49 protein-coding genes are annotated in these 57,671 nt (G+C 33.5%); 18 read left to right on the top strand and 31 right to left on the bottom strand.

Annotated elements, in window-relative coordinates:
- Positions 1-213: 213 nt before the first annotated feature.
- The 3 genes from glnS to B6C99_RS07610 all read right to left on the bottom strand — a co-directional run bounded on the left by glnS (position 214) and on the right by B6C99_RS07610 (position 4,163).
- A complete protein-coding gene (gene glnS, locus B6C99_RS07620; RefSeq protein ID WP_086359296.1) occupies positions 214-1,890 on the bottom strand; it encodes a glutamine--tRNA ligase in 1,677 nt (558 codons plus the stop codon).
- Between the two features lie 204 nt (positions 1,891-2,094).
- Positions 2,095-3,438 carry an ATP-binding protein gene (locus B6C99_RS07615; RefSeq protein ID WP_086359295.1) on the bottom strand — a complete coding sequence of 448 codons (1,344 nt, stop codon included), beginning with the start codon at positions 3,436-3,438 and terminating at the stop codon, positions 2,095-2,097.
- The gene (locus B6C99_RS07610; protein ID WP_086359294.1) at positions 3,435-4,163 is read right to left on the bottom strand and encodes a response regulator transcription factor; all 729 of its coding nucleotides are present in this window, start codon (positions 4,161-4,163) and stop codon (positions 3,435-3,437) included. The genes B6C99_RS07615 and B6C99_RS07610 overlap by 4 nt, the downstream gene beginning before the upstream one ends.
- Positions 4,164-4,324: 161 nt before the next feature.
- Here B6C99_RS07610 and B6C99_RS07605 point away from each other — a divergent pair, with 161 nt between their 5' ends.
- Genes B6C99_RS07605 through B6C99_RS07590 form a run of 4 tightly spaced genes read left to right on the top strand, consistent with a single transcriptional unit; the run spans position 4,325 to position 6,653 of the window.
- Entirely contained in the window at positions 4,325-5,053 is a 729-nt protein-coding gene (locus tag B6C99_RS07605) for an MtnX-like HAD-IB family phosphatase (RefSeq protein ID WP_086359293.1), read from the top strand.
- A 10-nt stretch (positions 5,054-5,063) separates the two neighbouring features.
- Positions 5,064-5,891 carry a carboxylesterase gene (locus B6C99_RS07600; RefSeq protein ID WP_065651307.1) on the top strand — a complete coding sequence of 276 codons (828 nt, stop codon included), beginning with the start codon at positions 5,064-5,066 and terminating at the stop codon, positions 5,889-5,891.
- Positions 5,892-5,896: 5 nt separating this feature from the next.
- Positions 5,897-6,253 (top strand): EamA family transporter, encoded by a 357-nt coding sequence (locus B6C99_RS07595; protein ID WP_086359292.1) that lies wholly within the window; start codon positions 5,897-5,899, stop codon positions 6,251-6,253.
- 1 nt (position 6,254) lies between these two features.
- A complete protein-coding gene (locus B6C99_RS07590; RefSeq protein ID WP_086359291.1) occupies positions 6,255-6,653 on the top strand; it encodes a multidrug efflux SMR transporter in 399 nt (132 codons plus the stop codon).
- Positions 6,654-6,715: 62 nt separating this feature from the next.
- Here the strand turns inward: B6C99_RS07590 and B6C99_RS07585 are convergent, their stop codons facing one another.
- From B6C99_RS07585 to B6C99_RS07575, 3 genes are all read right to left on the bottom strand, one after another.
- Positions 6,716-7,588 (bottom strand): arginase family protein, encoded by an 873-nt coding sequence (locus B6C99_RS07585; RefSeq protein WP_086359290.1) that lies wholly within the window; start codon positions 7,586-7,588, stop codon positions 6,716-6,718.
- Entirely contained in the window at positions 7,585-8,634 is a 1,050-nt protein-coding gene (locus B6C99_RS07580) for a GNAT family N-acetyltransferase (RefSeq protein WP_086359289.1), read from the bottom strand. Before B6C99_RS07580 ends, B6C99_RS07585 begins: the two co-directional genes overlap by 4 nt.
- A 73-nt stretch (positions 8,635-8,707) precedes the next feature.
- Entirely contained in the window at positions 8,708-10,117 is a 1,410-nt protein-coding gene (locus B6C99_RS07575; RefSeq protein ID WP_086359288.1) for an aspartate aminotransferase family protein, read from the bottom strand.
- 167 nt (positions 10,118-10,284) lie between these two features.
- Between B6C99_RS07575 and B6C99_RS07570 the strand changes: the two genes are divergently transcribed.
- From B6C99_RS07570 to B6C99_RS07520, 11 genes are all read left to right on the top strand, one after another.
- Complete coding sequence (locus B6C99_RS07570; RefSeq protein ID WP_081298796.1) at positions 10,285-11,034, top strand: MipA/OmpV family protein; 750 nt, start codon at positions 10,285-10,287, stop codon at positions 11,032-11,034.
- 119 nt (positions 11,035-11,153) lie between these two features.
- A complete protein-coding gene (locus B6C99_RS07565) occupies positions 11,154-12,062 on the top strand; it encodes a recombination-associated protein RdgC (RefSeq protein WP_086359287.1) in 909 nt (302 codons plus the stop codon).
- A 178-nt stretch (positions 12,063-12,240) separates the two neighbouring features.
- Positions 12,241-13,341, top strand: coding sequence for a porin OmpA (gene ompA, locus B6C99_RS07560; protein ID WP_086359286.1), 1,101 nt, complete (start codon positions 12,241-12,243; stop codon positions 13,339-13,341).
- A gap of 171 nt (positions 13,342-13,512) precedes the next feature.
- Positions 13,513-14,871 (top strand): chromosomal replication initiator protein DnaA, encoded by a 1,359-nt coding sequence (gene dnaA, locus B6C99_RS07555; protein WP_086359285.1) that lies wholly within the window; start codon positions 13,513-13,515, stop codon positions 14,869-14,871.
- A gap of 15 nt (positions 14,872-14,886) precedes the next feature.
- A complete protein-coding gene (gene dnaN / locus B6C99_RS07550) occupies positions 14,887-15,990 on the top strand; it encodes a DNA polymerase III subunit beta (RefSeq protein ID WP_086359284.1) in 1,104 nt (367 codons plus the stop codon).
- A gap of 45 nt (positions 15,991-16,035) precedes the next feature.
- Entirely contained in the window at positions 16,036-17,106 is a 1,071-nt protein-coding gene (recF, locus tag B6C99_RS07545) for a DNA replication/repair protein RecF (protein WP_086359283.1), read from the top strand.
- A gap of 42 nt (positions 17,107-17,148) precedes the next feature.
- On the top strand, positions 17,149-19,560 hold the full coding sequence (gene gyrB, locus B6C99_RS07540) for a DNA topoisomerase (ATP-hydrolyzing) subunit B (protein WP_086359282.1): 2,412 nt from the start codon (positions 17,149-17,151) through the stop codon (positions 19,558-19,560).
- Positions 19,561-19,959: 399 nt separating this feature from the next.
- Positions 19,960-20,748 carry a hypothetical protein gene (locus B6C99_RS07535; protein ID WP_086359281.1) on the top strand — a complete coding sequence of 263 codons (789 nt, stop codon included), beginning with the start codon at positions 19,960-19,962 and terminating at the stop codon, positions 20,746-20,748.
- Positions 20,749-20,904: 156 nt separating this feature from the next.
- Positions 20,905-21,222 (top strand): hypothetical protein, encoded by a 318-nt coding sequence (locus tag B6C99_RS07530; RefSeq protein WP_086359280.1) that lies wholly within the window; start codon positions 20,905-20,907, stop codon positions 21,220-21,222.
- A gap of 31 nt (positions 21,223-21,253) precedes the next feature.
- Positions 21,254-21,946, top strand: a complete 693-nt coding sequence (locus B6C99_RS07525) for a hypothetical protein (protein ID WP_143413905.1) — start codon at positions 21,254-21,256, stop codon at positions 21,944-21,946.
- Positions 21,933-23,075, top strand: coding sequence for a DUF262 domain-containing protein (locus B6C99_RS07520; RefSeq protein ID WP_086359278.1), 1,143 nt, complete (start codon positions 21,933-21,935; stop codon positions 23,073-23,075). The genes B6C99_RS07525 and B6C99_RS07520 overlap by 14 nt, the downstream gene beginning before the upstream one ends.
- 320 nt (positions 23,076-23,395) lie before the next feature.
- Here B6C99_RS07520 and B6C99_RS07515 read toward each other — a convergent pair whose 3' ends face one another.
- Positions 23,396-23,575: a hypothetical protein gene (locus B6C99_RS07515; RefSeq protein ID WP_086359277.1), complete on the bottom strand. Its 180-nt coding sequence runs from the start codon at positions 23,573-23,575 to the stop codon at positions 23,396-23,398.
- Between the two features lie 90 nt (positions 23,576-23,665).
- Between B6C99_RS07515 and B6C99_RS13385 the strand changes: the two genes are divergently transcribed.
- The gene (locus B6C99_RS13385) at positions 23,666-24,373 is read left to right on the top strand and encodes a DNA cytosine methyltransferase (protein WP_143413964.1); all 708 of its coding nucleotides are present in this window, start codon (positions 23,666-23,668) and stop codon (positions 24,371-24,373) included.
- 525 nt (positions 24,374-24,898) lie between these two features.
- The gene (locus B6C99_RS13375; protein WP_216819421.1) at positions 24,899-25,240 is read left to right on the top strand and encodes a DNA cytosine methyltransferase; all 342 of its coding nucleotides are present in this window, start codon (positions 24,899-24,901) and stop codon (positions 25,238-25,240) included.
- A gap of 328 nt (positions 25,241-25,568) precedes the next feature.
- Here the strand turns inward: B6C99_RS13375 and B6C99_RS07505 are convergent, their stop codons facing one another.
- From B6C99_RS07505 to gss, 13 genes are all read right to left on the bottom strand, one after another.
- Positions 25,569-27,056 (bottom strand): VWA domain-containing protein, encoded by a 1,488-nt coding sequence (locus B6C99_RS07505; protein ID WP_086359276.1) that lies wholly within the window; start codon positions 27,054-27,056, stop codon positions 25,569-25,571.
- 102 nt (positions 27,057-27,158) lie between these two features.
- On the bottom strand, positions 27,159-28,526 hold the full coding sequence (locus B6C99_RS07500; protein WP_086359275.1) for a VWA domain-containing protein: 1,368 nt from the start codon (positions 28,524-28,526) through the stop codon (positions 27,159-27,161).
- A gap of 7 nt (positions 28,527-28,533) precedes the next feature.
- The gene (locus B6C99_RS07495; protein ID WP_086359274.1) at positions 28,534-29,025 is read right to left on the bottom strand and encodes a hypothetical protein; all 492 of its coding nucleotides are present in this window, start codon (positions 29,023-29,025) and stop codon (positions 28,534-28,536) included.
- 2 nt (positions 29,026-29,027) lie between these two features.
- The gene (locus B6C99_RS07490) at positions 29,028-29,717 is read right to left on the bottom strand and encodes a hypothetical protein (protein ID WP_086359273.1); all 690 of its coding nucleotides are present in this window, start codon (positions 29,715-29,717) and stop codon (positions 29,028-29,030) included.
- Positions 29,718-29,719: 2 nt separating this feature from the next.
- Positions 29,720-31,324, bottom strand: a complete 1,605-nt coding sequence (locus B6C99_RS07485) for an SUMF1/EgtB/PvdO family nonheme iron enzyme (RefSeq protein ID WP_216819420.1) — start codon at positions 31,322-31,324, stop codon at positions 29,720-29,722.
- Entirely contained in the window at positions 31,281-32,504 is a 1,224-nt protein-coding gene (locus tag B6C99_RS07480; RefSeq protein WP_086359271.1) for an ABC transporter permease, read from the bottom strand. The genes B6C99_RS07485 and B6C99_RS07480 overlap by 44 nt, the downstream gene beginning before the upstream one ends.
- A 4-nt stretch (positions 32,505-32,508) precedes the next feature.
- Positions 32,509-33,225 carry an ABC transporter ATP-binding protein gene (locus tag B6C99_RS07475; protein WP_086359270.1) on the bottom strand — a complete coding sequence of 239 codons (717 nt, stop codon included), beginning with the start codon at positions 33,223-33,225 and terminating at the stop codon, positions 32,509-32,511.
- A gap of 3 nt (positions 33,226-33,228) precedes the next feature.
- The gene (locus B6C99_RS07470; protein WP_086359269.1) at positions 33,229-35,190 is read right to left on the bottom strand and encodes a vWA domain-containing protein; all 1,962 of its coding nucleotides are present in this window, start codon (positions 35,188-35,190) and stop codon (positions 33,229-33,231) included.
- 13 nt (positions 35,191-35,203) lie between these two features.
- Positions 35,204-36,256 carry a hypothetical protein gene (locus B6C99_RS07465; protein WP_086359268.1) on the bottom strand — a complete coding sequence of 351 codons (1,053 nt, stop codon included), beginning with the start codon at positions 36,254-36,256 and terminating at the stop codon, positions 35,204-35,206.
- 140 nt (positions 36,257-36,396) lie between these two features.
- A complete protein-coding gene (locus B6C99_RS07460) occupies positions 36,397-39,069 on the bottom strand; it encodes a putative virulence factor (RefSeq protein ID WP_086359267.1) in 2,673 nt (890 codons plus the stop codon).
- Positions 39,066-42,092 carry a virulence factor SrfB gene (locus B6C99_RS07455; RefSeq protein WP_086359266.1) on the bottom strand — a complete coding sequence of 1,009 codons (3,027 nt, stop codon included), beginning with the start codon at positions 42,090-42,092 and terminating at the stop codon, positions 39,066-39,068. Before B6C99_RS07455 ends, B6C99_RS07460 begins: the two co-directional genes overlap by 4 nt.
- 8 nt (positions 42,093-42,100) lie before the next feature.
- Complete coding sequence (locus B6C99_RS07450; RefSeq protein WP_086359265.1) at positions 42,101-43,714, bottom strand: SrfA family protein; 1,614 nt, start codon at positions 43,712-43,714, stop codon at positions 42,101-42,103.
- 247 nt (positions 43,715-43,961) lie between these two features.
- On the bottom strand, positions 43,962-45,854 hold the full coding sequence (gene gss, locus B6C99_RS07445; RefSeq protein ID WP_086359264.1) for a bifunctional glutathionylspermidine amidase/synthase: 1,893 nt from the start codon (positions 45,852-45,854) through the stop codon (positions 43,962-43,964).
- Between the two features lie 187 nt (positions 45,855-46,041).
- Here gss and ybeD point away from each other — a divergent pair, with 187 nt between their 5' ends.
- Complete coding sequence (gene ybeD / locus B6C99_RS07440) at positions 46,042-46,308, top strand: DUF493 family protein YbeD (RefSeq protein WP_065577848.1); 267 nt, start codon at positions 46,042-46,044, stop codon at positions 46,306-46,308.
- 63 nt (positions 46,309-46,371) lie between these two features.
- Here ybeD and adk read toward each other — a convergent pair whose 3' ends face one another.
- The 11 genes from adk to putP form a co-directional block, all read right to left on the bottom strand.
- The gene (gene adk / locus B6C99_RS07435) at positions 46,372-47,016 is read right to left on the bottom strand and encodes an adenylate kinase (RefSeq protein WP_086359263.1); all 645 of its coding nucleotides are present in this window, start codon (positions 47,014-47,016) and stop codon (positions 46,372-46,374) included.
- Between the two features lie 39 nt (positions 47,017-47,055).
- Positions 47,056-47,307, bottom strand: a complete 252-nt coding sequence (locus tag B6C99_RS07430) for a zinc-ribbon domain-containing protein (RefSeq protein WP_086359262.1) — start codon at positions 47,305-47,307, stop codon at positions 47,056-47,058.
- Between the two features lie 3 nt (positions 47,308-47,310).
- Positions 47,311-48,786 (bottom strand): ribosome biogenesis GTPase Der, encoded by a 1,476-nt coding sequence (gene der, locus B6C99_RS07425; protein WP_086359261.1) that lies wholly within the window; start codon positions 48,784-48,786, stop codon positions 47,311-47,313.
- 18 nt (positions 48,787-48,804) lie between these two features.
- A complete protein-coding gene (gene bamB / locus B6C99_RS07420) occupies positions 48,805-49,977 on the bottom strand; it encodes an outer membrane protein assembly factor BamB (RefSeq protein WP_086359260.1) in 1,173 nt (390 codons plus the stop codon).
- Positions 49,978-50,003: 26 nt separating this feature from the next.
- On the bottom strand, positions 50,004-50,738 hold the full coding sequence (locus B6C99_RS07415; protein WP_086359259.1) for a tetratricopeptide repeat protein: 735 nt from the start codon (positions 50,736-50,738) through the stop codon (positions 50,004-50,006).
- 22 nt (positions 50,739-50,760) lie between these two features.
- On the bottom strand, positions 50,761-52,038 hold the full coding sequence (gene hisS, locus B6C99_RS07410) for a histidine--tRNA ligase (RefSeq protein WP_086359258.1): 1,278 nt from the start codon (positions 52,036-52,038) through the stop codon (positions 50,761-50,763).
- A 24-nt stretch (positions 52,039-52,062) separates the two neighbouring features.
- Positions 52,063-53,172 carry a flavodoxin-dependent (E)-4-hydroxy-3-methylbut-2-enyl-diphosphate synthase gene (ispG, locus tag B6C99_RS07405; RefSeq protein WP_065614694.1) on the bottom strand — a complete coding sequence of 370 codons (1,110 nt, stop codon included), beginning with the start codon at positions 53,170-53,172 and terminating at the stop codon, positions 52,063-52,065.
- 86 nt (positions 53,173-53,258) lie between these two features.
- On the bottom strand, positions 53,259-53,699 hold the full coding sequence (locus B6C99_RS07400; protein WP_158092456.1) for a RodZ family helix-turn-helix domain-containing protein: 441 nt from the start codon (positions 53,697-53,699) through the stop codon (positions 53,259-53,261).
- A gap of 58 nt (positions 53,700-53,757) precedes the next feature.
- Entirely contained in the window at positions 53,758-54,624 is an 867-nt protein-coding gene (pdxY, locus tag B6C99_RS07395) for a pyridoxal kinase PdxY (protein ID WP_086359256.1), read from the bottom strand.
- 4 nt (positions 54,625-54,628) lie between these two features.
- Complete coding sequence (gene tyrS, locus B6C99_RS07390) at positions 54,629-55,900, bottom strand: tyrosine--tRNA ligase (RefSeq protein WP_216819419.1); 1,272 nt, start codon at positions 55,898-55,900, stop codon at positions 54,629-54,631.
- Positions 55,901-55,950: 50 nt separating this feature from the next.
- The gene (gene putP / locus B6C99_RS07385; RefSeq protein ID WP_065577858.1) at positions 55,951-57,444 is read right to left on the bottom strand and encodes a sodium/proline symporter PutP; all 1,494 of its coding nucleotides are present in this window, start codon (positions 57,442-57,444) and stop codon (positions 55,951-55,953) included.
- Between the last annotated feature and the right edge of the window lie 227 nt (positions 57,445-57,671).

Genomic DNA, 57,671 nt, shown 5'->3' with positions numbered 1-57,671 from the left:
ATTATTTAAAACACTACAATTTTTTAAAATAAATCTTTAATGTTTATTATTAAATTCAGAAAATTTTTAATTACAATCAGTTAGTAATCATTATTATAAGGATTATATTCATACTACAAAAGTAAGCCAAACTAACCTTCTGACGATGATATCAATAAAAATATAAAGTAAAGTAGATTAATACGCCAACCAGAGTTGGCGTATTGATTATGATTAAGCTTCGTTCCAACTGTCTCTTAATCCTACTGTTCGATTAAATACTAAATTATCTTCAGTGGCATATTTACTATCAAGACAAAAATAACCTTCACGTTCAAATTGATAAGCTTGTTCTGCTTCAACTTTTTGCAAACTAGGTTCAACAAACCCATGTTTAATAATTAATGAATTTGGATTGATAGTTGATAAAAAGTCCTCTGCACTACCTGGATTTGGAGTATTAAATAGCCGATCATACAGACGAATTTCAGCTGGCTTAGCAAATTTAGCTGACACCCAGTGAATAACTCCTTTAACTTTACGTCCATCTTCAGGATTTTTATTTAATGTGGCAGGATCATAACTACAATAAATAGTTTGAATATTACCGTCCGCATCTTTTTCAACACGCTCTGCTCGTATCACATAAGCATTACGCAAGCGAACTTCTTTACCTAACACTAAACGCTTATAATTTTTATTTGCTTCTTCCCTAAAATCAGCTCTATCTATATAAATTTCACGCGTGAATGTCACTTCTCGATGACCTAATTCTGGGCGATTAGGGTGATTTGGCATACTAAGTACTTCATCTAGTGTTTCCGAAAAGTTTTCAATGACAACTTTAACAGGATCGAGTACCGCCATTGCTCGTGGCGCATTTTCATTGAGATCTTCACGAATACAGAACTCAAGTGTACTCATTTCAACCGTATTTTCTTGTTTAGTTACACCAATTCGACGACAAAATTCACGAATTGATGCCGGTGTATAACCACGGCGACGCAGACCAGATACGGTAGGCATCCGAGGATCATTCCAACCGTCAACAATTTGTTCAGAAACTAATTGGGTTAATTTTCGTTTAGAAGTAATCGCATATTCAAGATTTAATCTTGAAAACTCATACTGATGCGGTCTTGCTTCAATAGTAATATTATCTAAAACCCAATCATACAAACGACGATTATCTTGGAACTCGAGCGTACAAAGTGAATGGGTTATATTTTCAATAGCATCCGAGATACAATGTGTAAAATCATACATTGGATAAATGCACCATTTATTGCCAGTTTGGTGGTGCTCAGCAAATTTTATACGATATAACACGGGATCACGCATAACAATAAATGGTGATGCCATATCGATTTTTGCTCTTAAACAAGCTTTACCTTCTGCAAATTTACCTTCTTTCATTTGGATGAATAATGCTAGGTTTTCTTCAATACTTCGATCTCGATAAGGGCTATTTTTACCTGCTTGTGTTAATGTTCCACGATATTCGCGGATTTCATCAGCTGACAGTTCATCGACATAAGCAAGACCTTTATTGATAAGCTCTAATGCATATTCATATAAACGGTCAAAATAGTCAGATGAGTAACAAATTTCACCATCCCATTGGAACCCTAACCAACGAACATCTTCTTTAATAGATTCAACGTATTCAATATCTTCTTTGGCAGGATTGGTATCATCAAAGCGTAAATTACATTTACCCTGATAATCTTGCGCAATCCCGAAATTTAAACAGATAGATTTTGCATGACCAATATGTAGATAGCCATTAGGTTCAGGCGGAAAACGAGTATGGGTTGTTTTATATTTTCCAGCCGCAAGATCTGCATCAATAATTTGACGAATAAAGTTTGTTGGACGAGTTTCGTTCTCTGTCGGTAATACACCGCTCATAAAAAACCTCTAATTATATATGTTAACTCATGACCAATTTAGAAATGAGATTTTTCACTTTTATCATTTTGACCAAAGAATATAGCAAATTTTTTGTTTTTTCGAAACGTTAAAACAAGAGTTTTAAGTTATCTAAAAAATATTCCTGTTTAAATCTATATCTTTTTAATAGTTTTTGATTAAATTTTATTAAATCTAGCTTGATTATTCATCGCCTGATTTTATCGAAACCACAAATCTGGCGCCCCCTAATGGACTCGTCACCACAAATGCTTTACCATCGTGAAATTCCGCCATTAATTTTACATAAGCAAGCCCTAACCCATATCCGCCGGTTGAACGTGTGCGGCTAGTATCAAGCCGAGCAAAAGGCATAAAAATATTATCACGCGCATCAAAAGGAATACCTGCGCCATCATCATCAATCTCTAAAATCACTTGATGATCCTGTTTTGTGATATTCAACACCGCTTTATGTGTAGCATATTTAAACGCATTGAGTAGTAAATTTTTGACAATGGTTTCAACCAAATTAGTATCAATTTTGGCTTCTACATCTTGACTATTACAAACTAGCTCAAACCCTTCAGGTTTAAATAGTGCTAATGATTGACAAACTTTTTCACCCCAATCTTTCAACGATACATTAGTAAGATTTAATTCGATGTTACTCTGCTGCATTTTGAAATAATTCAAACTGGCATTAATTAGCGTTTCAAGTTCGTCAATATCATCGCTCATCCCTTTTTGCAGTAATGCTTTTTCATGCTCATCTGTAGACTCTTCAAGCATACTTAACTCAAATCGCATCCGTGCAAGTGGCGTGCGTAGTTCATGAGCCATTGCATGAGAAATCGTTTGGTTAGTACTAACTAAATGTTCAATGTGAGTCCCCATGTTATTAAGTACATTAGCTAACGGTTTGAATAACCAACCTTTCACATTTTCAGTACGTGCTTTTAAATTTCCCTGCCCCAATTGCTCTGCGGTTTGACGAATATTAACCAGATCTTTCCAAACAGCACTAAAAGCAAAATAGATTAAAATAAAAAAGATAATGGCACTAAACAAGGCCCAAATAATAAGAAATACACTCAACGACATGGTATTCGATTCTAATATATCTCGCATTAAAATCGGACCTAGTTGCAATAGATGTCCATCCTTTAAATCAATATAGACAACCTCGTCATCACCATCATAAGCAAAACCGAGTTTTTCTAACTCTTTTTTAACGGAATGAGACAAGATAGTCTGTTCTGGTAAAACTTTTATTGGATAACCAAAAGAAGGCTGTAATTCATTCACTACTTCTTGCAATGGACGTTGCTTATTTTCATCAATGTGTTTACGAATTAAGTTGACGGTTCCACGTTGTGATTCACGAAAAACAATATGATCATCAGGCATATCAGTCAATGACGAAGGCAATGAATCGAATACCAATAATGCACCATAAGCAATAATACATTGTAATGAAAGCAAAATAACGAGATAAAAAACGATACGGCGATTGAAAAATAGCGGTTTAGCTAATAATTGTTTCAATGGTTTTCCCCTTCACGCATAAATAGATAGCCTTTTCCACGCACGGTTTTAATCCGCGATGAGTTGTCAGGATCATCTAGTAATTTACGTCGTAATCGAGAAATACGCGCATCAATAGAACGATCGCTGCCATCAAAATCAATACCTCTTACTTGGGAAAATATGTCGTCTCGAGATAAAATCTTACCGGCGTTATTTGCTAATAACCAAAGTAAATCAAATTCTGCCGTAGTCAAATCGATATCTTGTCCATCTAATAACACTCTTCGATTTTCACCATCAATAACTAAATTATCAAAGACCAGAGTATTATTGTTAAACGAAGTTATTAGTTCCTTATAGCTTTCTTTATCGGTTTCGATCTGTTTTCGTCGCAACAATGCACGAATACGAGCAAGTAATAACCGCGGTTCTATAGGTTTAGCTAGATAATCATCTGCACCTAACTCTAAACCAACAATTTCATCAATATTGTCTTCACTCGCGGTCATAATCAGAATATAGTTTGTAAACCACGAACGTATATCTCGACATATATCAAATCCAGATTTTTCTGGCAGCATGACATCTAAAATAACTAAATCAGGGTTGATCTGTTGTATTTTTTCTTCGGCACCGGCACCACTATTATGCCAATCAACGATATACCCTTGACGGATTAAATAAACTTGGATTAAATTGGCTAATCTTTCATCATCTTCGATGATTAATATACGTTCACTCATTTTCGGTTCTCTTTACCGTATAATGTGTACTTCAAGATACCTTATTATACAGGTAAATGAAGCCTCGTTACAAAAGATATACAAAGAGCCTACAAAGTTTACTAGCACTATATGAGAAAATTGGTGCCAATATCTATAACTAAGCAATTTTTACGTTAACTATGAATACTTTTTCATCAATTACTAATCACCTTTTTCAGCCATCTTATACTCACCACCAAAACCCTATTATTTTATGTGATTTTGATGGCACAATTAGTGTTAAAGATGTTACTGATACTTTACTTAGCCAATTCGGTCAAGATGGTTGTGATGAACTTGAGGAATTATGGGTTAGTGGCAAAATCGGCTCTCAAGAATGTATGAGCAAACAGATTGCATTAATGGATGCTAGTCTGGAGGAACTCAATCAAGCATTAGCAAAAATTGAAATTGATGATAATTTTAAAGCATTTATTGATCACACCGAAAAAAATCATATTCCAGTTCATGTAGTTAGTGATGGCTTAGATTATGCTATTCAGTTTGTGTTAAAACACCATGGTATTGAGCATCTACCTATTTATGCCAATAAGTTAATGCATAATAATCAACGAAGTTGGCGCCTTGAGTTCCCATTTGCCAATAAGGATTGTATTAAACAAAGTGGTAACTGCAAATGCAATCATGTTAAACAACAGCAACATTTTCCTCAGATACTATATGTTGGTGATGGTACTTCCGATTTTTGCGTTTCTCATCATGTCGATCTGGTTTTCGCCAAAGATAAGTTGATTAATTACTGTGAAAAAAACAATATTAAGCACAGTGCTATTGAGAGCTTTGCTGATGTAACCGAAGCATTAAAACAGATGCAACAAACACTAATTCCAGTCATGGCGGTAAAATAAAGGAATAATAATGAGTACAATTGAAGATTTATCTTATTTTTTACCTGGTAATAAAAATGGCGTGCTATTAATTCACGGTTTAACTGGTACACCAAATGAAATGCGTATTTTAGCCAATGGTTTACATAAAGCTGGATTTACTGTGTATGCAATACAGCTAGCAGGTCACTGTGGTACTGAAGCAGATCTATGTAAAACAACTTGGCAAGATTGGTATAAAAGTGTTCAAGATGGTGCTGATTATTTAGCTCAACATGTTGATAATCTGTTTGTCGCCGGTTTATCTATGGGCGCATTATTAGCGTTAAAATTAGCTGCCGATCGTCCCAATCAAGTGAAAGGTGTTGGTGTTTTAGCACCTACATTTTCTTATGATGGCTGGAGCATGCCATTTTGGGCTAAAAAATTCTTCTTTTTATTAGTCTATTTCAAAAAACTTGGTATTTTTCAAAAAGTATCTTTTATTGAAAAACCACCTTATGGCCTTAAGGATGAACGGATACGAGCCGTTGTATCTGAAAGTATGTTAAGTGGTGATGCAGCATCTGCTGGATTGGCAGGTAACCCTTTCCCAGCTTTAGCTGAAATGCAGTTATTGGCTAAACATATGCGTCAGGAGTTACCTAAAGTTACCTCACCGTGTTTAATTATGCATTCAGGTAATGATGACATTGCCAATATTGAAACAAATGCAAAATTAGTTGAAAAACACGTCTCTGGTCCAAAACAGTTAATTGTATTAAATGATAGTTACCATTTAATTACTATTGATAGCCAACGCCGAGAAGTGATTAAAGAATGTGCTTCATTTTTTAATAATCTTGCAGAAGGAAATTAAACATAATGTCATCCTTAGTTATTTTTCTTTGGGTTAGTAATATCTGTTTTGATACTTTAGGACAAGTTGCCTTTAAATATGCGGCAATATCACCGACCAATCGAGATGGGTGGTACTATTGGTTAGATTTGGCTAAAAATCATTGGATTTGGGTAGGAATAGCCTCTTACATTGCCGAATTTTTATTGTGGCTAGCCTTTTTAACCTTAGTGCCACTTTCACAAGGTGTATTACTCGCCTCATTCAATATTATTACTATCATGTTAGTCGGTCGAATTCTTTTCAAAGAATTACTAACCCTTTATCGCATTATTGGCATGTTATTAATAACTGCTGGTGTTATTTTTGTGGGGATTTCTTAATATGGCTAAGTTCTATTTGATTGGTTTTACCGTATTACTAATGTTTGACACTATTGCCCAGTGCAGTTTCAAATTGGCTGCAGAGCATGCTCAACCGCTTGCGATGAGTGTTGAATGGATTGTTAGGGTGTTTTCTGGCCATTGGATTTATGTATCAATTGCGGGTTATATTTTTACTTTCTTCACTTGGATGACTTTATTAAAAAAAGCGCCTGTAGGACCTGCTTTTGCAGCGTCTCATTTCGAAGTCGTCACGGTAATGATTGCATCAGTTTGGTTATTTAATGAACCAATAACATTATTTAAGTTAATCGGAACAATATTGATTGTTTCAGGAATTATGTTTCTAGCATTGGCAGAAAGTAAACTAACTAATAAAAACATTCATAATAGTCATTAATCAAATCTAAATCAAAAATCAAGCCTAGCTATATTTCATTGAAGAATAACAGAGTAACAATACTAGGCTTTTAAAGCATTTAATAATATTAAATTGAGTTGATGTTGTTCTTGTTGCCAACCATTTAGGTTTTCTAATGATATTTCTGGTTGTTTATCTAATGAACTAAGTAATCGTTTAAACCAGCTTTTCGGTTGCCATATTGATAATTCACCAGTGATATCACTACCAATAATTCGTGGTTTAATTGAGGAAATAGTATCTAGTAAGTGATAGGTTTGCAGTTTTCCTTGATCCCAATTAGTATGAATAACCTCTTCACTTAATACGTCTTTATCTATCGATAAATATATTGGTTTAGTATTACGATATTGCTCAGATAAAAACTGGGTAATCAAATCATCAGGCGAATCAAAATGACGAAAAGCATGATTTAAACCAATTCTTTTCGCCCAAGAAACATTGACATCTAAGCTCCAATAGGTCAGTTTTTTATGAAAAAGTGGTGACCATCTATTTTCCCAAAAATGCCATAAGCCAATATCATTAGAGGTTATGCCTAACACATGGACATGACTCACGAATGGTAAACTTGCTACATAGCTTACCCATGAGCCACAGTGAACACCAAACAGATAACGCATATTGTCTGGATGGTTATCAAAAATAATCACTTCAATTGGATTATCTACTGAATATTGGTTAGCGAGCTGCTCAATTAATAATAACGAAATATGATGGTAATCACCACTTCCCATTAATACAGTACCATAGTTTTCTGGTAATGCTTGTTGTAATTGTATTTTAAATTTTTGAAAAATTTTTTCATTACAACCAAAACGAATTACATCCTGCCACTGCATAAAATCAATCGTTTTAGCTTCATTAATTTCACCTACGCTTTGATCAAAATTAAGGATAACAGGCAATGTCATGCTACTTTCTCCTTATCTGTTTCAAAATGGCCTATTAATTTACGTAAAATTGCTCTTAATAGAGGATTTCGAATATAAACTAGATGTTTGGTTAAAGTAAAACTAGCACCTAATGAAGCTTTAACTTCAGGATCAGTCCAACCTGCGACATAACTACTTAGCTTCTGTTGTAACGCATATTCAAGATTAACAAACCAACTAACAAAATAGAGATTCAACTCTCGTGCTTGTGGATAAACCATACCAATATATTTATCAATTAGAACATTATTCACCACAAAACAGATGTTATAACCAATTAATTGGCCATTATAGTGATAAGTGAAAATACGCCCATTTGCTGCTTTACTTTGCAATAATTGGACAAAAAATGGCTTGGTTAATAAATCAAAATGGACTTCACTTTGTTCATATACATTAAGATAAAGCTGATAATATAAATCAAGATTGGCATCATCAAAAAAACAGTCATCACCAGTTTGTAAAATATTAATCTCTAATTTTTCACGTGACTTAAGTTTTCTTCTTAAGTTCTTACGACGGCTATAGGATAATTTTGCCAAAAAGTCATTTATCGATTCGAAATCGATTGGAACCCACGCTAAAGCTTGTCCTTCAACCTCAATAAAACCATTATCTTTTAATGAACCAATAACCTGTTTAGAATATTGATTATCCTGCTTACTAAGTAAAGGCGAATCAGAAGGTAAATCTTTTACAATAGTAAAAGGATATTTCTTTGCATATGCCGTTTTAACATTATCAGCTAATTGCTGCGCATTCACTTTATCAGTTAACAAGCTGTATTCAGAAACTGTCGTTCCTACAAAACATGTCCTTGGTTGTAACCAATGTCGCCATTTCCGATAAAAAGGCAATTTATGAACTTTATGTTTAAAATCATTATCGGCAGTTGTGAGCAAATCAAACTTAGCAGAAAAAGCTGGCACGCCATCTTCACCCATCCAGCTTGTAAATTCTTGTGGTGGATGAGAAATAAAATTATTGATTAGTTCATTTGGTTCTAGTTGGTTAATATATCGCATAACTTTCTATAAAGGATTGGGTATAACTAGAATCCCGCTAACACGTATTAGCGGGATTATTTTGCTTTAAGACTTAAAGTTCTTTTTTAGCTCGAGTGATTAATTGATCGAGTAATTCAATACCTTGGTCAATTTCTTGACGACTAATGTGTAAAGAAGGAGCAAAAGTGATAACATTTTTGTAATAACCACCAATATCAAGCACCAAGCCCATTTTATTACCTTTCCAATCAAGATCACCTGACATACCGATATCAACCATTTTATCAACTAATGCTTTGTTAGCGGTAAATCCGTCTTCGGTACAAATCTCAGCACGTAGTGCAAGACCTAAGCCATCAACCTCACCAATTTCTTTATGTTTCTTCTCAAGTGTTTTTAATCCTTCAAGGAAGTATGCACCACTTTCCATCACCATTTTTTCGTAATCGGTTTCTGAAGTCATTTTTAATACTTCTAAACCAACCGCAGTACCTAATGGATTTGAAGCAAAAGTTGAATGTGTTGAACCAACTGGGAATACTTCAGGATTAATTAACTCTTCTCGAGCCCATAATCCTCCAAGTGGATTTAAACCATTAGTTAATGCTTTAGCGAACACAACTACATCAGGTTTAACATCAAAGTGTTCGATTGACCATAGTTTACCAGTACGATAAAAGCCCATCTGAATTTCATCAACAACTAATAAAATACCATATTGATCTAAAACTTTTTTCAGACCTTTAAAGTAGTTACGAGGAGGAACAATATAACCACCTGTTGCTTGTAAAGGTTCGGCATAGAAAGCAGCATATTCAGCTTGTCCAACTTTTGGATCCCAAACTCCGTGATATTCTGTTTCGAATAAACGAGCAAATTCAGCGACTAAATGTTCACCATATTCTTCTGAAGTCATTCCTTTAGGGCGACGGAATGGATATGGGAAAGGAACAAACATAGCACGATCACCAAAATGACCATAACGACGACGATAACGATAACTTGAAGTGATTGATGATGCGCCAAGAGTACGACCATGGTAGCCACCTTGGAAAGCAAACATTAAAGATTTACCACCAGTAGCATTACGAACTACTTTTAATGAATCTTCAATACATTGTGAACCACCAACATTAAAATGCACACGGCCTTGGTAACCAAATCGTTTTTCCATACCTTGAGCAATAGTTTTTGCTAATTCAATTTTAGTTGGATGAAGATACTGACTTGCACATTGAGGTAAAGTATCAATTTGTTTTTTAAGTACATTATTTAGACGCTCATTAGCATAACCAAAGTTACAAGCTGAGTACCACATTTGTAGATCAAGAAAGGCTTTACCTTCTTTATCATACATGTAGCTACCTTCACAGCCATCAAAAATCTTCGGTGGTTCAACGTAATGCACGGTATCACCAAATGAGCAATATTTTGCTTCGTCAGCTAATAATACTGCGTCGTCAGGGCGACTGTTAATCATTTCTTTAGTTGGTTTACTCATAATTTATCTCACTAATCCATATTCAAATATGACAAAATGTGGCATTATTATCGGAGAAAAGTGATTGTAACAATGTACAATTACTGTATAGGTTTTGTGACAACAGACTTGAGATAAAGAAATCACAATAGCTCTCGTAAACCATATCACTATGAATAGGTATTAAAATGAAAAGAATAAGCTGTATAATTTCGCTATTATCAATGTGTTCTCTAGGATATACGCAAATTGTATCAGCAGAATCTAACTCATTGGGAATCGGTCTAGGTTGGTCAACTTCACCATATAAAAGTTATAGTTCAAACTACTATCCTATACCACACATTGATTATGACAATGGCTCATTTTTTATTGATGATCTTTCTGCTGGAGTTTATGCACTTAATGATGATAATCAGAGTCTATCCTTTGGCGCTCGCTATTTAGCTAATGAATTTAAACCTCACGATTCTGATAATCATAAACTAAAACAGCTTGATAGCCGCCACTCAACCCTACTTGCTGATATTGAATATTCACTTAATACAAATTGGGGGATTTTTTCTAGTAGTATTGGCGCTGATATCCTTGATAATAGTAATAGTATTTTAGTTAATGCTGATTATACAGTGCCTTATATTGAAAATAATTTGATTGTTGCACCAACTATCGGTATAAATTGGGCAAATAATAAACATAATGACTATTATTATGGGATTTCGCACAAAGAATCTGCACGTTCAGGCTTAGGTTATTTCAATGCTGATAGCTCTTTTACACCTTACTTTGAAATTGCGGCTCAATATTCGTTAACAGATAATATTGCAACCTTTGGTGGAGTCCATATTGATAAACTAACAGGCGATGCAGCCGATAGCCCAATGGTTGATGATAGTACGGTAACATCTATTTATATGGGTGTATCTTATAAATTTTAAGGAATTTCTTATCAAATTTTATTACTAAGGCGATAATATATCATCGTCTATGAAATTTTTATTATAAATCGTTATGATAAAATAAACTTCATAAAGCAAATTTTTGGAAATATAACACTATGCTTTGGTTTAAAAACGCAATTATTTACCAACTTAATAATGACAATTTACTTGATAAACAAACTATTGAACAAGCGCTTAAATCGGCTTCATTTTCGCCGTGCGGTAATTTAGATACCACTAAGATGGGATGGGTTTCGCCTTATAATGATAATAACTTAGATGATTTCATTATAGATATGCAAGGACATTTACTGTTACGGATTAAAAAAGAAACTAAAATATTACCAGCGCCGGTAATTAAACAAGCACTAATTGATAAAATTGATAAACAAGAGAAAGCATTAAATCGAAAACTCAGTAAAAATGAGAAAGCGACATTAAAAGATGAAGTGATGATCGATTTAATGCCTAGAGCATTTAGTAAATATAACCATTATTGGTTATGGATCGATACTGAAAATAAAAGAATTATTATTGATTGTAGTAGTTTTAAACTAGCTGAAGATATTTTAGCAATTTTACGTAAAGAGCTAGGATCTTTAGCATTAATCCCATTATCAATTGATAAACCACTTGAAAAAATAATGACCACTTGGGTTAAAGAAAAGTTAAATTTCCCTCCTTTTATATTAGGGGATGAAGCTGAATTAAAGGATCCACTGGAAGGTAATGGAATTATTAACTGCAAAAACCAAGATATCACTAGCGACGAAATGTTAGTTCACTTAGATTCCGGTAAATGGGTAACCAAACTTAAAATTATTGATGAACGTGGAATCAATTTTATTATCAACCCAGACTTTACATTGAAAAAAATAAAGTTTGATTCTATTATAATGGACGAAAATGAAGATATTGGTTTTGATGAGTTTGATAAACGACTCGAAGCGGATTTTTACATTATGACTAATATATTATCAAATTTAATTAACCATTTATGTATAACTGTAAATAAAATTGTTTAGATTTTTTACAATAAATTATCATTACCTCTGGATCCGAATAATATTTGTGCTATAATCATCAACAAACTATGTATAAAATAGTTATTAATAAGTTAATAATAACTTACTCAAGAAGTAAAATTAAATAATAAATCAAATTAAACAACGTCTATAACAACAAATTAAGTTGAGGCAAAAAATGAAAAAAACAACTTTAGCTCTAGCAATAGCAGTAGCAAGTTTAACCACTGCTGCAGCTAATGCAGCATATGAAGACAACACTTTTTATACAGGTGCTAAAATAGGTTGGTCAGAACTTTATCGATTAGATGCAAATAAAGTTCGTGGTTACGATAAAGATGAGGCTGGTATCAAAACATCAAATAGAAGTAATGTTGCTGGTGGTGCATTTTTAGGCTATCAAGCGAATCCTTATTTGGCATTTGAATTAGGTTATGACTGGTTAGGTTCAGCTAAATATAAAAGAACTTACCGTGATGATCATACCAAAGCTGGTAATAGCAAAGTTTCAGCACAAGGTGTTTCTTTAACTGGTAAATTAAGCTATCCATTATCTTTCATCTCTGACGATTTAGATATCTATGGTCGTGCAGGAGGAATGGTTACTATTGCTAAATGGAAAAATAGTGGTGATGTTAAAGAAGAATATGGTAAAGGCGGGACAAAAACTGATGTATCACCTGTTTACGCTTTAGGTCTTGATTATCGTCTTAGCGAAGATTTCTCTACTCGTTTAGAATACCAATATACTCAACATATTCATACTAAAAGTAATGCATCTCCAGACGCTGGTACTGTTAGTTTAGGTATCACTTATCGTTTAGGTTCACCTACTGTTGCGGCTCCAGTTGAAATTAAAACTGAAGTAAACCGTTATGTTCTTAACGAAGACGTATTATTTGCCTATGCTAAAGCTGACTTAAAAGCAGAAGGTCGCCAAGCGCTTGATAATTTATTAACTACTCTTGTTAAAATTAATCCTACTCAAAGTGCAATCGTAGTAATCGGTCACACTGATCGCATCGGTTCAGATAGCTATAACCAAAAATTATCAGAACGTCGCGCGCACACTGTATTAACCTATTTAGTACAAAAAGGTGTTCCTGCTGAAATCATTAGTTCTCGTGGTATGGGTAAAGCTCAACCAGTTACCGGTACTAAATGTAATGCACTTCGCGGTGCTGATTTAAAAGCATGTTTAGCGCCAGATCGTCGTGTTGAAATTGAAGTTAAAGCACGTAACGTACAAGAAGTTCAAGTAATTGATCAAACAAAATAATAATTGTTGATTAATGATATCTCTTAAAACCCAGCTTTGAGCTGGGTTTTTTATTTATACCTTTATTAATTAAATAAATTATATCTTGCTTTTAAGCTATAAATTATCCACAAAAAAGAATATAATTATCACAATATCGTTAGTATCCTAGTTAAAGTTAAAGGAGAAGCCGTGCCTAAAGCGATTTGGCAAGATTGTTTTTCTCAATTACAAGAAGTCCTTCCAACAACGGAATTCAACTTATGGATTCGCCCGTTACAAGCAGAAATGGTTGATAATAAACTTTATATTTATGCGCCTAATAGATTTGTATTAGATTGGGTCAAAAATAAATATTTAACGATTATTTCACAGTTATTAAATACAATTTTAGGTGATGATTCATTAAAATTATACCTTGAAGTTGGCTCCACTATGCCAGTAGAAAAAAAATCTGAAGTTAATCAATCTAAGTCTGATATTGTTCCGTCTTGGAAAACAACTAAAGAAAACAATAATAATCATATTTACTACTCAGGAATTAATCATAAACATACATTTAATAGTTTCGTTGAAGGTAAATCAAATCAACTCGCTGTAGCTGCAGCAAAACAAATAGCTGAAAACCCAGGAAAAGCTTATAATCCGTTATTCTTATATGGATCAACTGGTTTAGGTAAAACCCATTTATTACACGCGGTTGGTAATGAAATTATAGCCTGTAGAACCAATTCGAAAGTGGTTTATATGCACTCGGAACGCTTTGTGCAAGATATGGTAAAAGCACTACAAAATAATGCTATTGATGAATTCAAAAACTATTATCGTTCAGTTGATGCACTACTTATTGATGATATTCAATTTTTTGCCAATAAAGAACGCTCCCAAGAAGAGTTCTTTCATACATTTAACTCGTTATTAGAAGGCAATCAACAAATTATCTTAACCTCAGATCGTTATCCTAAAGAGATTAATGGCGTTGAAGATCGTTTAAAATCAAGATTTGGTTGGGGTTTAACCATTGCTATCGAGCCACCTGAACTTGAAACTCGAGTTGCAATTCTAATGAAAAAAGCAGAAGAAAATAACATAAAACTACCTGAAGAGGTGGCATTTTTCATTGCTAAAAGATTACGTTCGAATGTGCGTGAATTAGAAGGTGCATTGAATCGTGTGATAGCCAATGCTAATTTTACAGGAAAATCTATCACTATTGATTTTGTAAAAGATGCTTTGAAAGATTTACTTGCCTTGCAAGAAAAATTGATTACTATTGAAAATATTCAAAAAACGGTTGCTGAATATTATAAAATTAAAGTTTCTGATTTATTATCAAAACGTCGCTCTCGTTCAGTTGCTAGACCAAGACAGGTTGCTATGGCGTTAGCAAAAGAGTTGACAAATAAGAGCCTTCCAGAAATTGGAGATGGTTTCGGAGGTAGGGATCACACAACAGTATTACATGCATGCCGAAAAATTGCAGAATTGAAAGTAGAAAGCAATGATATTAAAGAGGATTATTCCAATTTAATTAGAACATTATCAACTTAAAAAAGAATTAACACTATGAAATTTATTATAGATCGTGAAAAACTTATTAAGCCCTTACAGCTTGTTAGCGCACCATTAAGCAGCCGCCCTACTTTACCCATTTTAAGTAATTTATTATTACAAGTCATTGACAATACACTATCAATGACAGGAACCGATTTAGAGATTGAGATGATATCCCATCTTCCTTTAACCGAGTCTTGTGAACCTGGGGCAACAACAGTTCCGGCAAGAAAGTTTCTCGATATTTGTAGAAATCTGCCAAGTAATGCCCAAATTTCGATAAGCGTTGACGATAATCGATTAATCATTCAATCTGGACGTAGTAAATTTTCTTTAGCCACATTACCGGCTACAGATTTTCCTAATTTAGAAAATTGGCAAAGTGATGTTGATCTATCTATACCACAAAAGACAATCAAACGACTTATTGATGCAGTCCAATTTTCAATGGCGAATCAAGATGTAAGATATTATTTAAATGGTATGTTATTTGAGATCGAAGATGGATTATTAAAAACCGTTGCGACAGATGGTCATCGTTTAGCTGTGTGTGCTCAACCCGTAGGTCAAAATATCGCGGAATCTTGTTCAGTTATTTTACCTAGAAAAGGGGTAATAGAGCTAGCGAAACTGGTTAGTGACAATGATGAGCTGGTAAATATGCAGATTGGCAATAATAATTTACGTGTTAATCTTGGTGATTTTACCTTTACTTCAAAACTTATTGATGGAAGATTTCCTGATTATAAACGAGTGATGCCTCGTAATCCAGACAAACCACTTGAAGTATCATGCGAAGAGCTTAGAAATGCATTATCACGAGTGGCAATTCTTTCAAACGAAAAATTCCGTGGTATAAGATTATATGTACATAACAACCAAATAAAAATTACAGCAAATAATCCTGAACAAGAAGAAGCGGAAGAAGTGATTGATGTAAAATATGAATCACAAGAGCTTGAAATTGGCTTTAATGTGACTTATTTATTAGATATATTAAACACACTAAAATGTGATAGCGTACAATTATTATTAACAGATGCAACATCTAGTGTGCAAATTGAAGATATCAATAATCAATCAGCTACTTATGTTGTTATGCCAATGCGCTTATAATAACTAACTATCAAACTTCCGGCTTCGGCCGGAAATTTTACCAACATGACTCTTTCACAAATCAAAATCCACAATTTTCGAAACATTGATTATGCTGAATTATCATTATCAAATCATTTCAATTATATAGTTGGTGATAATGGTAGTGGGAAAACCAGTCTACTTGAGGCTATTTATATGCTTGGCCATGGCCGAGCATTTAGACATATTCAATCGAATAGAATCATACAACATGAAAAGCCTGAGTTAGTTTTATTTAGCCAAATAGAGTCATCGCAACAAACTCGCACAATAGGATTATCAAAAACACGAAATAATGATAATACGATAAAAATTGATGGTGATGAGGGATTTCGATTAACTGACTTAGCTAAGCTATTACCTATTCAACTTATTACTCCAGAAGGATTTGATTTACTTACTGGTGGTCCAAAATATCGTCGATCGTTTATAGACTGGGGATGTTTTCACCATTACCCAGAATTTGTATCATTATGGAACAATTTAAAACGGTTATTTAAACAAAGAAATGCATTATTAAAACAATCGTCTAACTATAATCAATTATTACCTTGGGATAAAGAACTAATCCCAATTGCCGAAAAAATCAGTCAAATTAGAGCTGATTATAGTCAAAATATATTTCCGCAAATTATAGAAACTTGTCGGCATTTTTTACCTGAATATCAACTTAATTGCCAATATTATCAAGGCTGGGAATATGGGGGGAATTATTCAGATATTTTATATAAACAATTTGAGAGAGATAAATTCATTAACTATACCTCATTAGGCCCACATAAAGCCGATATAAAATTACGTATAGATAATATTCCAGTTGAAGATCTACTATCTCGTGGACAACTAAAATTACTTATGTGTGCATTACGTTTATCACAAGGTGAATATTTTTCAGAAAAAACTGGATTATCATGTATTTATTTAATAGATGACTTTGCTTCTGAACTTGATAAAAATAAACGTAATCTATTAGCCAAACGATTAAAATCAGCCAAATCTCAAGTTTTTATTACGGCAGTTAATCAAGAGCAAATTACCCATATGATCGATGAAAATGATAAGATTTTTCACATAAAATCTGGTATAATTTCTTAAATATATAGAATGATATAAATAATTAAACAAGTCGAGAAATCCATGTCTAACTCTTATGATTCTTCAAGCATTAAAGTACTTAAAGGACTTGATGCAGTTCGAAAACGTCCAGGAATGTATATTGGTGATACTGATGATGGTACAGGCCTTCATCATATGGTTTTTGAAGTGGTAGATAATGCCATTGACGAAGCATTAGCGGGTTATTGTCACCATATTGAAGTTACCATCCATCCTGATAATTCTGTTTCTGTACGAGATGATGGTCGAGGTATACCCACAGGAATTCACCAAGAAGAAGGTATTTCTGCTGCCGAAGTTATTATGACTGTTTTACATGCTGGTGGTAAATTTGATGATAATTCTTACAAAGTATCTGGTGGTTTACATGGTGTTGGTGTTTCCGTGGTCAATGCATTATCAGATAAATTAGAGTTAGTGATCTATCGTGAAGGTAAAATTCATAAGCAAATTTATCATTTAGGTGTGCCTGAAGAGCCATTAAAAATCATTGGTGAAACAACTGAATCTGGAACTTATGTCCGTTTCTGGCCAAGCCCAAAAACATTCTCTAACATCGAATTTGTCTATGAGTATTTAGCCAAAAGATTGCGCGAATTATCATTCTTAAATTCTGGTGTCTCTATTAAACTTAATGATGAACGTACCGGTAAAAGTGAACACTACCATTATGAAGGTGGTATTCAAGCTTTTGTTGAATATTTAAACAAAAATAAAAACCCAATCCATCCAAAGATTTTTTATTTTAGTACTGAGAAAGATAATATTGGCGTCGAAGTTGCTTTACAATGGAACGACGGTTACCAAGAAAATATCTATTGTTTTACCAACAATATTCCTCAACGTGATGGTGGGACCCACTTGGCAGGCTTCCGTGGAGCAATGACTCGTACATTAAATAACTACATGGAAACCGAAGGCTATAGTAAAAAAGCAAAAATCAGTGCCACAGGCGATGATGCACGTGAAGGGCTAATTGCGGTAGTATCAGTAAAAGTACCAGATCCTAAATTTTCATCACAAACCAAAGATAAATTGGTTTCGTCTGAAGTAAAATCAGCAGTTGAATCAGTGATGGGTGAAAAATTAGCCGATTATTTACTGGAAAATCCATCGGATGCCAAAATTGTGGTTGGCAAAATTATTGATGCAGCTAGAGCTCGCGAAGCAGCACGAAAAGCGCGAGAAATGACACGGCGTAAGGGTGCTTTAGATTTAGGTGGCTTACCAGGTAAACTTGCTGATTGTCAAGAAAAAGACCCAGCATTATCAGAACTTTACTTAGTGGAAGGGGACTCTGCGGGTGGTTCTGCAAAACAGGGACGTAACCGCAGGAATCAAGCAATTTTACCTTTAAAAGGTAAAATCCTTAATGTTGAAAAAGCCCGTTTTGACAAAATGCTTTCGTCTCAAGAAGTCGCAACTTTAATTACTGCTTTAGGTTGTGGTATTGGTCGTGATGAATATAATCCAGATAAAATGCGTTATCACAGCATTATCATCATGACCGATGCGGATGTGGATGGTTCACATATTAGAACTTTATTGTTAACCTTCTTCTACCGTCAGATGCCTGAAATTATTGAACGAGGTTATGTTTATATCGCACAACCACCACTTTATAAAGTTAAAAAAGGCAAACAAGAACAATATATTAAAGATGATGATGCAATGACTCAATTCCAAATTGCTCTAGCTTTGGAAGATGCATCACTACATGTTAATGATCATGCCCCTGCTTTAGCTGGTGAAGCTTTAGAAAAATTAATTGCTGAATACCAAAAAGTTGAAAAACTAATTACTAAAATGGAACGTCGCTATCCTAGAGCATTGTTATCAGAATTAGTCTATCAAGAAGTATTAGACGAGGATATTTTAAAAGACCAACAAAAATCTGAACAGTGGGCAAAATCAATTATTGAAAAATTATCAAATAAAGAACAACATGGCAGTAGCTACCATTATAGTGCAGATTACAATGAAAAAGCAGAATTATATATACCTGTAATCAAAGTAAGAACGCATGGAGTTGATACCAGTTATGCTTTAGATCAAGTATTTATTCATAGTAATGAATACCGAAATATTTGCCATTTAGGCTCACAATTGAAAGATTTACTTGAAGAAAGTGCATTTATACAACGAGGCGAACGAAAACAACCAGTAAGCTCATTCGAAGAGGCTGTTGATTGGTTAATTCGAGAATCTCGCCGTGGATTAACAATCCAACGTTATAAAGGTTTAGGAGAAATGAACCCCGAACAATTATGGGAAACAACCATGGATCCAACCAGTCGTCGTATGTTGCAAGTTACCATTAAGGATGCAATTGAAGCAGATCAATTGTTTACCACATTGATGGGAGATGAAGTCGAACCTCGCCGACTATTTATCGAGGAAAATGCATTAAAAGCAGCTAATTTAGACTTCTAATAACAATTGTTGTCGGATCCGGTAATAAGTGAAATAAATCCGGAGTATGTGAAATAAAATCCGGTAATTACTGAAATATCAAACCAGATTCAATGTCTGGTTTTTTCTTATGTCACATTAATATCGAAATAATTTCGACGTTTTATTATATTGTTAGCATCAAAAATAATTGCTTTATAAGTTATAATGTAAAACTTAATTGATACATATAGAATTATTCCAAACAATATTCCTAAAATAAATTTATAAGATAATGATTGAATAGAGTATAAAAATAAAAAAACAAATCATAAAACAATAGATAAACTTAATCATATTAATAAGTTAAAAATAGTATATTTTATTTTTTTAATTATTTCGCCCAAAAATATTCAATTTGCAGAAAAACAGAGTATTACTATGCGGGATAATATTATTATCTCTGAACGACTAGCTCATATATTATTCGGCGGCAAAGAGGGATTTTGGTATTTTTTAAATCATTTTATCCACTCGATTGATAAATACTCTAAAAAGTTAATGCCTTTTTATCGTCAATTTAATCGGTGCTTTAAGTCTGATTTATTTTCTGAATATAAACGTTACCTTGATGAGTTCATTAATTTATATTGGCGAAATCATATTACGGATAAAAACACGTTGTTCTCAAAATCAATATTGGCTAATCATGCATGGCTCTTTATTTCAAAAGTTAAAGCTCAATTTAAACTTACCGAATCACTGATTATTAAAGCTACAGCAAAAGGATTTATTCGTTCGGAAACTATCTATAATGAACAATATTTTATGGAGCATCATAAACCTAGATATTATCGTTTATATTATAAGCCAGATATCATCAAACAATTACCTATGTTACAAGGCACAATTTCATTAAAAAAAGTTTGCCTTTTATTAGGAACCACTAAAAGACAACTCAATAGTTTAATAAAAAATAATCATTTCAACTTCACTATTGCGCCAGAGGCGGCTTATCGGTATTTAGAAGATAAATATAATAGTCTAACTCATATAGTTGAAAAATATGCCAACGCTATTGAAAATAGAGTCTCAAAAGGAAAGGCATGGTTATTTTTACAATCAGAAATTGAGGATTATTTACAGCGTATTTTAAAACATGCATTACATTCTGCCGATTTAAAAGATTCGTTAGCTTTACCTGATGCGATGAGACTTATTGGTAATTGAATAAAAGAAGCATATAACGAAGTCATTAGCGCAATGATAAATCAAGAGTTACCTACAGTTATGCTAGATATCGATAGACCGACACTAAGGGATATCCATATTCCAACAAAAGCACTCATTAGTTGGGTTAATCAAAAAACGAAGTAACATACTTATATGACTATTCCTGAAATAGCAAAAAAATTAACTATTAGTCAGCAATTTGCTTACGAGTTAGTTAATCATCAACTTATGCCATATACTATAATTAAACGAAATAATACTCGGTGGATCACAGAAGACAATATCAAAACATTCAATAAAAATTATATTATTTTATCTAAGCTTGCTAAAGAAAAAGGAATATCTTCAAAAAAACTAATGGCTAAATTAGAAAATATGTCAGATGTATATCAAAAGTTAACGCTAGGATTAAAACAAGTTGTGTACAAAAAAACACCCTACATATATATTTCAAATTTTGCTATACTATAGAACCAAAGGGATCAAGGCAATATTTATGCTAATGGTAAACCAAGAAATCACCAATAGAAAAAACACCTTCTTTAAAGATTTATCTTCTACAAGAAATGATATGGAATGGCTAATACATAAACATCTTATTCGTACCCCTGCATATATTTTTTTAGATAATCAAGATAAAGAGCAAAAACTAGCTGAAATATTAAAAAATTACTTCAATATTAACTACAAGGATTTTATCATAGTCGGTTCTGCTCAACTTGGTTTTAGTTTAAATCCCCAAAAAAATTATAGAGACTTTAACGAGTCGTCGGATATTGATATAGCGATTATCAATCAGAATTTATTCATAGAGCTAAAACAGGAACTTTATAACTTTACTGATGGTCTCAATAATTGTTGGAAAGGAACACACTTCCATTCAAATCCCAAAGAATATACTTTTCTTGATAACAATTTTACACCACCAAAAAAGTATGTGATTCATGAAAATCAATTTAAATATTACAAATACTTATCTCAAGGATGGTTTAGAGCTGATTTTAAACCTAACGAGTTTGAAATATGCCGTAACAATAAAAAATTTAGTGACTTTAATAAAGAAATAAAAAAAGTATTTTCTAGAAAAATTGGACTAGCAATTTATGAGAATTGGTTTTTTTTTCTTGACTATCAAAGCAGAAATTTAACTAAATTAAAACTTAAAACAGAGGTTGAACCTAATGTTGCAAACTGAAAATCAACAAATAAAATTGGATGCCAGTGTTCCTGCAAATAATTATAAAATTATAGAAATTTATAATAAAGTCAAAAAAGATGAATGGGATGTTAGGCCTAGTTTTCAAAGGAAACTGGTCTGGAAAAAACAGCATAAAATTAATTTTATTGAAACAATTTTATTAAATTACCCATTCCCTGAAATTTATATAGCGCCAGGTGAAATGGATTCTGAAACGCTAAAATTTAGTGATATTGTCGTCGATGGTCAACAGAGAACTACGACAATTGTTAATTATATTGAAGCTAAGGACATTTTTGCCCAAAAGATAAAAAAACTAAAATCATTTAAAGAACTATCTGATATCGAAAAAAGAGATTTTTTGAATTTTGAAGTTTCAATTAGATATTTAAAAAATGCAACCCCCGAACAAATTAAAAATATTTTTCAACGAATTAATAGTTCCGAATACTCTCTAAATCAAATAGAAAAAAGTCATGCACAATATGGAGATAGTGAGTTTATATTATTTGCAAAACAGATAATTGAAAAAGAATGTGATATTGATTATTCAATTATTGAGTATAAATTAGATGAAAATAATCGAGAATTATTACACAATTTTTTTGTAAAAAAATCAAATATTTTTAGTGATAATGATATTGATAGAATGCTAGCTTTACAATATATAATTACCTTGCTTTCTACATTTTTAGAAAATGGGGTATATTTCAATAGGGTAAGTAAAAACGAATTTTACATTCAAGAATATAACGGTGAATTCCCAAAAGCCTTTGAATATGAACAAAAATTAGTTGAGATTATCCAATTTATTGAAAGTATACGCTTAAGTAGTGATTCAATGTGGTTTACTAAATCAAATATATTTACACTTATCATTGAGTTATATAAATTCAATCTGAATACAAATCAACCATTAGATTCGATAAACCTTGTAGCTCTAAAGTCCAAATTAGATGATTTTGAAAAAACATATTATGAGTATTTGGGAGACAAAGAAAACTATAAAGAAAAAACACCTGGTGATATATTATATTTTGAAGCATCACGTCAAGGTGTTAACGATGCTGAACCTCGAGCAAATAGAGGAAAAGTAATAGAAGCTTTTATCCACGATTCTTGTTAAAAAATATTTGTATCTGGTTAAAGTTAAAGTTCAACTAGATACAAATAGTATGTTTACTTATCCATATTAAGTCTAATAATGCTTGAAAAAATTATTATTAATAGCTCGATGACTTTAGTTATTATTAATCAATTTTGGTCCATTCATCATACTTATCTTGTTGATCAGGAAAAATGATGATCTCATAAAGATTATCAAGGGTTACGCCAATAAAAAAATTATCCCCGGGTTTACACTCATTTATATATTTATCATAATATAAACGATATTCATGTCGACCCGAACCGGATCTTGAATTATACCAGGTAAGATGTATAGGTTTAGGGGGGGGTATTCACAATTGAAAATGAAGCTGAAATACTGAGTTTTTGGTCATCAAGAATTTTACCAAAAAGACTTTCTAACTTACTGACGCCATGTAACTCATGCTGATTAGATTTATGTAAATCTACATCAGATTGTGTTAACGTTTTAATAAACGATTCTTTATATTTTTTCACTATTTTATCCTTAATTTTATATATACCCTGGACTATTTTATTTATTTGACGTAATATAGCTATAAATATTTATGTTGATACTTATAAATTGTGAAATATATTGAACTATTTTCAGGGTGTGGTGGTTTATCTCTAGGTTTACAATCTGTTGGATTTGAGCTAATTATGGCAAATGAATTATCACCAATGGCTGCAGAAACCTATGCTTATAATTTTTTTAATGAAGACTTAACCAAAAATAAATCTCCAATACATACACTATGGCTATCAAGTAATTTTCCTCTGGATGAAATAGGAAAAAGATTGAGAGAAGATCCTAGATCTTTTCCTTCAATTAATACTAAAAATAGATATTCTGAATTAAATGAAAATATTGATTTAAATAAAACTCTTATTGTTGGAAACATCAGAGAGCTTAATATTTTCTTAGAAAAAAACTCACAATTAATAGAAAAAATAAAAAGTCATGATATCGATCTTATTGCAGGCGGACCACCTTGTCAAAGTTTCAGTCTAGCGGGTTTACGTGAGAAAGATCACGACAGAAATACATTGCCGATAGAGTTTGCAGATTTTGTCAAAAAAATAAACCCCAAAATTGTTTTACTGGAAAATGTCAGTGGTATCCTTAGTCCTTTTGTAACTAAAGATGATAATACAAAAAAATATCATGCATGGTTTGAAGTATCTAAAGTTTTTGCTAAGCAAAAATATCTACCTCTATGTTTGGTTGTTAATGCGAAAATACAGGCGTCCCACAAAATCGCCCTAGATTTATTCTTATTGGAGTCAGAATAGACTATTATAATACTATTGAGAAAAATTTAAATGATACTGAAAAACAACTTTTCCAATCTGCGAAAAAACTCATAAGCAATAGTGATACTAATTTAGAAACAATAGATTACAGCCATTTAAAATGTTGGGATGTTGAAAAGGATTTTTCAAAATTTATAGGCAGCTTTTTAAATCCTCTAGTAAGTTTTATTGATAATTTTCATTCAGTTAAAGATGCAATTGATGACTTAAAATCTCAAGGAGAAGAAAAAAAGATATCCCCTTATATCAAATATATTAATAGTAAACTAAAGATTAAAAGACAGGGAAAAGCAAACAAGATTTCAAATAATGAAAGACGTAATCATAAACTATTAACTAAGCAGAGGTTTAGATTATATCAAGTTATTGAAACAATAAGTAAAGACTCTAAAAAAGAAGTTATGGATCTTCTTAAGCAACAAATCAAAATACTTAGTAATACAGCTAAAAAAGAGATAATTAAACAAGAATTGCTTACTAACGAAGGAATATTGAAATCCAATTTTGATAAAAAAATATTATAAATTATATTGTGAAATTGAAAACAAAAAAAATACCCAAAGAGCTTTAATAGAAGATCAGCCAGCATTTACAACATTATCTATACCTGATGATATATGTCATTATGATAAAAATGAATTGAGAACATTAACTGTTCGTGAAATGGCTAGAATACAATCATTTCCTGATAACTTTATTTTTCGATCTAAAGTGACTACAGGCGGAGAATATAGAAAATTTGAGGTACCACAATATACTCAAGTTGGTAACGCAGTGCCTCCTCTTTTAGGGGAAGCATTAGGTAAAGTAATAAAAAATATTTTAACAATACATAATAATTCTTAGAAGATCTATTTTCATGTTTTATATGATATTGAATCATCAAAATCTACCAAAATAGAAAACATCAAGAATTTTATTAATTACAGGATTTATACCTGCACATATCGCAAATTACCGGATTTTTAGTAAATATAAAAATCCGATAATAATTGAAAGTCCTTGATATAGTTGATACGTCATTTCATTAATTCCCGGATCCGACAATTGTTTAATAAAAAAACCAGACATTTTGTCTGGTTTTTTACTATTTTTAATTGTTATTTTTATTAAAGATAACTATTGAGTAAAATTTAGTACTAATAATTCGGCATTATCAATTTTATTTATCTGTTTACTGACAAACAGGACGATTAATTTTTAAATCAGATACAGCTTTATTCATCTGTCTAATCATATCCTTAGGACTTTGTGCGATATAAACTTTGCCTCGAGTAGCATTAGCTACACAATCTATTTTATGTTCACCCGCTATATCAACGATATTTATCTTGAGTCGAGGTTTTTGAGCTGCAATATAATTAGCTAACGTGCAAATATTATTTCTTGAGCAATTATCATCGCCATCACTAATTATAAGGATATAATCATCTCGTTTTACACCATCAAGCATCTTACTTGCTTTTTCTAATCCGCTATAAAGTGGTGTACCTCCGCCACCAGCTGCACTTGGTGTTAATCGATTAATTTTACTTTTTAAAGCGCCTCTGCCTGAATAATTATAAAATGGTGTTGTATCTGCCGCTGGACAACTATTTAATGCCACTAATGCTATATTAATATTTTGTTGAATTTTATCGATACTAGTCAATGCCACTTTTTTACTGGTTGATAAACGAGTCGGTAGTCGAGACATCCGTTTTTCATACGCAATTCTTTCTGATGCAGGCATATAGCTAGGATAGCCATGAGTTAAATAATTAAAATATTGCTGAACTTGTGAAGGAGGCTCTGCTAATGTTACCGTCATTGATAAAGAATTATCAAAGATCAACGCCATTTTGGATGGATTAGTATTTTTTACCAATTCTTCCTTAGTAATACAATTTGGTGGATTTTTTACTTTTGGCGCTGGTTTAGGTTCTGATTTGCTAACCGACTCTGGTGTTGGGTCAGGTACAACTACAGGTTGTGGCTCTGAAACCTGTGGTTCTGATTTTAATTCAGGTTTAGGTTTAATGACAAGTTCTGGCTGTTTTGCAAATTCAACGGTTAGTTCCGTTTTTTTCGGTTCAATTGGTTGTGTAATCGCTGGTTCGACGATTGGTTCCACTTTGTTGCTAGTCTTTTTGAAAGGATTAAGAAAGAACCATAACAAACCTAAAATTAATAATAAAAGTAAAACTAAAATTAAGGAATACCACCATCGCCAAAAACTTTTTGGTGCGACAATTGGCGGTTCAGGTAATACAATTGGTTCAAAAGTATCAATAATAACTGGTTCATTATTAATTACATAAATTTGATTATTTGGACTTTTAATTCTTGATAACCATGAAGACACTAAAGCTTTTTGTTCATTATCTAAAGAAATTAATTTGACTGTAGTCTCAATATCATTGATTCGAGTATGTAAGGCGTCTTCAATTACAGCTTTTTGCGACGAGTCACCTATATCATTAAGCAATATAGGTTGGCCTTCAAGATCAGTATACCAGGCAATATATTGGTTATTTTCTATTAATCTTGATGAAGCAAAAATTGAAAATGTTCTTGTGGTCAAATGAGGTTTAAGTATTGAAAGTAAAGAATTATACTGTTCCAGTAACTGCATCTTGTCTATGTTATTATGATCAAAAGCAATACGAGTTATTCTTTGCATCTCTCAACTTATTCCTTGTTACTTAAAAAGTCATTATAAAAGTCTATTAGTTAGCTAAATATTTAATTTATAAATTGTCAATTAAATCAAAATTATTATATCTTATTTACAAATAGGTTTACTAATATTCATATCTGAAACGGCATTACTCATTTGTTTAATAAGCTCGGTTGGATTTTGAGCTATATAAACATTACCGCCAGTGCTTTTTGCTACACAATCTATTTTATGCTGTCCGGCAATATCAACAATATTAATTTTTAAACGAGGTTGCGCTGTGGCTATTTCATTAGCAAGAGTACATATATTACTTTTGGTACAATTATCCTCACCATCACTAATAATTAATATATAATCATCACGATTAATACCATCAAGCATTTTACTTGCCTGTTTAACACCACTATATAATGGAGTTGCACTATTATATTCTAGTGGCTGTAACCGTTTAATTTTGCTTTTTAATTTTTCTCTATCTTCATAAGAATAGAACGATGTAGTTTGTGCAGCCGGACAACTTGTTAACGTGACAAGAGAAATATCTATATTTTGCTGTATTTTATCAATACTGGTTAATGCCACTTCTTTACTACTTGATAAACGATTAGGTAATCTGGTCATTTTTCTTTCATAGGCTTCAGCTTCTTTTTCTGTCATCGAATAAAAATTACTTTTTAAATATTTATCGATACTTTCTTGTGATTCCATCAAGGTTAAAGTCATTGAGGCTGAATTATCAAATATCATCACCATTTTAGAAGCCGATATCTTATTAGTAGCTTCTTCTTTAGTTATACAATTCTTAACTTCTGTTACAGTTTCGTTTTTTGGTTCTAAAACATTAGTTTGTTCAACTACTGGCGTTGATTCAACTCTATTTTTTTCTGTATTTTGTGCAATTATTGATGGAGCATCGGATGCTTTTTCTTTGCCATAAGGACAAAAAAAGAACCAAATAAGACCAAGCAATACAATTAAAAACAGTGCGAGTAATAAGAAATACCACCAACGCCAAAATGATTTTGATGTTGGTGGTATTGCTGTAGGTTCAGATAAAATCGGAGCTTTAAATGAATTAACAATAACAGGTTCATCATTAATTACATAAATGGTATTTCCTGAGTTTTTTATTCTCGGTAACCATGCAGATATTAAAGCTTGTTCCTCAGTTGTCAATGACATTGATTTGATTACGAGTTCAAGGTCATTAATTCTTGTATTCAGCGTTTTTTCTATCTGCTTTTTATGTTTTTCATTTTCAATATCATTAAGTAAAATAGGTTGCCCTTCTAAATTACTATACCAACCAATATATTGATTATTATCAATTAACTTTGGATGACCTAAAATTGAAAATGTTCGCTCAGTTAAATTACCCTTTAACAATACTAACAAAGAATTATATTCTTTTAACAAAGAAATCTTATCAGATTCATGCTGTTCAAATATAATTCTTGTTATACGTTGCATTGCTAAATTATTTACCTAAATTTAAAGCTTTTTGTAGCTGTTGAAGTTTTTTATTTAACTTATCTAATTCAACTTGTTTTTCAAGCTCAGATGAATTGGAATTGTTAACTTTCTTCAACTGTTGCTCAATATCATTAACTTGTGCTTGTAAATCATCACGATTTTTAGCCTTTTGTTTTACTTCACTAGTTAATTGAGTTAATTCTGTTTTTAATTTTTGCAACTGTGCTTGCTTTTGTTTAACACTTAATGAAGTCGAATTTTTTTGACTTTCAATCGTTGCATAAATTTCTCTGAATTGTGCATTAGCTCGTTTTTCATTCTCTAAAATTTGCTCTTTTTTATCAATACGAGCTTGATAATTACCTGAATAATTGCAACTAATTTTATCCATAATACCTATGTTAGTATTATTTGGGTCACATTGTTCTGGCGTTGTCGAACATCCCGTTATAAGTAATAATGGACTAAGTAAAAATATAACAGATATCTTTTTCATAATTAGCTTACCCTTACAGCTGAACGTTGTTGAGTAACAAGATTAATTTGTTTTTCAAGTACCGCAATTTGTTTATGTAACTGATTAATTTCTTTATCAAGTTTTGACACATTTACACCTGATTGTCGTTCTTGTGATGAAAGTGAAACCCAATCACTTTCAACTTTTTTCATGCGTGATAATTTATCTTTCAAATAGGCAATATTGGCGTCTATTTGAGTCAGATCTTTTTGGGCCTGTGTTTTAGTAACAGATTGAGAATTAATTTGTTTATTTAATGATTTTAATGTTGCCAAGTTTTTATCTAAAACAGCTTTTGCACTCTCAGTGACGGCTTGGACTTCATAGGTATTTTGCTGAACATCTTGAATATAAACATCAAGTCGCATTTCAGCATCAGCATATTCAGCTCGTTTAGTATCAAGATAATAATTGGCTCCCATCATTACACCACAACCAACAGCAGCTGAGGTTAGACATGTACCGGTTTTACCACCTAATAATACACAACCGATACCACCTATACCTGCCCCTACGGCACAAGACTGCCACGCTGATTTACTAAAAAATTTGGCGCTATTACTTTTACTTAAAGCTGGATCAACATCTTTTGAACTTGCACCACCTGATGTTTGACAACCTGATAGTATCAAAGAGATACACAAAGTTATTGTTACTATTAATTTATTCATTATTACTTTCCTTTTATTTCATTACATGTTTCAAGCCAATTTGTTCGGTCGATTTTCCCTGATTCAATATATTTATTAATATGTTTGAAATAGAGTTTTAAATAATCGCTCATATTAGCTTTACCACTATTTTCAAGTATAAATTGCGTAGGTTTAGATTGATTATTAATAATATCCTTATCATAATTTGTTGCAGTATTTACAATAGTATCTGAATAATATTTTAATATAAAATCACGTGCATTTTTAGATTCATTTAGGACATTATTTAAATCGTTTAGCTTCACTTTGGAACACATATTATCTTCATTCAATGTCTCTATTTCATTTGGATCACATACCTCATTGATCATTGTTTCATATAAATTATTATTATATTCAAATTTAGCATTTAAATCGGAAACATTAGCACATAAAAAAGCACCCAATTGTAATGCTGATTGAATAGAGCGATCTCTCTGTTCATCACGAGCTTGATTGGCACTACGTAAAAGAGCATTAAGTTGATTTAATTCTTTTTTAGTTTTTTCATCATCAACTTGCTTGGTAATTTTTTCTAACTCACTAACCACATTATCATCTTTTGAAAGACCCGCTTGGTTACCCAGTTCATTCCATTCTTTGTCCAGTTCTTTTACTAGATCATTCGACTGTATAACTTCAGTTGTATAAACTAAACGAAATCCGACATCTTTGCTTTTATAAGCACTTTGAACATCATAGTAAGGTTTTTCTATTTTTAACGAGGTAGTTATTGATGCTTCAGGCGTTAAATAACTTCCTCCGCGAACAGTAATACCTCCTTGCTGACCATGATAACGATCAAGTTTATTCATGCGAAATGAATCGAACATCATTTCACTCGCATTACCCAAAATATCATAAAGACCAAGCGGATTGGCTTCTAACCGACCAATAAGTTGTAATTTACCATTGGCTGATTTTGCACCAGAAAACCAAGCATAATTTTCTAAACTATTCCCCATAGGAAATTTTGATTCACGAAATTCTGACTCAGTAACTTTAGCACCACCTCTTGCAGCGTATTCCCATTCAGTATTCGTTGGTAAACGAAAATAACCTTTGGGAACATCATTTGATCTATTTTTTGTTTGTTCAATTAACCAACGATTATATTTATCCGTAAAAGCCACGGCATCAAACCAACTGATGTCAGTAATAGGAAAAGCAAGATTCGTTTTAGCTGTTGGGCAATTATCATTCATAACAGATTGATATTGAAGAGCGGTAATTTCATATTTGCCAATAAGATAATATCTTTCAGCACCACCATCAGAAAAACTACCTGAGATATAATTAGGTGTTGCATACTCAGCGAAACCAAGTTCTTTTTGGTTATTACCTAAAATAATTTTGATATCATCTAGTGGTTTACGTGTTGGTGTAAAAACTTTTTTCATTACCAGACTACCTTCACATGGCATAGGTAGAATAACATCATCATTAGCTGGTTTAGGATTATAAAATTTACTATCCCACGGCTGAGCATATCCAATACTAGGAATAAAACTGAAAGCAATTACCCAAAAAATAGGATTAAACTTACGCATCACGTAGGCTTTCTGCTGGTTGAATACTGATGGCACCTCGTCCTCCTATCGCAACAACAATGAATGATATCAATAGTGTTAATATAAATGCGATAATAAAATGATAAAATTGTAATTGACTAACAATTGGTTGTGAAACTAAATTTTTACCTAAAACGAGATTAAATGCACAATTTCCTAATAAAAATAGCAAACATGATACGATAAAAGCTAAGCAGCTTAACGTCATTGCCTGCATCAGTAAATAGAACATAACTTGCTTAGATTTAAATCCTATAAGCCTCATGAAAGCAATATCTTTACGTTTTCGCTCTATATTAGATAAAAATGAACCACTAAAAGATAATATACAACCAAAAATTGCCGTAATAGCAATCACACTAAAAATAAAACCTAATACTCGGTCAATGGCTTGCATATTTTCAATCACACTAGCCTGAGTTCTCGTCTCTATATTTTTTTCACGCAATTTAAATGCTAAATAAGCAACATCATCAAGTGAATCAGCATAAATTCGGGCTCTTGCAAATGAGTTAGGGTAGGAAGAATCAACTAAACCCGTTCCGGTTGGAAAAATTTTACTTTGATAACCATCATAAAAATGTTCCATTTCAATTAAAAGATCTAAACTTATAAAACCTGCGGCACGGCTATAATATGTTTCAGGAATAATGCCAATGACCTCTAATTCAGTTATCCCTTTTTCCAATTTACCATCTAGTTGTCTGGTGATGACCATCTTTATTCGGCTACCAATTTTTATTTGCATTTTCTCAGCAGCTAAAGAACTCAATAAAATTTGGTCTTTTTTATCAATCAATGGCATATCTTGAGTTATTGGATCACCTTTTGCGGTTGGAATAATTTCAGCATTATTAACAAAATGACTTGAATCATTAAGCAAATCAGCTTGTGTATTCAAAGAACGAGTAAGAGGAATAACAAATGCCGTCTCAGGTTGCTTTGCAATCCAATCGAACATCTGTTGATCAAGTTGTAGATTACCAACAATTTTTATCTCTAAATTTTGTGGATCATTAAGTAACTGATGGCGTAGCTGAGCGACAACACCATACTTCAAACTAAACAACAGCAGTAATGGCGTAATAACAGATATTATAGATGTGATAATACAAAATGATACTTTCTTGTCATACCATAAATCGGCCAATGATAACCGAGTAATAAATCGCCATTTTGATGTTACATTATCCATCTTTTTATACCTTACTTGATAACGGTAAAAATTCTGATGACTGCGTAGAGGATAATTTTGCCGATAAAGTAAACAATCCTTTATTTTCAATCCGTTGCCAATCATGAGTGACAATTAGAGCTGCAATATTATCTTGTTGAGCTTGCTCTATAATTAAATCAAATAGTAAATTAGCATTATAAGGATCAAGTGCGGAAGTTGGTTCATCAGCTAACAGTAACGCAGGTCTATGAATAATCGAACGAATGAAAGATGCTCGTTGTCTTTCACCTATTGATAACTGTTTAGGATATTTATTCAACAAATGACCTATATTCAATTTATCAATTAAGTAATCAAATCTGGTTGGTTCAATATTTTTTTGTAATAACTTCGCTGATAATAAAATATTATCTTTAATATTTAAAAAAGGTAATAATCCACCCGTTTGTAACATAAATCCCAAATATTTTGCGCGTATAGTCGCTAATTCATTTACATCATTGCGTTGAATCACATCAGCAATATCGTAATTTTGATTATCAACTATAAGATGATAATGGCTAATTTCATCAGGTTGAAGAATCATACCAATCATTTCTAGTAAAGTACTTTTACCACAACCACTATCACCTTTAATGACAACAACTTGACCGGCTTTAACCGAAAGCTCTGGTAGGCAAACTTTAAAAAAAGATTTGCCTATCGGTCTGGAAATTACCAGATTATTAATAGTTAACATTTTTTATGGCAACATTTCTAATGGTACAGGATAGACATTTTCGCGCGGATCACTACCTTCAGATAATGAAATCCAACGATCAACATCAGCATTACATTTTTGATAATAACGAACTTTACTATTTAGATTACGGATAAACTTTTCTTGTTCAATTCCACTCATACTCTTCCATGTTTCTTGATCAAGACCAGTTACATCACTTTTATAAGGAATATTATCTAAATACTCGCCAAGTAAACCTAAATCAGCAATCTTAGTGACAGAATCTGATTTTAATTTATTTGGATCTTGTCCCATTGCAGCAGCAACAGAACGTAGTTGTGAAAACATATCATCAGCTGAAATTAATCCATCATTAGCTGCATTAGCTATCTTAGTCACAATATCACTCAAATCACTTAATTGCGATTTAGTTAACAAAATTCGTGGTTCCGCAGTTGGAATAGTAGGTTTAACAAAATCTTTATCAGCAATCCATGCTTTAAAAACAGTTGGCGCTTTAGTTCCTTTAGTATCACCTAGATAAGCTAATTGCATCGCCTTACTCAATAGTAAAGCATCTTTTAACATATCGGCATCATCATCTTTAGCATTAAGCGCATTACCAACTGATGATTCCCCTTTATAAGCTAATTTAACTTGTTCTGATAAAGCTTGTGCTAATGAATCGACTTTCTTTCCAAATTCATTAACATCACCAGCATTAACGGGATAATACAATGATTTATGAATAAAATCGTTATAAGTCAAATCAGAATATTGGGCAGCTGCTACTTGATGATCCTTTTCACCACTCGGTGTTTTTAAATGTAAAGCATAAATTGCAACTCCTTTATGCTGTGCTTCAAGTCGCAACTGGGCTGCATCCATTCCGGTACTTGAAAGTTTATCATCACCTGGAATAGCACTTGCATCGGTAATCAAAATCATATATCGAGCACCAAAGCTATTCCAATTAATATCATTTAATGCTTGAGATACACCTGCATAAGAGTCCTCAGCAAAATAAGCGGTGGATACAGATGCTTGTTTGAGTGAAGCACTTAATTTTTTAAAATCATCTTTATTTTTTACTTTATTTGGATCTGCAAAAACTTTACTGACAAATTCTAATTTATCTGAGGCTTTTAAACTTGAGCGAAACGAAATCAAACCAAATTTAACCTGATCTTGTAAATGTTCTTTTTCAATATGTTGATAAACTCTTTCCACTGCTTCCTTGGTTCTAGAAATATAAGGATCCATTGAAATAGTTGAATCGATAACAAATACAATAGCTGCCTTAAATGGGGCAACTTGATTAGTATTATCATCAGCAGACTGATTAGTCGACTTGTTATTATTTTTAACAACTGTTTCTTGTTTACTAACCGAAGCAACCTCTAAAATTCTTTCATAAAAGCCTTGGCCATTCATTACCTCTTCCCCCTGTAAGATAGGTAATAAATAGAAATTACTTTTAAAATCAATAAATTCTTTAGGTTCTTGTGCCACCACTTGTGGTGTGGTTTTATTTTCTTTTAGTGCATCACGAATAGGTTTTATTAATGTTTCTGGTTTATCAGCATCAACAATTGCTGATAAAGAGTCTCTATCTTTGAAAAATAATAAAGGATCACGTTCAACAGGATTAGTAAAAACTAAAGTCAGTTGCATATTCCAAGCAACAGCACAGGAATTATTAATCCAACCAACAGTTTTGCCATATGAATCAGGCCCCACATTCAACCATTCTTGATTATTTTCATTTTTCCGTTCATACACATAATAACGAGAAAAGGCAGGTACTGATTGACCAGTAGCATCATTAATATTTTTTTTTAACTCACAAGTTGGTGTACTCAAGACTCGCTGATAAAGCGTTGTTTTACCGGCTTGCTTTAACGGTTCTAAAGCCGAACTAACCAAAGGTAAGCAAGTCAGGCTAAATCCGAAAATCAATGTTGAAATTACTGTTTTTTTCATACCTGCACCTTAATTATTTTTGTAATTCAGCTAACCGTTCTTTAGCCAGCTCGTTATTTGGATCATTATTTAATGACGTTTCATACCAATAAATTGCCGTTTCTTTATCTGCCTTGAAGCACTGGTTATCTTGATAAAACTTCACATCGTATTCTTTCGCATAAAGTAAGGCCACTTTGGCATTCAATAAAGATTGATTGGCATATAAACGTTGTGCGATATTACATTTATTAGCTTGTTTAGCCTGATTTATGACATCAATTACTGCATCAGCATCTGGTTTACTCTGTAAACATTGTTGAATAAAAGATAAATCATCAGTTGTTGCATTAGCAATATTACATTGACTATTACTTTGAGTTAGAGAAGTTAAAGGATTTTTATCTTGAGAAAATAAAAAATACCATACTGCAAAGCCAATTCCAGCTAAAGTCAGTAGAATGACAAAAATGATAATAATCAACCCTAATTTACTTTTTGCTTTAGTGGGTTGTGAAGCTGACGCCTCTTGTTGTGTTATCGTTGGTGTTGGCGTTACCTCTATTTCAGATTCCATTTCAGGTTCTACTATTACCTCATTTTCCATCCCAATTGTTTGTTCTTCGGTTTGAGGTTCTACAGGCTGAGAATCATCAGATTCAACAAGATTAGAAGCTACTTTATCCGACTCAAAGGTATTTTGCTTAGTCTCATCAGATATTGATAATTGGGTATTTAAAGCAGACGAAGGGAATACTGTTTCAGCAATATTTACCACCCCTCTATCAATATAGCTTTGATTCTGTTTATCACGGATTTCAGCAAGAAATCTAACACTATTTTCTTGAGATAACAAAGAATCAACTAGCCATTCATCAACGAGACCACTTAATTGTTCATTCTCGACAGACATACTAGTTACAGTATGCCAATTCTTTTCTGGTCCCCATTGATTAAGACCGGACAAATAATAACCATCTTGGTTGCGTTGAATAAGTAGATCAATATCTGCACTACCACTCCATTTTTGCGCCAAAAACTTAGCAACACCCGGTTTATCGCCTTCTAATTCAATTCTTAATGCCATGATATCCTCTATTTCATCACTATGATTGTATTAATATTATTTTATGGATATTTCATATATGTAAGGTAGTTTTAAAAACCACCTTATTGTTATTAATAATTATTAAATTGTTGTTATTAAATATATTCACAATAATACTATTATATTTGTGATTCCTTAAAACAAGTTAAAATTTCACCGAGACGAGAGTTTTGTTCTTGGCTTATTTCACGACCAGCATGATGACCAACATTTTCTTGAGCAAGCGTTGCAAAGGCAATAAACCAATCAAATATAGCAAATTGAGAATAATTTTTGGTCTTATCATCAAGTACTGGCAATGGATGTGATAATTGACTTGAAAATTGACTCAGTGGCGATGAAAATATCGGCTTACCTTGATTAACTCGGCTATCAGGAATATTGTTTGTTTGCCCTGGAATAAAACCAAGCCATGCAATAAAGTCAGCCAATAACATATTAATAGAGCTAACCTGCCGGGACTCAAGCTCATCACGCTTACTGCCTACATTTTCATTAGCTAAAACTTTTTCAGTTAAGCTAGTTTCAAGTTTCAAACGGTTAGCACCAGTAATCAACTCTTCAACAATAAAAGAGAGTGCTTTCTGATCAATACTGAAAAATTGTAGAATATGTTTATCTAATACAATATTTCTTAAATGTTCTAGCCATGCAGTGAACACATTTTTAGCAAATTTTGATTCACTTGCGATATTAGCAACTACCTGAGGTTGTAAAGGTGAATTTACTTCCGGAAAAAGTTGAAAATCGGTATTTAAGCCAAAATCGTTTGAAGAATTATCGATTACGTCATCACCGCTAGTATTGCTGATATCATTATCCATATGGCTAGAATGATACAAAGCTCGAATAGTTTGATCCGGCAATTCTAAAACTTTAAGTAATTCACCTAATAATAATGCTTTTCCTTGTAGTTCTTTTATAACATTATTAATTATCTGTTTTTTCTTACCTAATTCTTCATCGCTACCAGCTTGATACCAAGTATCAAAACGCATATTGATAATATAATCAATTTGTTCATTAAGTTGTTCAACAATCCGCTGTTGTTTAACTTCAGTAATGGCGACTTGTTCTAAATACTGGCTAATTCGACCAATGCCACCATCATTTAATTGTAACATCGCATCCCACGCTTGATCAGGATCGTTGACATACTCTTGAATATCCGGATTTTCAACAAATGTATTTTTCAACATTAACATTTCTTGTTGATAATTATCATTGTAGGATAATTCAACGTTTGCTTTAGCATCGACATTTAAAAATGGCACGTCAAATCCTGGTTTACGTACCAAGAATACATTGTTAAATTTACCACCATTTGACCAATTGGATAGCCAATCATAACTACCAAAACGTTCTAAAATGGTCTGCTGTAATAAGCCACCTTTACCCCAAGTATTTCTTAGATTGTCTTGGGATAGCGATAATGATGCTCCAATTCGTTTATCAAACATCGTGATAGCCCATAGCAATCCAGCTTTTTTTGTTGCTCTTTTATCAGCTGTTTCACCTTGAGTTTTATCAATCCATCTTTCTAATACTGGCCCAACATCATTAACATCTGATTGTTTATCCGATGGCGTACAAACCACCAAAACATTCATCTCTTGGCTATCAGTGTATTTCTCAAAAAGATAAGCGACTTTACCGCGCAATAATAGTTGAGCGATAGGGTTACCCTCTTTGACATCAGAAATAGAAATTAAATTCAATCGACCTCGATATCCTGGAAAATCAAGTAGATCGACATTCTCAAAAGTAGGTACACGCGTTTGATTCACTAAAGGGAAGATTAATTCTGCTGTTAAAAAAGCTAATTGCGCTAATGATATTGAAGTTGGCACTCCATTAAGTGGCGTAACGGTTACCGATGAATCATTTTCAGTATTTAACCTTTCAAGCATATCAACATTCATAATACTATCAATCTGCGACTTGGTACCATCACCATTGTCTTTGACTAACACGGTAAGGGGCGCATAAACGGTATTTACATGATTTAAGCTTGATAAGGTTGTCGCCAATTGAATATAAATTGCCGTAAGTTCACTGATACCACCCCATAACACAGAAAATAAAGTACCACGGTCGGTAATCGAAATATAAGGTAGCAATGACATAGCTTTTTCCCAATAACCACCTTTCAATCCTTCAAGTGAATTGCCAAAATTTTCAGATAAATAATCATACAAATCAACAATATCATCTTCAGTTATACCGCCAGTATAATCAACTTGCTTTTTACTTTCGATACGTTGAATAAGTTGATTTAGCTCAGAAAACTCAACTTTATTGATAACTTTTTGCTGATCAAAATCTTTAAAATAAGCGTTAATCAGGATTTTAACAATTTCTATTTCTTGAAATAGTTTTAACTCTAGTGGATAGTTGGCAATACCACCTTTAGCAGTACGACTAAATCTAGTAACAAGTCCGGTTGCCTCTTTACCCCCGCCAACAGGATTGACGTGATCAATAAAATCTAAGACTTCATTATCAACCACTGTTTCAAGTTTTCCATTTTCACCGGCTGCTAATGCTGAAATAAGGTAAGATTTACCTGCTTGTGATAAACCAAAAAAACCGACTGCAACCGACTTAGTCGACACATCACCTAAACGTTTAGCACTATTACGTAATCGGCGTAGATCAAGAATTAAATTATCAGCTTCATTATGCAAACGCTTTGATGAATCTCGGGTTTGATTGACCCATTCAATTGCCCGTGCAGATGCTTGATAAATCTGCTCCCAAGATTTAGGAAGTTGTTCATTTAAATTTTTCATCTTTTTATCATTCCACTATCAAGCCAATATTGTGTGCTAATTAAACCAGAATTTACCATTGTATTTAGACTAAGCTTTATATCCTTGGTTTTACTGCAAGCACGTCCATCTGAAGCTTTAACATCTTTAATATAAAAATTCTCAACTGTTTTTTGTCGATTTTTTATTCCTAATGTTACTTCTAAAACTACCCCTTCAGCACTCAATCTTTTAGCTACATCACTATTTTCAATCGTTAAAATATAAATTGGTGAAGCGGGCCAACGGTCAATTTCTAACTGTTTAAATCCAAGTCTTGTCGTGCCTCGAATTTCAAAAGAGACTTCAGGAAAATCATAATCAGGATTATCTAAATCGATATCTTGATAATAAATATTTTCTTTTTTTATCATATTTAGATTATCTAATAGACCAATGTATTTAACTGTTGAGTACAAATCCATATTTGCTGATCTAAAATAAAAATTCGCCAATCTTAAATTTTTACTTAAGAAACATAACATAGCACCAACTGCAGCTGTTGTTTTAGGATCATCAATGCGCTCTTGTTTATGGAAAGGATACCAACCACCAGTATAATAACCATGTAGTGGCAAAATACGCCCTGCAGGGATAGATAAACGAGAACGGAAGTAGCTTTGTACACCAGGTAAACGAGATGGTCGTCCGGTCAATAACAGCACATCACATTGGTAACAACTAATAATTTCAGATAAAGCATCGAATGTTTTACAAATATTATAATAATCACCACGAATAAATAAGTGATGAATACGTTTAAGATTTATTTCAATATTTAAATCAAGAACGGAAAATTCAGGATTATTTAGAGCTCGGCGAACTGGTTCATTAATAAAATTCAGAACATTATCTGTCATCACATTATTTTGTAATAACTCACCAAAAGTCATGTTATAAACATGTTTTTCGGCATGTAATGGCTCATAAAGCTCATAAAGTTTCAATACCTGTAATCCGACAGGTGTAAACAACTGTAAAGTTAATTGTTGTCGTAACACAGCATCTTGAATTGATACCTGCTGTGAACCAATAATTGTCGATAAAATCGGATTAGGATCAACAAGTCCAACCTGTTTTAATCCATTAGTTAATGAAGACAAAACAGTATCTTGGATGATATCAAGCAAAATATCATCGCCAGCAACTTTAAATCCATCACGGAAACGTTGAGTTGGAACAAGGTAAGCATTACTACTATTAAGTTGTTTATTAGCACCATAATCAAGTTCGTAATCATTAATGACCAAATCTGTTGTTCCACCACCAATATCTACTGTGGCAATTGTTAGTTTCTGTTTATTGGTTTTATCTGGTCGCACCATTGAAGTAATAAATTCTTCTGAACGGCCATTATAATTGTTCTGCGTTTCGTTAAAGAGATAAACTACTTGACCGCAGGTTGCTTCATCCCATTGAATATAAACTTCAGGGATATTTGGCCAAATACTTTTCAATTGTTCAGGATTACTAAAATCAATATTATCATCAGAATTATCCCAACCTAAGCTTTTCCAAACTAAACCAATAGCTTGATAAACACAGCTTTTAAATATTGCTTGTTCTGGTTTTGGCATTGCTGGTGGAATAGTAAGAATAATAGAGCGCAAATTACGCGGTGTTCTTGCGTGTTCAAGCTTGTTGCGCTGAGCGACACTATTAATTTGCATTAGAGCATGCATCAATACTTCACATAGCATAAATGTCATTAATGAACTACGTGAATATTTGGGGTGGAAAACTGGCATTTTTCGGTCGAACTCTACCTCAATTTCATTACTGAGGATATGCAGTGCTTCACCATACTCGTTGATTAGACTAGAAAACGGCTCTGCGGTTGCAAATGGCTCATGATCACTTTTGACATAATGTGAATTAAAGCGCCAGCCTTGCTCATACTTTTCTTGATCCCATAAATAACGTTTCGGGCTTGAAAGTCCGGTAGCCCCTTCATTTCCTTCGCGGCGACTAGCTAGACGGCTCGCTTCTTTTCCGACCCGAACAATACTTGGCCAGCGGAATGTATCTCGTCTTCCACTTTGAAGTGAAAAATGTTCTTTACCAAAAAAAGTTTGTGCAAATTCTACCCGACTTTCAAATGGCTCATTATAGATATGTTCGGGCTGAGTTAAATCCCGAATTTCAAGCTCATAACGACGATTTAAACTATCTTTATCTTGAACGTGATCTTCAATTAATATGCCACAAGTTCTTGAATTACCAACATCTAAAATCATATCAACAGGAATCGATTTAATTACATCATCTCGATTATTTGAAACAATTTTAATTTTTGGTAACTGTAATGAATCAGCTAACAAATTGAGAATATTTAAATAATGTCCATAATAAGCTTTATTAGCTATTTCTAAATTAATATCATCTTTATGTACTTTTAACCGTTCAGCTTGAGGGGCTAATTCTTGGAATAAATCAATTAACCAACTGGTGATCCATTTTTGCTCTAAATACCATGAGACTTGATCTGAACGATGAGCTAAACTAAATACGGCTCCAGTTTTGACATCATTTTCCGTTGGTGCCAAATAAGCAACATCCTGCATATTGGTAAAAATTTTTGTATCAAAGGCAAAGGTAATACGATGAGTATTGCCATCTGGATCTTCACCTTCTGGAATATTAACAATTCTCACTCGACTCCAGTTATGAGGTCCTTTATCAAAACGCTCTGGTGGAATAGATCTTAAAATTGGAATAGGCAACCAAATACCATCATATAGTTTTAAGGATTGCTCAACACTAATCTCTTGAGTAGGTGTGACAGCAAAAGAGAGATTATCTGGTGCAAAAAATTTACCATTATCGATATCTTCAATTAATCTAACTAACGCTCCACTTTCTGATGGATCGATAAAACAACCATTAACTTTACTGCGCCATTGATTATCTTTCCAATCTATTTTTAATGCAAAATCAAGAAATTGAATTCCACTATTCATGATCAGTGTAACTTCTTGACCATAGTTGCGTATTTCTGGAAGCATATACAATCCTATTGTTTTTTCATCGTAATTGGGAACGAAGTCCCGTTATCATAAATTCCCTGACAATCAGCTTGATTGTCTTTACCTGATTTACACTGAATTTTAGGTAATTGATATTTAGTATTATCACTGCAAATGGCTTCAGAGTTGCCAGTAATATTTAAATTAGAATTCTGGATCCCGGTACCCACGTTACCAACACATTTAACACCATCACTGCGAGTAACCGTTACTTCACCATTGCCTTGATTAAAATTATAACTTAACTGCAATGGCTTACCTGTTGCTTTATCTTGAATACCAGCACCAACTGACCATTGACCATTTAAGAAATTCGTTGATCCCTGTTTTAACACGTCAGCAGGTAAGGCTAAATTATTTGCTTGGCTAGCATTTGCATTAGGTTGATTACCTTGATCAGAATTACTATTCGTTAAGTCAGATTTACTATCTAAATTAGGTGTTGGAGGTACTTGTCCATTTTGATTATCTTTTTTATCATCAGATGGATTTGTATTACTGCCTTTATCATCTTTATCAACCTGATTTCCCTGTTCACCTTGCTCTCCATTATTTCCTTTATCATCAGGTAAAGACGTAGGTTGTGGTTGATCTGTAACACCATCTGGATTTACATTATTAGCCATTCCTTGATCTGGTGCGGTAGCTGCCGAATTATCAACTACAGCTGGATCTGTAGCAATACCATTAACAGGTAGTGCGTTAGGATCTACTGCAACTTTTCCATTTGGTACTACGCCATTAACGATAGTAACAGGTTTATTATTAACCTCTTTGATTTCTGGCTCAGGCTCTTTTTTCTCTTGTTTGTCCTCTTTATCATTTACAACTGTTGGCTCAGGAATATCAACTTTACCATCTAGTGATATTTTGGGATCGATAGATATATTTGGGTTCCAGCTACAACCTTTTAACCAAAAAATTGCTAATAATAGTAGTAATAACAAAGGTAATAATCCTAACAACCATATCCACCAGCGCTTCCACCAAGGTTTTTTAACAATAACAGGGGCTTGTACTGGAGCAGTGGCTGCAACCTTTGGAGCAGCTTTTCGAAATGCTTCTAAACAGTAGAAAGGTGAAGTTGCTTGTGGCGTCTGAGGGTTAACAAATCCCCAAAAAGTGATAACAGGTTTACCATTAACAATATAAACAAATTGATTGCTAGGGAAACGTATCGCCATCAAATTCGGTTCAAGACTATTTTCGTTTTGTTTTGGATCGTAAATCAATCGACTAAAAAGTAATTGATCGCCTTCTAGATTAGGATTACTAGCTAATTTTTGGCCTAACTCAATGACTTTACTTTCGAATTCTTTCAGTAAGCCTAATGCAGACTTTTGTTCATCTTCACTAGCTGAAGTCCACGGGATAATATCATATTGACCATCAGGTTGTTCTGAGTCGAAGGGAATGTACCAATCAACAATATTACCTTGATCATTACGTTGAGGTATCGCTAAACAATCAGAGTATTGGCGACCTAATTTAACTCGAAACATTTCACGAATTTGCGAAGCGACAAGATAAGCAGCTTTACCGTCATGTCCGAGCATTTTAAAATCTTTAATATCGCCACTGCGCAATAATGTATTTGCCATATATCCTGATATTCCTTTATTTTAATTATATTTTTTATAATTATTATTTGTATTAGATCAATTCTATCAAAAAAACTAAGTTATTGTCATTGTCGTTGTCAATCAAATAGATATAATATTTTTAGTTATTTTTAATAAAATAAACATAGCTTAATTAGCTATGTTTAATTAAATAACAAAACTTACCATCTGTCATTGATAAATTGAACGATCAATTTGGCAAATTATGCTTAAAAAACCGCTTTCCTCAACTTTTTTTGTAAAGTTGTTTAATAAATTCTTCATCAGTTAATACTCGTAAAGGCTGCATATCACTTTCCCCTTTGATAACCAAAGAGGGATCAGATCGTAAACAAGCACCGCCATAATGGCCACCTACGGTAAATGTACAAATTTGTAAATAACGATCATCAACTTTAGGTAAACACCATAGTTCTTGATAAATGTTTTCTTGTTTAGCAAATCGGCCAACCGTTTTATCCAATACTTGCTCATGACGACCAACTAACTCTATATCGCTACCTCTACGCCCAGCAATCGGTTTAATTGCGTAACCTTTTTTAATTAAATTGTCATTGAGTTCAAATGAAGACTCAAGTAAATAGCGGTGGTTAGGAAATAATGACCACAGCACTGGCAAAATAGCTTTATTACTTGGAATCACCGTCCATAACGGTTCAAAAACCGATACCTCAGGTCGAAGTAATACATCTATTAATCTTACCGAATTTTCGGGATGCCATGTTCTAATTGGTAACCCTGCCACTTGAGCTTCGCTTTCTTGGCGAAGTTGTTCAAGTACAGTTTCCCATGCCCAAGTTTTCCATACGCAGGTGACCTGACGTTGCTCATCATCTACTAATCGACCTCGTTTATCCCAACTGAGACCGGAGAGTCCACGTAAAATCTTGCTTTCAAATCCAGCTTGAGTCAGCGCTTTTTGCATAAATAATGCATGATAATTTTCTTCGCTATCATTATCTTGCATGATATGTACAAATGCTTTTGCATCACTATGTTTCCAACAGTTAGCTAATGCATTAAGTAAACCAGCACTAGGATTTACTCCAGCATTTAATTCGGCTTGTATTGCCCAATTTTGCAAAATTTGTCCAGCTTCGGTATGGCATGAAGCTGAATCAGCATTATATTCATAAACTTTAAAGCCTCTCTCATCCATACAGAAATCTAATCGGCCGGTTATCATCTGATAACGGCGTTGTTGCCATGATAATCTAAGCCGAGGCCAAAGTATTTCGGGAATATTGAAATTACACAATAAATTATCATCTTTTAAAACTTTATTGGTAGCATGCAAGTACATCAAATGAAGTTCGTTTGTTGCACGAATCAGTTCTTGTTCCGCACTTTCAGAAATAGTGAAATAGCGATACTGATCATCATGACTAATGGCATGACCAGTTGCTGACACATAAGCACTTTCTAAAGTATCGTTTTCATCTAACCATTTACCATCAAATTGACCATGGTTTTTGATATGTACACTATGGATATCAAGTAAGTGCTTATCAGCATTAGGTTGCAGTAAACTGTGAAGTGTATCGTCAGTTTGAATCATCCAACCTAAAATTTTAGTATCATCAAAAGTATCATGTAAATAATAACCCTCATCAGATATCGTCATAGCTAACTCGCGCGTCCATTGTTGACCAATTGGAAGTCGAGTGTGAATAACATTTTGTTCGGCAATTCGAATTTTGTTGTCAAACACTTCTGTAATAATAGCCACATGACCAGTTCGATCAAACATACCGCCGTCATCCCATATCAACAAGGCACCTGCCTCTGGTTTTTTCTTGCTACCGTTAGCAAAGGCTTGTAATGGTAAAATGGCTTCGTTGATGACTTGACGAAGAAACCTTAACGAAAAAATTTCATGCGCCATACCTACATCGGTAAAGACTATCCCATAATTTAAAAATAAAAATCTTCTAGCAAATTCAACACATTGCCACTTATATCCCATATACTCATGACCTGAATAACTGCGAAATGAAGCATCATTAGGAAATTGTTCAGGATCTAATGTTTCATAGTCAGATGAATAAATTGCTACACCACCCGGTGCATAACCAAGTAATGTACCAAAAGGTTCTTTACTAGCAGATTGGGATAACATATTTTTTAGCCTTTTATAATAATAGTAAGGTAGGTTTTACTAAGCTATGTTAGAATTTGTTTATCATAGATCAATTTATTAGCTTTAAAAAGTGAAGTTTATTGTTTATGGCTTGAAGAATAATAAACTGACTATATATATTTGCTAAGGTTAGTAGTTACATTGATAAAACGAGAAAAAGACTATTATGCAACAAACAAAATTAAATGAATTATTAGATTTCCCTTGTTCGTTTACCTATAAAGTAATGGGTGAAGCAAAACCTGAATTGGTTGATAAAGTAGTATCAGTTATTCAGCGCCATGCTCCGGGAGATTATACACCATCGATCAAACCAAGTAGCAAAGGTAACTATCATTCAGTATCCATTACCATTAATGCAACCCATATTGATCAGGTAGAAAATCTATACAAAGAATTAGGTGAAATCGATATCGTAAGAATGGTTTTATAATCTTTAATTTAAGAAAATAAGATAATTATAAAAAGAGGGATAGTTTGATCCCTCTTTTTTGAATTAGCCTAAAATTTTAGTCAATTCATTGGTCACAGCTGAAACAGCTTGTGTCCCATCAATACGGAAATATTGAGTTCGACCTTCTTTGGCTTCATGTTGATAATATTTGACTAATGGTTTAGTCAAATCATGATATTCAACAAGACGTTTACGGACGATTTCTTCACTATCATCTTTACGAATAGTTAATGGTTCACCAGTTACATCATCAATATTTTCAACTTTTGGGGGATTATGACGAACATGGTATACACGCCCTGAACCAGCATGAATACGACGACCACTCATACGATCAATAATCACTTCATCAGGTACATCAAACTCAAGTACATAGTCAACATTGATACCCGCTTCTTTCATTGCATCTGCTTGTGGCACAGTACGAGGAAAACCATCTAATAAAAAGCCATTCTTACAATCGCTTTGCGCGATACGCTCTTTGACTAATGCGATAACTAACTCATCAGTGACAAGCTTACCATTATCCATTAGCTCTTTTGCTTGTAAACCTAATGGACTCTCTGCTTTTACTGCTGCACGCAACATATCGCCAGTTGAAATTTGCGGAATTCCGTATTGTTGCATAATAAATTGTGCTTGAGTTCCTTTTCCTGCTCCCGGTGCGCCTAATAAAATAATTCGCATAAAATAACCTCTTATGGCTTTAAATATAGATACAATTTTTTATTCTGGTAAATAATGAAATATCACTTTACTGCTGGAAATTAAGCCATCAGTGTGACAAATATAGTTAATAGCGCCACAGCCTTTAACCATTTGCGCATTTTGTCGGCAAATTGGGCAAATATACTGTTCTTGATAATGCTGTTGGCAATGAGGACAATCATAATGTTGTGGCGAAACAATACTCATTCTATTATGACACTTAGGACAAATACCTTCTTGCCCACCATCTATTATTTTTGTTTCTGTCATAAGTTATTTACGACCTCGTACATGTTTCATTAAACGACGACGTTTACGTTGTTGCGAAGCAGTCAAACTATTTTTTCGACCTTCGAATGGATTAGCGCCTTCTTTGAATTGAATTCGTATTGGCGACCCCATAATTTTTAATGAACGTCTAAAATAGTTCATTAAATAACGTTTATAAGAATCAGGTAAATCTTCAACTTGATTACCATGAATAACCACAATTGGAGGATTATAACCTCCGGCATGGGCATATTTTAATTTAACACGACGTCCTCTGACCAATGGTGGTTGATGGTCATCTTGTGCCATTTGCATTATTTTAGTTAATAATGCGGTATTAACACGGCGTGTAGCGCAATCATATGCTTCTTGAATTGAATCAAATAGGTTTCCTACGCCACTACCATGAAGTGCAGAGATAAAGTGTAAACGAGCAAAATCGATAAAATCGAGTCGATCATCTAACGTAGTTTTCACTTGTTCTTTAATATCTTGTGATAATCCATCCCACTTATTAACAGCAATAACCAGTGAGCGCCCACTATTAATAATAAAACCAAGCAAAGACAAATCTTGATCAGAAATACCTTCTCGGGCATCAATAACCAAAATTACGACGTTAGCATCTTCTATTGCTTGTAACGTTTTAATAACCGAAAATTTCTCAACGGTTTCCGTTACCTTACCTCGCTTACGAACACCAGCTGTATCAATCATGATGTATTCACGATCATCTCGTGTCATTGGTATATAAATACTGTCACGAGTTGTACCTGGCATATCATAAACTACAACCCTTTCTTCACCTAAAATCCGATTGGTTAGTGTTGACTTACCAACATTTGGTCTACCAACAATAGCAACTTTTATTGGCTGATTAATCAGCGATTCTGCATCATCTGCGTCATATTCAAAATCTTCATAAGATTCATAAAGCATCTCATTTTGAAGATCTGCTGTTGAAGTATCAATTTTGTCACTTTCAAAATGAAAAATAGGATCTAAAACTGTCTCGATTAGTACGTTGACACCACGACCATGACTCGCTGCAATCGGATGAATATCGCCTAATCCTAAACTGTAAAAGTCAGAAATTGCACTATCTGCATCAATACCATCAATTTTATTAGCAACTAAAAACGTTGCTTTTTGGCGAGATCGAAGATGTTTAGCAATTGCATGATCAGCAGGCATAGCACCAGCTCTCGCATCAACAAGAAAGAGCACAATATCCGCTTCTTCTATTGCTTGTAAGGATTGTTCCGCCATAAAGCTTTCAACCCCATCTTCAGTACCATCAATACCACCAGTATCAATGACTATATATTCGTGCCCTTTGATTTCAGCTCGTCCATACTTACGATCACGAGTTAATCCAGGAAAATCAGCCACTAAAGCGTCTCGAGTTCGTGTTAATCGATTAAATAGAGTCGATTTTCCTACATTCGGACGACCAACTAGTGCGACAACAGGTACCATATTTATTCTCTAATTACCTTAATTTTTTGTAAATGCGTAAATATCACCATTTTTAGCTTGGACAATAATTTTATTATCTACCACTAATGGCTTCGAAATCAATCCACTGCTACTTACTTGTGTTTTAGCAACAACTTCACCATTGTCCTTATTTAACCAATAAAGATAACCCTCGAAATCACCAACCACAATGTAATTTTGATAAATAACAGGATCAGTTAATTGACGATGTAACAATCCTGTCTGAGTCCATTCTACTGCGCCACCATTTTTAGTCACAGCTTGAATATTATCATCTTGATCTACGACAAATAACTGATGTGAATCAACAGCAAAGCTATGTGTTGAACCCATTTCCTTACGCCATACCACTTGTCCATTACTTAAATCAAGTGCAACAACATTACCATTATAGCCAATTGCATAAGCTAAATTACCTTCAACTACTGGTGTTGAATCAACATCATTCAATTTCGCAATTTCAGTCGAACCACTTGGTTGTGATATGCGTTGCTGCCAAATCAATTGCCCATCATTTATGTAGTAAGCATTTACATGGCCAGTATCATCACCAAGTATTGCTGCACCATGTGCAATTGTCGGGGTTGAATTACCTCTCAATGAAAGTGTCGGCACTTCGAGCATTACATCCCATACATCTTCACCGGTATTACGGTCCAAAGCTTGTAAATTACCGCTAGCAGTATGGATTATTAGTTTATTATCAGAAGACACCGGTCGAGCAAGCACTTCACCTTTTACAGGTTTTTCCCATACCACATTACCATCGTTACGATCTAAAGCGTAAACAACTGCACGTTCACTACCGACATAAACATATTTTTCATCAGCACTTACACCACCTGAAAACAACGCTGTTTTACTGCTAAATAATGTACTTTGTGATAAATTTTTGTCCCATATTGTATGACCTGTTGATAAGTCAATTGCCTTAACTTGTCCGCTACGACTAGCAACATAAATAGTATTATCATAATTAATTGGTCCTAATAATGAATAAATATGTGTATTGCCCGCCGTGCTATTTCTCCATACTTCTTGTATTGGAAATTGGTTATTTACTGTTGGTGAAGGTGAAATTTGTACGATCTCTTCTTCGCCACCAAACAATGAACATCCAGCAAGTGAAAACATAAAAACACTAATTAAAAGACTTTTTGATAACTTCATTGTATAGACCCTTATAGCAGGATAAATTAATTTTTATTTTCTTTTGCTGCATTTTGCTTAGCTTCGGTTTCTTGTTCAGCTTTTTGCTTTTCATCAAGATATTGAGCTTGATTTAACTTCATTTTAATGTTTTTACCTAATTCTTCAGTAGGCAATGAAGCTTTAACAACATCTTTGTCTGATTCATTACTAGGCGCAGGAGCTAATGCAACATTATAAGCAGAGACTGCTTCAGCATAATTATTCATTTTCATATAGGCATCACCACGAATATCATTAACTACAGGTGCCCAACTGTTCTCAGTTACTTTATTTAAAGTTGCTAAAGTTTCTTGATAACGTTCAAGTTGATATTGTATTTTTGCAATACGTATATAAATGATTGATTTAATAACTTCTGAATCAGTTTTATTTAATGTATCTGTAAGTAACTTTTCTGCTCCAGCATAATCTTTTAATTCTTCGACATAAAATTTAGCAGCACGTAAATTAGCAAAAACACTATAAATAGTATTGTTATCTTTAGCAAAAGAGACTAATTCTTTAACTGAATCAGAATTGTTATTATCTAATTTAGCAATTAATTGTTCATAACGATCAGAAGATTCAATTATTTTCTCTGATTTATAAGATTGCCAATAACGCCAACCATAAAAAGCTAATAATCCGATTACAACTACCGCAACAATAATTTTCCACTTTTTAGCAAAAAATTCTTTTATCCCTGAAACTTGTTCTTCGCTAGATAATTGATAAGTCACACTTTTCTCCTATTTACTTAATTTACAATATCGCTGAACAAGTTTTAACAATCTCTTTTTCCGCAACTTCAACTTGTTCACCTGTTTGTAACTTTTTAATTGTAACTGATTGATTGGCGATCTCATTTTCACCAATGATTACAGCTATTTTAGCACCTAATTTGTCAGCCTTAGCAAATTGTTTTTTAAAATTACTACTACCGTAATTAGTCACAATTCGCTTATTAGGTAACCCATCACGGAGTACTTCTGCCATTTTTTGGGCTGCTGCTATCGTTTTTTCATCCCCCGAAGATATCATATAAATATCAATTGAACTATCTCGATTTAATGAAGGATTAACCGCTTGTACTAATAATACTAAACGTTCAACTCCCATGGCAAAACCAACTGCTGGTGTGGGTTGTCCTCCAAGTTGGCTAACTAGACCATCATAGCGGCCACCACCACAAACTGTACCTTGAGCGCCTAAACTATTCGTTACCCACTCAAAAACGGTACGGTTATAATAATCTAAACCACGCACCAATCTTTGGTTAATATTATATTTTATTCCTGCGCTATCTAATAATTGACACAAGCCATCAAAATGAAGTTTAGATTCTTTATCTAAATAATCAAATAATTTCGGTGCTTGATTAAGTAATTCTTGAATAACAGGATTTTTCGAATCTAACACCCGTAATGGGTTAGTATACATTCTACGTAAACAGTCTTCATCTAATTTATCTTTATGTTGCTCAAGAAAACTGACTAAAGCATTACGGTAATTTGCTCTTGCTTCAACTGAACCGATAGAATTAAGTTCAAGTGTCGTATGCTCTTCAATACCAAGTGCTTTCCAAAAACGTGCAGTTAATAAGATAAGCTCTGCATCAATATTAGGCCCTTCAAGGCCAAAGACTTCAACACCAAATTGATGAAATTGACGATAACGCCCTTTTTGTGGTTTTTCATAACGAAATGCCGGCCCTAAATACCATAGTCGTTGTTCTTGGTTATAAAATAGACCATGTTCAATACCAGCTCGTACACAACCAGCTGTAATTTCAGGGCGAAGAGTAATACTTTCATCATTACGGTCATTAAAAGTATACATCTCTTTTTCAACAATATCGGTAACTTCACCAACTGCACGTTTAAATAGTGCAGTATCTTCAACGATTGGTGTTCTAATTTCATTATAACCATAACTATTTAGTACACCTTTAACAATTTTTTCAATTTGTTGCCATGTTGCACTATCATTCGGGAGTAAATCATTCATTCCCCGTATTGATTGGATTTTTTTCTCTGCCATTTGTTTATTCGCTATCTAATAAAGTTATAGTTCAGTTGTTGCAATTCTATTTTTTAAAATTGATGCCTTAGCACGAATTTTAGCTTCCAACTCATCTATCATTTGTTCATTATCAATACGCCCTATGCGCACACCATCTTCATAAAAACCGCTTTTGTTGTGACCGCCAGCAACACCCATTGTAGAAGCTAAAGCCTCACCGGGTCCATTCACAACACAACCAATAATTGATACATCCATTGGTGTTATTATATCTTCTAATCGCTGTTCTAATGTATTAACGGTACTAATTACATCAAACTCTTGCCTTGAACAGGTTGGGCAAGCAATAAAATTAATACCTCTTGCTCGAATACGTAACGATTTTAAAATATCAAATCCAACTTTAACTTCTTCCGTTGGATCAGCTGCTAGTGAAACTCTTAATGTATCACCAATCCCTTCCGATAATAATAAGCCAAGCCCAATCGCTGATTTTACCGCTCCACTACGCACTCCACCCGCTTCCGTTATACCTAGATGTAAAGGTTGCTTAATTTGTTTTGCCAATAATCTGTATGAATCAACCGCAGTAAAAACGTCTGACGCTTTTACACTTACCTTAAATTGGTCAAAACCTAGCCTATCAAGTATATCTACATGTCGCATAGCGGATTCGACTATAGCCTCTGGTGTCGGTTCGCCATATTTTTCTTGGATATCTTTTTCTAGCGAACCAGAGTTTACCCCAATTCGGATCGGGATATTTTTATCCTTGGCACAATCAACAACCGAGCGAATCCGTGATTCATTACCAATATTACCTGGATTAATCCGTAAACAATTCACACCATATTCAGCAACCTTTAAAGCAATGCGATAATCAAAGTGAATATCGGCAATAAGTGGAACTTTTGCTTGTTGCTTAATTATTTTAAACGCCTCTGCTGCATCCATAGTTGGAATAGAAACTCGAACAATATCAACCCCTACACGCTCAAGAGCTTGAATTTGAGCTACTGTTTTTTCCACATCTGTCGTTCGAGTATTCGTCATCGATTGCACAGCAATCGGCGCACCACCACCTATTGGCACATTACCAACATAAATTCGGGTTGATTCTCGCCTAATAATTGGTGACTCTTGATGACTCATAAGATGCCTAATCATATTACAAAATAACTAGGACGCAATCTTAACAAGATTTAAGACAAATGTCTGTATGTGAATAAGAAAATTTGCTAACTGTTAACGCGATCTGAAGGCTGCGGAGAAATATAATGACTAACTTCAATAAAGCTACTTTTATTTTGTGAATTGACATAGTATAAGCCAACACCTAAAGCACAAACTAAAGCAAACAAACCAAAAAAGAACGGTTTCTTACTACGTTTTGTTTTACTATATATCGGTTTAGGTTTTTTAGTTTCTTTTACTAAATATTGTTTAGCTAAAATTTCGAGATGAGGTTGATATTCATCAGCTGATAAGCCAACAATATTGGCATATGAACGAATATAACCTTTAACAAAAACAAAAGGGGCATGAAGTAACTGATCATTTTCAATTTCAGAAATGACCGCCGTTCTAACATGAATTTGTTCAGCAATATCTTTTTGCGATAAACCCATATTACTTCTTAAATCGGAAAGAATCTTACCCAATGAAATATTGTCTTCCATTAATCCCCTCATTGTCTTACTATCCGCAATTTTTTGTTATTTTTACATATTTTCGCAATTAATCAATTCTTTTTGCTTTAAACCACTGTTTAGGGGTTTCTATTTCATTTTGTGCCGCAATTAATTGCAATTCATATTCATTTTGTTTTAAGGTTTCAAGCATAACCGCATAAACGGCTGAGGTGGTGTGCTCTAAAGCTTCGATCATTGATTTACCAAGCATTATATTCGCTAAGAATAGTCCACTTGTCATATCACCCACACCTACCGGTTGTTTAACACCAAAATCGACTAACGGACGATGAATGTGCCAAGCTTCATCTTGAGTGACTAACAACATTTCAAAACGATCTTTTTGATAACCCGCACGACTCAAATGTTTAACTAAAATCGCTTTAGGTCCTTTTTGACAAATTGCACGGCATGCTAAAACGGCCTCATTAATATTACTAATGGCTTGTTTACCATTGAGTTCCTCTAATTCTAAAATGTTAGGCGCCATGATATCTGCAATAGGCAAAGCAGTGTTACATAAAAACTCTGATACGCCGGGGGCAACAAAGCATCCTTTTTCGGGATGCCCCATTACAGGATCACAAAGATAAATTGCTTCAGGATTCTCAGCTTTTACTTTTTTCACAATTTCAATAATTGCATTACCTTGTTCTGGTGACCCCATATAGCCACTTAATACGGCATTACATCGTTGTAATTCGCCAATAGCATTAATTCCATCAGCGATATCGGTTAAATGCGATGCAGGCATTACCGTTCCAGTCCATTGCCGATATTGAGTATGGTTTGAAAATTGTACCGTATTTAATGGCCAAACATTCACACCTAAACGACGCATTGGAAATACAGCAGCACTATTACCTGCATGACCAAATACAACATGAGACTGAATCGATAAAATATTTTTCATGAAATCATCTCCAAATAAGTAAGCAGTAGTATTTTTTACCTCGACGCAGTAATGTGTAACGATTAAATAACTTATCACTATCAGAAAAACGATAATCTGTTGTTGAGTTACGTTCACCATTAACAGAAATAGCATTGGAATCAATCATTGTTCTTGCTTGCCCTCTTGATGGTGCAAACTCAGCATTAACAATAGCTTGTTGTAGATCTACATCACCTTCAATACTGACTGTAGGCATACCATCTTGAGCTAATTGTTCAAAATCAGCTTCAGATAAATCAGTTAATTTACCAGAAAATAGACTTTCAGTAATACGTTTAGCAGCTGTTAGTCCTTCTTCACCATGAACTAATCGAGTCACTTGTTCGGCAAGGACATACTGAGCTCTCGGTGCAACGCCACTGTTTTTATCTTCTTCTTCCAAATCATCAATTTCTTCCAATGACATGAAGGTAAAGAATTTAAGGAATCGATAAACATCAGCATCAGCAGTGTTAATCCAAAATTGATAAAATTTATATGGACTGGTTTTTTTCGGATCTAACCATACTGCACCACTTTCAGTTTTACCAAATTTAGTTCCATCAGATTTAGTAATTAATGGTACGGTTAAACCATATACTTGCTTCTGGTGTAAACGACGCGTTAAATCGATACCAGCAGTAATATTACCCCATTGATCAGAACCACCAATTTGTAACACAACATTATGAGCTTTATTAAGACTTGCAAAGTCATAAGACTGTAACAAACTATAAGAAAATTCAGTAAAAGATATACCTGATTCATCACGGTCAATACGTTGTTTAACGGATTCTTTGTTAATCATTGCATTAACAGAAAAATATTTTCCAATATCTCGTAAAAAAGATAAAACATTCATGCCACCAAACCAATCATAGTTGTTGGCAACAATAGCGGCGTTATCACCACATTCAAAATCTAAAAATGGCGATACTTGTTGTTTAATCTTTTCACTCCATTCAATTACCGTATCTTCAGTATTGAGTTTACGTTCAACAGCTTTAAAACTTGGATCGCCAATTAATCCTGTCGCACCTCCAACTAAAGCTATTGGCTTATGACCAGCCAATTGAAAACGTTTCAAACAAAGTAATGGAACTAAATGACCAAGATGCAAACTATCAGCGGTTGGATCAAAACCACAATATAGTGCAATAGGATTTTGCTCAATCAGTTCCATTAACGCTTTTTCATCAGTAAGTTGAGCAATCAGTCCACGCTCTTGCAGTTGTTTGATCACATTTTTTGTCATGATATTTTACCTATTAAATTTGTTACGTTTATATTCTACTTAATTAAATTCTATACTGTTTTATTGTGATATTTTTTATACGCTTGTTTGAAATGGTCTTCAACTATTTCGTTCGGTTTTTTATCTAATAAGCTAAAAATAATGATTGCTATTGACGCAAATAAAAAGCCAGGAATTAGTGAATATAAATTAAGCCAATTAAAATTGATCCAAAGCAAGACTGTGATTGCACCAGTTATCATGCCTGCTAATGCACCATTGCGAGTCATTCGAGCCCAAAACACCGAGAATACTACAATCGGACCGAACGCAGCACCAAAACCAGCCCAAGCATGGCTAACTAAATCAAGCACACTGTTATTAGGATTGATCGCTAATAAAATAGCAATAACAGAAACTAATAGCACCATCACACGACCAACCCAAACTAATTCTCGTTGCTTAGCCTTAGGTCGGATAAAAGCACGATAAAAATCTTCTGTTAATGCACTTGAACAAACCAATAATTGACAACTTAAGGTGCTCATTACTGCGGCTAGAATAGCTGCAAGCAAAATACCAGCAATCCATGGGTTAAACAGTAATTTGGATAATTCAATAAAAATACGTTCATGTTTCCCATTATCAATTAGATAAGCTAAGTTAGGATTATTAGCAAAAAAAGCAATACCAAAGAAACCAACTGTAATTGCACCAGCTAAACATAAAATCATCCATGTCATACTAATTCGACGAGCATTTTTCATTACTTCATGAGAATCAGCAGCCATAAATCTAGCTAAAATATGTGGTTGACCAAAATAACCAAGTCCCCAACCTAACAATGAAATAATGGCAATCAAATCCATATGAGCAAAGATATTTGTATAATCAGGATTTAATGATTGAATGTTAGCCATTGCATCAGTGAAACCACCAGCATTAATCATTACCATAATTGGTGTTAAGATTAGAGCAAACATCATTAAACTTGCTTGAATTGTATCGGTCCAACTTACTGCTAAGAAACCACCAATAAAAGTATAAGCAATTGTCGCTCCAGCACCTGCTAGCATTGCCCAGTCATAACTAAGTCCAAATGTACTTTCAAATAATTTAGCACCAGCAACTACGCCTGAAGCACAATAAATGGTAAAAAAGATTAAAATTATTACTGCTGAAATAATTCTTAATAGTGAACTATTGTCATCAAATCGACGAGCAAAATAGTCAGGTAAAGTTAATGAATTATGGTTTATCTCTGTGAAAACTCTTAATCTACCGGCAATCAGCAACCAATTTAGATAAGCGCCAATTATTAATCCTATAGCTATCCAGCTTTGCGAGATACCAAATAAGAACACTGCACCTGGTAATCCCATTAATAACCAACCACTCATATCAGAAGCACCAGCTGAAAGTGCAGTAACTACACTGCCTATGCGACGTCCACCTAATATATAATCACCAAAGTTTCGTGTTGCACGAAATGCAAAGAAACCAATCGCAATCATTCCTAATATGTAAACAGCAAAGGTGACAATCATTGGTAATGACATTTTTATAATAAACCTTGATCGATGAAATTAAAAAATAGTTGGCTAGCTTATCATAAAAAGCCCCTGCTAAAAAGCTGGCGATTTTGCTATATCTATCTTAGCTATAAAAGCTAGTATTACAATTCAATCCACAAAATAAAAATATCTTCATTTTTTTAAATAGATACACTGTTAATAGTTTCAACCTATATAAAAACTCAATATATCCTAAGGTTAAATATCATATAATGTAT

The organism is Gilliamella sp. N-G2 (genome assembly GCF_002142215.1).
In the GTDB taxonomy this organism is placed as follows: Bacteria; Pseudomonadota; Gammaproteobacteria; order Enterobacterales; family Orbaceae; genus Gilliamella.
Note: the sequence above shows the minus strand (reverse complement) of the source record. Positions and strands in the feature narration are given on the sequence as shown.

Bases quoted from the DNA above. Each gene is read 5' to 3' on its own strand.
- glnS (WP_086359296.1), bottom strand. From the start codon at position 1,890: ATGAGCGGTGTATTACCGACAGAGAACGAAACTCGTCCAACAAACTTT.
- B6C99_RS07610 (WP_086359294.1), bottom strand. From the start codon at position 4,163: ATGAGTGAACGTATATTAATCATCGAAGATGATGAAAGATTAGCCAAT.
- B6C99_RS07605 (WP_086359293.1), top strand. From the start codon at position 4,325: ATGAATACTTTTTCATCAATTACTAATCACCTTTTTCAGCCATCTTAT.
- B6C99_RS07600 (WP_065651307.1), top strand. From the start codon at position 5,064: ATGAGTACAATTGAAGATTTATCTTATTTTTTACCTGGTAATAAAAAT.
- B6C99_RS07595 (WP_086359292.1), top strand. From the start codon at position 5,897: ATGTCATCCTTAGTTATTTTTCTTTGGGTTAGTAATATCTGTTTTGAT.
- B6C99_RS07590 (WP_086359291.1), top strand. From the start codon at position 6,255: ATGGCTAAGTTCTATTTGATTGGTTTTACCGTATTACTAATGTTTGAC.
- B6C99_RS07585 (WP_086359290.1), bottom strand. From the start codon at position 7,588: ATGACATTGCCTGTTATCCTTAATTTTGATCAAAGCGTAGGTGAAATT.
- B6C99_RS07580 (WP_086359289.1), bottom strand. From the start codon at position 8,634: ATGCGATATATTAACCAACTAGAACCAAATGAACTAATCAATAATTTT.
- B6C99_RS07575 (WP_086359288.1), bottom strand. From the start codon at position 10,117: ATGAGTAAACCAACTAAAGAAATGATTAACAGTCGCCCTGACGACGCA.
- B6C99_RS07570 (WP_081298796.1), top strand. From the start codon at position 10,285: ATGAAAAGAATAAGCTGTATAATTTCGCTATTATCAATGTGTTCTCTA.
- B6C99_RS07565 (WP_086359287.1), top strand. From the start codon at position 11,154: ATGCTTTGGTTTAAAAACGCAATTATTTACCAACTTAATAATGACAAT.
- ompA (WP_086359286.1), top strand. From the start codon at position 12,241: ATGAAAAAAACAACTTTAGCTCTAGCAATAGCAGTAGCAAGTTTAACC.
- dnaN (WP_086359284.1), top strand. From the start codon at position 14,887: ATGAAATTTATTATAGATCGTGAAAAACTTATTAAGCCCTTACAGCTT.
- recF (WP_086359283.1), top strand. From the start codon at position 16,036: ATGACTCTTTCACAAATCAAAATCCACAATTTTCGAAACATTGATTAT.
- gyrB (WP_086359282.1), top strand. From the start codon at position 17,149: ATGTCTAACTCTTATGATTCTTCAAGCATTAAAGTACTTAAAGGACTT.
- B6C99_RS07535 (WP_086359281.1), top strand. From the start codon at position 19,960: ATGCGGGATAATATTATTATCTCTGAACGACTAGCTCATATATTATTC.
- B6C99_RS07530 (WP_086359280.1), top strand. From the start codon at position 20,905: ATGACTATTCCTGAAATAGCAAAAAAATTAACTATTAGTCAGCAATTT.
- B6C99_RS07525 (WP_143413905.1), top strand. From the start codon at position 21,254: ATGGTAAACCAAGAAATCACCAATAGAAAAAACACCTTCTTTAAAGAT.
- B6C99_RS07520 (WP_086359278.1), top strand. From the start codon at position 21,933: ATGTTGCAAACTGAAAATCAACAAATAAAATTGGATGCCAGTGTTCCT.
- B6C99_RS07505 (WP_086359276.1), bottom strand. From the start codon at position 27,056: ATGCAAAGAATAACTCGTATTGCTTTTGATCATAATAACATAGACAAG.
- B6C99_RS07500 (WP_086359275.1), bottom strand. From the start codon at position 28,526: ATGCAACGTATAACAAGAATTATATTTGAACAGCATGAATCTGATAAG.
- B6C99_RS07495 (WP_086359274.1), bottom strand. From the start codon at position 29,025: ATGAAAAAGATATCTGTTATATTTTTACTTAGTCCATTATTACTTATA.
- B6C99_RS07490 (WP_086359273.1), bottom strand. From the start codon at position 29,717: ATGAATAAATTAATAGTAACAATAACTTTGTGTATCTCTTTGATACTA.
- B6C99_RS07480 (WP_086359271.1), bottom strand. From the start codon at position 32,504: ATGGATAATGTAACATCAAAATGGCGATTTATTACTCGGTTATCATTG.
- B6C99_RS07475 (WP_086359270.1), bottom strand. From the start codon at position 33,225: ATGTTAACTATTAATAATCTGGTAATTTCCAGACCGATAGGCAAATCT.
- B6C99_RS07470 (WP_086359269.1), bottom strand. From the start codon at position 35,190: ATGAAAAAAACAGTAATTTCAACATTGATTTTCGGATTTAGCCTGACT.
- B6C99_RS07465 (WP_086359268.1), bottom strand. From the start codon at position 36,256: ATGGCATTAAGAATTGAATTAGAAGGCGATAAACCGGGTGTTGCTAAG.
- B6C99_RS07460 (WP_086359267.1), bottom strand. From the start codon at position 39,069: ATGAAAAATTTAAATGAACAACTTCCTAAATCTTGGGAGCAGATTTAT.
- B6C99_RS07455 (WP_086359266.1), bottom strand. From the start codon at position 42,092: ATGCTTCCAGAAATACGCAACTATGGTCAAGAAGTTACACTGATCATG.
- B6C99_RS07450 (WP_086359265.1), bottom strand. From the start codon at position 43,714: ATGGCAAATACATTATTGCGCAGTGGCGATATTAAAGATTTTAAAATG.
- gss (WP_086359264.1), bottom strand. From the start codon at position 45,854: ATGTTATCCCAATCTGCTAGTAAAGAACCTTTTGGTACATTACTTGGT.
- ybeD (WP_065577848.1), top strand. From the start codon at position 46,042: ATGCAACAAACAAAATTAAATGAATTATTAGATTTCCCTTGTTCGTTT.
- adk (WP_086359263.1), bottom strand. From the start codon at position 47,016: ATGCGAATTATTTTATTAGGCGCACCGGGAGCAGGAAAAGGAACTCAA.
- B6C99_RS07430 (WP_086359262.1), bottom strand. From the start codon at position 47,307: ATGACAGAAACAAAAATAATAGATGGTGGGCAAGAAGGTATTTGTCCT.
- der (WP_086359261.1), bottom strand. From the start codon at position 48,786: ATGGTACCTGTTGTCGCACTAGTTGGTCGTCCGAATGTAGGAAAATCG.
- bamB (WP_086359260.1), bottom strand. From the start codon at position 49,977: ATGAAGTTATCAAAAAGTCTTTTAATTAGTGTTTTTATGTTTTCACTT.
- hisS (WP_086359258.1), bottom strand. From the start codon at position 52,038: ATGGCAGAGAAAAAAATCCAATCAATACGGGGAATGAATGATTTACTC.
- ispG (WP_065614694.1), bottom strand. From the start codon at position 53,172: ATGAGTCATCAAGAGTCACCAATTATTAGGCGAGAATCAACCCGAATT.
- B6C99_RS07400 (WP_158092456.1), bottom strand. From the start codon at position 53,699: ATGGAAGACAATATTTCATTGGGTAAGATTCTTTCCGATTTAAGAAGT.
- pdxY (WP_086359256.1), bottom strand. From the start codon at position 54,624: ATGAAAAATATTTTATCGATTCAGTCTCATGTTGTATTTGGTCATGCA.
- tyrS (WP_216819419.1), bottom strand. From the start codon at position 55,900: ATGACAAAAAATGTGATCAAACAACTGCAAGAGCGTGGACTGATTGCT.